Raw genomic sequence first — 57671 nt, forward strand, 5'->3', positions numbered from 1 at the left:
CTGGACCACCCACCACACCCTCGAATACCTCGGCCGCACCGACAACCAAATCAAAATCCGCGGCTTCCGCATCGAACTCGGCGAAATAGAAGCCGCGCTCACCGACACCAGTGGCGTCACCGACGCGCTGGCGACGGTGCGCCAGGACGGGCCGTCGGGTCGGCAGCTGGTCGGCTACGTCACTACTGACGGGACCGCCCCCAACCCCGCCGGCCTGCGCACCCGTCTCGCCGCGATCCTGCCCGACTACATGGTCCCGGCCGCCGTCGTCGTCCTCGACCGCTGGCCCCTGACCCCCAACGGCAAGATCGACCGCAAGGCCCTGCCCGCCCCCGGCTTCACGGGCGCCGGCGCCGCCGGGCGTGCCCCGCGCACCCCCCGGGAAGACATCCTGGCCAGCATCTACACCGATGTCCTCGGCCTGGACACCGTGACGGTCGACGACAGCTTCTTCGAGCTGGGCGGGGACAGCATCAGCTCGATGCGGGTGGTGTCCCGGGCCCGGGAGAACGGGCTGACGCTGACGGTGCAGCAGGTGTTCCAGCACCGTACGGTCGCCGAGCTGGCCCAGGTGGCCACCGAGACCAGCACGGCGTGGGCCGCCGCGGACGACGGTGTGGGCTCCTTCCCGATGACTCCGATCATGCACTGGCTGCACGAGCTGGGCGGCGAGGTGGCGGGCTTCAACCAGTCGGCCACGGTCCGCGTCCCGGCCGGCATGGACCTGGCGCGGCTGACCACGTCGGTGCAGAGCTGGCTGAGCCACCACGACATCCTGCGGCTGCGCATGACGACCGCCGAGGACGGCTCCTGGCAGCCGGTCGTGGCGGAGCGCGACGCGGTGGCCGCCGACGCGGTGCTGCGCCGGGTGGACATCGCAGGGCTGCCGCCGCAGGCGCGGGACGCGGCCATGGCCGAGGAAGGCGAACAGGCGCGGCTGCGGCTCTCCCCGCAGGAAGGCTCGGTGGTCCAGCTGGTCTGGTACGACGCCGGGCCCGAGACACCGGGACTGCTGCAGATCGTGGCGCACCACCTGGCCGTGGACGGGGTTTCCTGGCACATCCTGGTGCCGGACCTGCGCGAGGCGTGGGAGGCGACGGCCGCCGGGCGCGGTCCGAAGTTCGCCCCGGTGGCCACCTCCTTCCGCGCGTGGGCGACGCGGCTCGCCGAGGCGGCGCAGGAGCCCGCATGGGAGGCCGGGCTGGACGTGTGGTCCCGGCACGCCGGGGCCGGCCCGGACGCCCCGGCGGTCGCCGAGGCACCGTTGGGCTCGCGGGAGCTGGATCCGCACCAGGACACCGCCGGGACCGCGCAGGACCTGGAGCTGACCCTGCCCCCGGAGCGCACCGAACCGCTGCTGACGACCGTTCCCGCGGCGTTCCACGCGAGCGTGGGCGATGTGCTGCTGAGCGCGTTCGCCCTGGCGGCGCGCGAATGGCGGCGGCGCCGTGGCGAGGCCGTGGACGGCGTACTGGTGGACCTGGAGGGGCACGGCCGCGAGGACATCGTCCCGGGGGCCGATCTCTCCGGCACGGTGGGCTGGTTCACCAGCCTGTACCCGGTGCGGCTGGCCCCGGCCGCCGCGGACTGGTCCGAGGTGCGGGCAGCCGGCCCGGCGGTCGGTGAGTCCCTCAAGCTGGTCAAGGAACAGCTGCGGGCGCTGCCCGGCAACGGCGTGGGGTACGGCTTGCTGCGCCACCTCAATCCGCGCCTGGGCCCCGTACTGGCCCAGCTCCCCGCCCCGCAGCTGGGGTTCAACTACCTCGGCCGGTTCGAGGCGACGGACGCGGAGGCCGGTGCGGGGCAGCCGTGGACGATGGTCAGCGGGCTGCCGTCGCCCGCGCCGCGGGACAGCGGGATGCCGCTGGCGCACCCCGTCGAAGTCAACGCGCTCACCCAGGACCTGGCCGACGGCCCGCGGCTGCGGGTCACCTGGTCCTGGGCCACCGGTCTCCTGCGGGAAGGGGACGTCCGGGAGCTGGCCGAGCTGTGGTTCGAGGCTCTGGACGCGGTGACCGCCCACGCCCGAGGGGCCGGTGCCGGCGGCCACAGCCCTTCCGACCTCTCCCTCGGTCTCTCCCAGGCGGAGATCGACGAACTCGAAGCAGAACTGAGGATGCTCTGATGAACCGGCCCGCGCTCGAAGACGTGCTGCCGCTGACGCCGCTCCAGGAGGGGATGTTCTTCCACTCCCTCTACGACGATGACGCGGTCGACGTCTACAACACCCAGATGGTCCTCGACCTGGAGGGCCCGCTGCGGCCGGAGGGTCTCAAGGCCGCCGTGGCGGCCCTGATCCGCCGCCACCCCAACCTCCGCGCCGGATTCCGGCAGCGGCAGAACGGGCAGGCGATGCAGGTGATCCACCGCGAGGTGCCGCTGCCGTGGCAGGAGGCCGACCTCTCCACCGGTGACACCGCGGACGCCGAGGCCCGCCTGGCGGAGCTGCTCGCCGCCGACCGGACCGGCCGCTTCCCGCTCAGCCGGCCGCCTCTGATGCGCTTCACCCTGGTCCGGCTGGGCGCCGAGCGGCACCGGCTGGTGATGACCAGCCACCACATGCTGCTGGACGGCTGGTCCACCCCCGTACTGATCCGCGAGCTGTTCACGCTGTACGAGGACGGTGACGACTCGGCGTTGCCCCGGCCCGCACCGCACCGCAGCTACTTCGACTGGCTGGCGCGGCAGGACGAGGCGGAGTCGGAACGGGCCTGGCAGGAAGCCCTGGGCGGGCTGGCCGGTCCGACGCTGGCGTTCCCCGCCGACCCGTCACGGGTGCCGGCCATGCCCGCGCGCGTGACGACCTCGATGTCCCCCGAGTTCGGCGCTGCCCTGGGCACCCTGGTGCGCGACCGCGGGCTGACGGCCAACCACCTCCTCCAGTACGCCTGGGCCATGGTGCTGAGCCGGTTCACCGGCCGCGACGACCTGGTGTTCGGCACGCTGGTCTCCGGCCGTCCGCCGGAGATCCCCGGCATAACGACCATGATCGGGATGTTCATCAACACCATTCCGGTACGGGTGCGGCTGGACCCCGCCGAGTCGGTGCTCAAGAACCTCGACCGGCTCCGCCGGGAACAGGCGGCGCTGCTGCCGCACCACCACCTGGGGCTGGGCCGCCTGCAGCGGATGGCCGGGCACGGCGACCTGTTCGACACCTTCATGGTGTTCGAGAACTACCCGGACGACGACGCGGCCCGCCCGTCCTACGACGGGGTCCGGGTCGCGGTGGCCGGCGGCCACGACGCCGCGCACTACCCGCTGCGGGTCATCGCGGGGCTGGCCGGTCAGCGCCTGGAGATCGACCTGGAGTACCAGCCGGACCTGATCGACGAGGGTGAGGCGCAGGCGGTGCTCACCGCACTCACCCAGGTGCTGACGGCTGTCGTGGCCGCTCCGGACAGCAGTGCCGGGGACGTGGAGTTCACCCTGCCGTCGACGCTCCGCCGTGCCGCCGCGCCCGCGGCGGACGGTGCCGGGGCGGACGCCGGGGACGACGGCCCGGCCGCCCAGGGCCCGCGGGGCCCGCAGACGCCGGCTGAGGAGATCCTCTGCGGGCTGTTCGAGAAGGTGCTGCGGCGGCCGTGCCCCTCGGTGGACGAGAGCTTCTTCGACCTGGGCGGCCAGTCGCTCACCGCGATCCGGCTGCTGAGCCAGGTCCGCACCGCCTTCGGGGTGGAGCTGTCGGTGCGTGCGGTCTTCGAGACACCGACGGTGGCCGGACTGGCCGCACAGCTGGCACAGGCGGGTACGGCCCGCCCGCCGCTGGTGGCGGCGGAGCGTCCCGAGCGGGTGCCGATGTCCTACGCACAGCGCGGCCTGTGGTTCGCGTTCCGGCTCAACGGGCCCAGCGTGGCGTACAACAATCCGCTGCCGCTGCGGCTCTCCGGCGACCTGGACCGCGCCGCGCTGGCTGCCGCGCTCGCGGACCTGGTGGAGCGGCACGAGGTGCTGCGCACCCGCTTCGCCGAGATCGCGGGGCAGCCCTGCCAGATCGTCATGGCTCCCGAGGAGGCGGGCATCCGGCTGAAGTTCGCCGAGCTGTCGGGTGAGCAGGAGCTGCCGGGGGCGCTGGCCGAAGCGGCGGGCCACACCTTCGACCTGGCGGCCGAGGCTCCCCTGCGTGCCACGCTCTTCCGGGTGTCCGAGCGTGAGCACGTGCTGTATCTGCTCACCCACCACATCGCCAGCGACGGCTGGTCACTGGCCCCCCTGGCCCGCGACCTGTCCGCCGCCTACCGGTCCCGTACAGCGGGCCGGGCACCGCAGTGGCAGCCGCTGCCGGTGCAGTACGCGGACTACTCGCTGTGGCAGCGGGAGCTGCTCGGTGCCGAGTCGGCCCCCGACAGCGTGGCGGCCCGCCAGCTCGCCTACTGGACCGAGCGGCTGTCCGGCGTGCCGGAACTTCTCCAGCTGCCCCTGGACCACCCGCGTCCGGCGGTGGCCGGGCAGCGCGGCTCCAGCGTGCGCTTCGCCCTGGAACCCGCTCTGCACGCCCGGATCACCGAGCTGGCCAAGCAGTCGGACGTCACGGTGTTCATGGTCGTGCAGGCGGCGCTGGCCGCGCTGCTCTCGCGGCTGGGCGCGGGCAGTGACATCCCCATCGGCGCGGTGCTGGCGGGGCGTACCGACGAGGCGCTGGACGACCTCATCGGGTTCTTCGTCAACACCCTGGTGCTGCGTACGGACGTGTCCGGCGACCCGACCTTCCGCGACCTGCTCGCCCGGGTACGGGAGACGGACCTGGGCGCCTACGCCCACCAGGACGTGCCCTTCGAGCGGATCGTGGAGGCCGTCAACCCTGGCCGCCACCTCTCGCACGCCCCGCTCACCCAGGTCACCCTGGTCTTCCAGAACAACGAGCGGGGATCGCTGGACCTGCCCGGGGTACGGGTCTCCTTCGAGGGCGAGGCAGCCGGCAACGCCCGCGTCGACCTCGCCTTCAACCTGGGCGAGAACCACACCGGGGAGGGCGCGCCGGCCGGTATCGACGGCATCGTGGAGTACGCCGCCGAGCTGTTCGAAGCCCACACCGTGCAGCGGCTGACCGAGTGGCTGACCAGGCTGCTGGAGAGCGCCACCGCCGACCCCGGCACCGCGGTCTCCGCGCTGGAGATCCTCTCCGCCGACGAGCGGCGGACGCTCCTGCAGAGCGAGCCCGGTGCGGGCACACCCGTACCGGTGGCCACCCTCCCCGAGCTGTTCGAGGCACAGGTGCGGCGGACACCGCAGCGGCCCGCGGTGGAGGACGCGGACGCCACCGTGACCTACGCCGAGCTCAACGAGCGGGCCAACCGGCTGGCCCGGCAGCTGGTCTCCCGGGGCGTCGGTCCCGAGAGCTTCGTCGCGGTGGTGCTGCCCCGCTCGGCGCAGATGCTGGAGGGCATGCTCGCCGTCATGAAGGCCGGGGCGGCGTACCTGCCGCTGGACCCGGGCTACCCGGCCGAGCGGCTGACCGCGATGCTGGCCGACAGCGCGCCCGTGCTGCTGCTGACCACCACGGAACTGGCGGAGCGGCTGCCGCGCGCCGCGGGCCTCGACGTGCTCCTGACGGACGAGGCGGCCACGGCCGCCGAACGGGCCGCGCTGCCCGGTAAGGACCTGGACGACGCCGACCGCGGGGCCCCGCTGCGGGTCACCCACCCCGCCTATGTCATCTTCACGTCGGGCTCCACCGGCCGCCCCAAGGGCGTGGTGGTCAGCCACACCGGGATCGGCGCGCTGGCCGCCAACCAGTCGGCCCACTACGGGGTGCGGCCCGAGAGCCGGGTGCTGCAGTGCGCCTCGCCCAGCTTCGACGTGTCGGTGGCGGAGTTCTGCCTGGCCCTGCTGTCCGGCGCATGCCTGGTCGTCCCCGGCCACACCCCGGCCGGCCCGCAGCTCGCCGCGTTCCTCGCCGAGCGGCGCATCACCCATCTGCTCATCGTCCCCTCGGCACTGGCGCAGGTGCCCCGGACGGAGCTGCCCGAGCTGCGCACGATGATCACCGGGGCGGAGCCGCTCTCCGCCGAGCTGGCCGAGTTCTGGGGCCGCGACCGGTTGCTGATCAATGCGTACGGGCCCACCGAGGGCACCTGTGACGTGAGCTTCGCGCAGCGCCTGGTCCCGGACGCGGCGGCGGCGTCGGTCATCGGTCGGCCCATCGCAGGCAACCGGATGTACGTCCTGGACAAGGCCCTGCGGCCGGTACCGCCGGGCGCCGAGGGCGAGCTGTACATCTCCGGCGGGGGGCTGGCCCGCGGCTACCTGGCCAACCCCGGCATGACCGCGGAACGCTTCGTCGCCGACCCGTACGGCGTACCGGGCAGCCGGATGTACCGCACCGGCGACCTGGCAGCCTGGAACGCCGACGGCCGGCTGCAGTTCCGCGGCCGCGCGGACACCCAGGTCAAGGTCCGCGGCTTCCGCGTGGAGCTGGGCGAGGTGGAGGCGGCGGTCGCCGGGTGTGCCGGGGTCGAGCGCGCCGTGGTGCTGGTGCGTGAGGACCGGCCCGGTGACCAGCGTCTGGTGGCGTTCGTCGAGCCCTCCGGCGGGCAGGCGGCCCTCTCGGCACGCACGCTGCGCGCCGAGGTCGCCGAACGGCTGCCCGCCTACATGGTGCCGGGCGCCTTCGTCTTCGTGGACCGGTGGCCGCTGACGCCCAACGGCAAGCTGGACCACCGGGCGCTGCCCGCACCCGCGCAGCACGCCACGGGCGAGTACCGGCCGCCGCGTTCACCGCAGGAGGAGCTGGTCTGCCGCCTGTTCGGCGAGGCGCTCGGCGTGGAGCGGGTCGGTGTGGACGACAACTTCTTCGAGCTCGGCGGCCACTCCCTGCTCGCCACCCGGCTGATGCACGACATCGGTGAGGCGCTGGGCCGTCCGCTGGAGCTGCGGGACATCTTCGCCGCGCCGACCCCGGCCCGGCTGTGCGAGCAGCTCGACGGGGCCGCCGGCGGCGCCTTCGAGGTGATCCTGCCGCTGCGTACCTCCGGCAGCGCGGCCCCGTTGTTCTGCGTCCACCCCATCGCCGGCCTCAGCTGGCGCTACTCGACGCTGCTGAGCGCGCTCAGCAGCGACCACCCGGTGTACGCCGTGCAGGCCAGAGGGCTGGACGGCACGGAGCCGCTGCCCGCTTCGATGGACGAGCTGGCCGCGGACTACGCCCGGCAGATCCGCGCGGTGCAGCCCGAGGGCCCGTACCACATCCTGGGCTGGTCGCTGGGCGGGATCATGGCGCAGGCCGTGGCCACCGCGCTGGAGGCGGACGCGCAGGAGATCGGGCTGCTGGCGGTGCTGGACACCTCGCCGCCCGAGGCCGGCAGCCAGGGCACCGGAACCCGCGAGGAGATCCTCGCCCAGATGTACGAGGGGTACGGCGAGATCTACGGCGTTCCGGAGGACGCGCCCGAGGAGCCGACGCCGGACCAGATGCGCGCCCAGATCGCCGAGTGGTACGGGGAGGGCAACAGCGAGCTGCGGTACCTGGACCGCGCACACCGGACCGCCGCGCTGGAGGTGAGCGTGAACAACGCTTACCTGGCGTCGGAGCGGCGGCCGGACGTGCTGCGCGCGGACCTGCTGCTCGTACTGGCCACCCGTAACCGCCTGGCGGCTGTGGTGCCCGAGGCGTGGGACGCGTTCGTGGCGGGCCGGATCGAGATCGTCGAGCTGGACTGCGAACACGCCCGGATGCTGGATCCGGGCCCGGCGGAGCAGCTGGCGCGGATCATCGCACCGCGGATCGGTCGGGCGCGAGGAGCCACCGCGCCCGTGGGAGAGGCGGCCGGGGCTCTCTGATCCCCACGCGTCGAAGGGGGCGGCGGGCCGGCCTCCCCCTTCGACGCGGTGCGTACGGGCCCCGCCCCGTCCGGGGCGTGCGGATCAGCCGGGGAGTCCTGCCCCGGCGCAGGCACTGCTCATGAAGGCCCGTAGTGGGTCGTCGTCCGTCCCGCTCCCGGGCAGCAGTGCCAGTTCCTCGGCCACTTCCTGCCCTCCGGGTTGCAGCCCGATCCGGCGGAAGGCCCGGCGGGCCACGTTGAGGTAGTGACTCGCCCACAGCACCCGGCCCATCATGCGGGAGCACCTGCCCAGCAGGAGATTGGCCCTGGCGAACAGCATGAGGTCACCGACCTGCTCCGCGATGGCCAAGGAGCGGAGCAGCCAGGGGTAGGCGTCCTCGGCCAGCCCGGCGGTGATGCAGGTCTCCCCGAGGCCGAGCAGGGCGTAGGCCTCACCGCGGGCGTTGGACTTGCCCCGGACCTGGTCCAGCAGACGGTGGAAGGTGTTCTCCGCCTCCAGGACCCGGCCCTGGCGCAGGTAGGCGAGGCCCAGCTTGTACAGGGCCCGGGCCGCGTCGCGCGTCTCCTCGGTGTGCCCGGCCAGTTCGACGGCCTGGATCGACAGGTCCAGCGCGGCCGCCGGATTCTGCCGGTCCAGCTCGATCTCCGACATCTGGCTCAGCACGCGCGTCTCGCAGGAACGGTCGTTGACCTCCTGGAAGACCGCACGGGCCTGTTCGGCCAGGCCCATGGCGGCGGCCAGGTCACCGTCGATCCGGTCGAGCGAGGCCATGCCGCACTGGGCCAGCGCCCGGCCGTAGGTCTCGCCGATGTCGGTGAAGATGCGCAACGCGGTCCTGAACAGGTCCTTGGCGCGGTCGTAGCGGTGCAGACGCATCTCCACCGAGGCCAGCTCGAAGGTCATGGCCGCCTCGCCGCGGCGGTTACCGGCCCGCCGGACGGCCATCAGCGCGCTCTCGGTGACCGCCCGCCAGTCGTCGTAGGCGACGCGGGTGTCGAAGAGCACCGCGGTGGACATCGCCAGCTCCCAGGCGAGTTCGTCCGCGCCCAGTGCGGTCAGCTGACGGACCACGGCGACGATCGCGGGCCGCTCGGCGTCGAACCAGGCGATCGGTGTCGCCAGCAGGGCGCCGGTCACGGACGGCTCGATGGCCCGGCGTGGTGTGCTGCCGCGCAGTACGGCGAAGTCACCGCCGTACTCGCGGCGGCAGGCCTCGTCGGCGAGGGTGAGCCAGCCCTGCCAGGCCCGTTCACGGGCGGCCTGCCGTTCCTCCGCCGGGTCCTCCTCGGCGGCCCGTTCCCGTGCGTACAGCTTCAGCAGGCTGTGGAAGCGGTAGCGGGCGGCGCCGACGCCGTCGACACCGACAGCGGTGAGCAGGTTCAGGTCGACCAGCTGCTCGATCAGCTTCTCGGCTTCGGCGGTGGGCAGGTCGAGCAGGGCACCGCCGACCCAGGCGGCGAAGTCCGGCACGTCGAGCAGGGACAGCATGCGGAACATGCGGGCCAGGTCCGCGGGCAGGGCCCGGTAACCGGCGTCGAAGGCGGAGCGCAGCTCCAGGCCGCCCGCGCACAGTTCGTCCAGCCGCCGCGGCTGCTCGGCGAGGCGGGCGGCCAGGTGGCGTACGGACCAGTGCGGCTTGCCGGCCAGGCGGGCGGCGGCGATCCGCAGTGCGAGCGGCAGTCCGTCGCACAGGGCGCACAGGGCGTCGACGGCCTCGGGGTCGGCGTCCACGTGTGCCTCGCCCGCGATCCGGCGGACCAGTGCGGAAGCCTCCGGGGCGGACATCAGGCCGAGGGCGACGTGGACCATGCCGTGCACGGCGGCCATGTGCTCCTGCTGCTCCCTGCTGGTCACCACGACACAGCTGCGGCCGCTGCCGGGCAGCAGCGAGCGGACCTGTTCGAGGGTGCGGACGTTGTCCAGCACCACCAGGACACGCCGGTCGGCGAGGATACTGCGGTGGAGCGAGACCCGCTCCCCGGGGTCGTCGGGGATCTGCTCGCCGGACATGCCCAGGGAGCGCAGGAGACGCCCGAGCAGGGCGTGGGTGGCGTCCGGGCCCTGCTCCCGCACGTGTTCGGCCACGTCCACGTGGAGCTGGCCGTCGGGGAAGCGGTCGGCGACGCGGTGCGCCCAGTGCACCACGAGGCTGGTCTTGCCGACGCCGGCCATGCCGGTGACGAAGCCGGCGGACGGCGCCGCCCCGGTGGCGTCGCCGGGCAGCAGGGCGTCCAGCTGCCGCAGCTCTGCCTCCCGGCCGATGAAGGCCGGGATGTCCGGGGGGAGTTCGGCCGGTAAAGCCGGAGCCGCCGCCGGGCGGTCGGTCTCCTCGGGGCGGACCGGCCCGGAATCGTCGCGGAGGATGGCGTGGTGCAGCTGCTGGATCGACAGGCTCGGTTCCAGGCCCAACTCCTCGACGAGCGCGTGCCGCCAGGCGCGGAATCCCTCGGCCGCCTCCACCCGCCGCCCCGCGCGGTACTGGGCCAGCATCAGGTCGTGCCGGAACTGCTCGTGCTGGGGGTAGTCGTTCACCACGGCGGACAGCACCGGGATGAGTTCCTGGTGGCGGCCCAGGTCGAGTTCGACGGCGGTCCACATCTCCCATGCCGCCAGCCGCTGTGCCTCCAGCCGCGTCGCCGCGTCCTCGGCGAGCCGTCCGCCCACGCCGCTCAACGGCCGTCCGCTCCAGATGTCCAGGGCGAGCCGGTAGAGCCGGCTGGCGTCCTCCAGGCATCCCTTGCGGGCGCTGTCGCCCGCCTCGGCCATCAGCTTCTCGAACTCACGGACGTCGACGGAGCTGTTCTTGGTGTGCAGGTGGTAACCCGGGTGGGCGGTCACGATCACCGGGCCCTCGCTGCCGGCGGCCTTGAACGCCTTGCGCAGGGCACCGACACAGATGGCCACCTGAGTGCGTGCCGAGGCCGGTGGCTCGTCGCCCCACACCGCGTCGATCAGCGCGTCGACGGAGACCACCCGCCCCCAGGCGAGGACCAGCGCCGCCATGATCACCCGCTGCCGGGGACCGCCGATGGCGACGGGCTCGTCACCGACTTTCGCCGACAGCGGCCCGAGCAAGGTGAACGCAGTTCTGCCCGCACGCGAACGGTCTTCCCCCATGACATGCCCCCCATGCATCCCGCCGCACCGAACGTACAGCCGAATCACCTTAGAGCAATTCTGCCACCTAGATCACGTCAAAACCGGCGAAATTTGCGTGAAGACTGCACTAGGCCAGGCAAAAGGGTCGTCAAATCGCCCGGCATTCCCGGCGGCCGGCCGAGCGGCAGCGTCTCCGAACATGCCTTTGGCGCCGAGATGTCGGGGTCTGTGACGTGCGGCCTATTCGCCCGGAGCCCGGGGAAAATTGATGCGCTACTTAGCCATCTCCCCCTCGCCACCGCGCCTGCGGACTGTCTACTGCCGCCACGCGAGCGGGCGCCCCGCCCCGCGCCGCACGGGCGGCGCGGGGCGCGGGGGTTGGGCGCCCTGGGAGGGTGGTCTACGGTTACAGGCTGGGCAGGTCGAAGAAGATCATGGGGTTGTCGCGGCTGTCGCGCACCGGCTCGTCCAGCCCGAGGCCCTTCTTGATCTGGGCTATCTCCGCGTACTCGGCCGGCGACTTGGCCGGGGACGGCGTGAAGAACTGAACTCCCTGCTCGGCCAGCCACTTGATGATGACGGAGCCCTCACTGAACGGCTTGGGGCGGCGCCCGTGGTAGACATCGTGGACGCTGGTGGGCGTCCCGCCGGGCACGGCCGGGAAGAGGTTCTCGATGTACCAGCGGGCGAAGCGCGCACCGTGGTCGGCGTCGATGAAGAGGTATTCGACGTCCCGGGGCACCCGGTCGAGGTTCTCACGGACATCACCCTTGGTGAAGGTCCACCGTTCGGCCAGCTCGCGCGGCACGTTGCGCACCACGTGGTCCACGATGTCGAACGAGTACAGGTGCCCGGTGCCGTTGTCGCGCAGCGCGCTCAGCTGCCAGATGGTGGACCAGCCGTAGAACGTCCCGATCTCCACCACCTTCGCGGGCCGCAGCTCCCGCAGCCGCATGTACGTGATCTCCGCCTCGACGTCGTCCAGTTGGGCCTTCATGGCCTTGCCGCGCTCCTGGAGGAGGCTGCGCTGGGCGTCCTTGACCTTCCTCAGGTCGGCCTCGTACTTGACGTAGAGAGTGCGCAGTGAATCGACGGACATTGCTTCCATTACTTCTCCAAGGAATTCCGGAAGGGCCTGCTCGTGCCTCTTCCGCGAGGTTCTCAGGCAGCCCGGACCGGTGCCTCGTGAGTCGAATAGACGCGTCTGGGCCTGGTTTGGTTCTCCACTTCGCGGAAAACGACGCACAGCACCAGGAGCACGATGCCGAATACCGGCACCCAGCCGCACCGGGCCAGTGCCCAGAACGGTACGTCGGGGTTGGTGTGCAATCCGAACAACGGCCGCCCGACACCGAGAGTGGTCACGGTAACGGCGAGCATGGCCGTTTGGTGCCAGAGAAATACCGTAATTGCTGAGAGATTCAGCACAGCCACTGCCGCCCAGAGGAACTGGCCCGGCCGAGCACGCGGCCGCACAGGCTCCACGCTCCCCGCCGGCCGGTGCGACGGCCGCCCCACCAACCGCCGCAGCGGACCGCACAGCAGCAACGCGCCACCGCACTGGGCCAGACCGAACGTGACGGCGGCGAGGCTGACCGGGCTCAGGTTGGAGATCTGCGAACCGGGTACGCCGACCATGCTCGCGGGATATCCGCACCCCAGCACCAGCCCTGCCGTGCACACCACACCGCCGGCCAGCAGCGCGACGGCGTACCGGCGCCGGGCGAACCCGCCGGCGGCCCAGGCGGCGCCCAGACCGAAGGGCACCAGCCACCCGGCCAGGACGTTGAGCTGGCGAGCCGTGTCGACCCAGCCGCCGTCGCCGAGCACCATCCGGGCAGCGTCCGTCGCGACGACATAGCCACCGCCCAGGACCGCCGCCGCCACGCCTGCCCGGTGCACCAGCGGCGTGAGGACCGTCAGCAGCGCGAAGACCAGGAGGAACCACAGCGGGGAGATCACCAGGTTGAGCAGCGTGTGGATCGTCTCGTGGGCGGTACCGGCCACGGCCATGCCGCCCAGCACCAGCAGCCACATCGCGAACAGCATGCCCACCGGCCCGGCCAGCCGCCGCAGCCGCTGCCGCAGCCAGGCGCCGTAGCCGACACCGCGCGCCCGCGCGGAGCCGTAGCCCTGGGCCGCTACCCGGCCACCGACGAGGAAGAAGATCGCCAGCGGCTGGAGCACCCACGACAGGGGGGTCAGCCCGGGCATGTGGGCCAGCGGGCTGTCACCCAGGAGATGGCCGTCCGCCCGCAGCACCACCGCGCTGACCAGCCAGTGGCCCAGCACCACACCGGTGACCGCCAGCGCCCGCAGGACGTCGACGGCCCGGTCCCGCCCGGCGGGTGTGGCCGCGTCGATCCGCAGGACCGCCGCGTGCAGCCGGTCCAGGACCGTGCGGGCCGGGACCGTGCCGGCGGAGCCGCCGGCCGGCTTGGCCTCGGTGACCGGCCGCGCGGGCCGGACCCCGGCGGGTATCCGGAGGTCAGCCATGGGACACCGCCTCGCCGTGGCCGAGACCGATCAGCGCGAGGTTGCGCAGGGCGAGGCCGCCGGGCTTGAAGTAGTCGCTGTGCCCGCCCTGTCCCGCGTCGAAGGAACGCGCCCCGAACTCACGGCTGACCGGGTCCGTGCCGAATCCGATCGTCGCACCCGAGACGCTCACGCTGGTGTGCGGCACCCCGGCGATCCAGTCGTCCGCGCCCCGGCCCGCCCACACCGGCACCCGCACGGCGAGGTCGGACGCGGACCGGACGCCCATGCCGGGGCTGCCGACGACGGCGATCCCGGCGAGATTGTCCAGCGGAGCGGCCCCGCCCGCGGCGCTCGCGACGGCGCTGCCGCAGACCACCGAGCCGTAGGAGTGGCACATCAGGGTGACCGGCGCCGTCTGGTTGGCCGCCTTCACGCCGGCCAGGAGAGTGCGGAGTTGGGCACCGCCTTCGTGCGCACGGGCGGTGGTGATCACGTCGCGGCTGAGGGTACGGGGAGCGTGATAGCCGAGCCAGGCCACCACCGCGACGTCGGTACCCGGGGAGAGCCTGCGCATCTCGGCGCGCACCGCGCGGGCCCCACCGGCCAGCGCGGCGTAGCGGCTGCCGAGTTCGTCGAACGTGTCGATGGTGGTGTCCGAGCCGGGCACCACCACGACGACGCGGTCGGCGTGCGCCAGGTCGCCCAGCACCTCGACGGCCAGGCCGTCGTCGCGCGAGTCGAAGGACAGGAATTGCCTTCCGGCGGCGCCGAGTTCGGCCAGGTGGCCCGCCCTGGCGGTGTCACCCATCCGTCGCGCGGCGCGCGCTGACCTCTCGATGAAGTCGTGGTTGGCGTCGTACCGCTCGGCCAGCGTGTCCGCTGTGACGGCCGGCAGCCGTGGCGCGGCGGGCATGCCGCTGGCCGCTGAGCCTGAGGCGCCGGCGACGGAGAAGACCATCGCGCCGGCCGCGACGGTGACCGCGAACGCGCGGCGCAAACGTGACGCTCGCACCAGACCCCCCTTCCTGTTCACTTCGGTAACAGGAAAGACGGTAGATTTCGCGGGCCTCCCGCGCGTCACCCTCAAGAGCTCACTGCGGAGGTAGCTCTCAGGTATGACGGGCCCGCCGTCGGGCGCACGGTGAGCGCCGACCGCGCCTCGGCGCAGGGGCCCACTGCCGCCTCGGCTGCGCCAACACCGCAGGCCCGGCGCGCCACTTGACCGGCAAGCGAGTGGATAACGGAAGCATACCCGCCCCCTCTACGGTCACGGACGTCGCCCGGAACCCCGGGCGTTCCCGCAGCACCAGCCTGAGGAGAAGACATGCGCACCACGCGCCGCCGCGCCTCCGTGATCGCCGCCCTGTCCGCAGCCGCCCTGTTCGCCGGCGCCGGCGCCGCCCAGGCCGCCACCGGCTACGTCGACGTCCACGGGATCAACGGCGAGGGCAACGTCACCAACCCGAAGAACGGCAAGTGCTACAACGTCTCCGACGGGTACAACTCCGGCCGGCTGCTGATGACCAACCACACCGACCGCACCATCAAGGTCTACTACGCCCCCGACTGCAAGAGCGAGAAGCCCGCCGTCGTCAAGCCGGGCGCCACCTACCGGGCCAGCGAGAGCTGGGGCTTCATCTTCTACAGCCGCAGCTTCGAGGTCGTCTGATCCTCCCGGCGGCCGCGGCCGCCGGGCCGTTCCCGACGGAGCCCCGGGCGAGCGGCTTCGTCGGGAACCGGGCCACTCGGTAGGGAAACGGGTGGATAACGGAGAAATACCCGCCCCCTCTACGGTCACGGACGTCGCCCGGAACCCCGGGCGTTCCCGCAGCACCAGCCTGAGGAGAAGACATGCGCACCACGCGCCGCCGCGCCTCCGTGATCGCCGCCCTGTCCGCAGCCGCCCTGTTCGCCGGCGCCGGCGCCGCCCAGGCCGCCACCGGCTACGTCGACGTCCACGGGATCAACGGCGAGGGCAACGTCACCAACCCGAAGAACGGCAAGTGCTACACCATCGCCGATTACTACCACGGCCGCGGCACGGTGACCAACCACACCGACCGCACGATCAAGGTCTACACCGGCACCGACTGCAAGGGTGACAAGCCCGGCGTCGTCAAGCCGGGCCAGTCGGTGGACGCCAGCCCCTACTGGGGCCCCATCTTCCTTCTCCGCAGCTTCGAGGTCGTCTGATCCCCAGGACGGCCGTGGCCGGTGGGCGGGACACCAGTCCCCGCCCACCGGCCTTCGTCATGGCGGCGGCGTCACTTGCGCGTACGGTACGTCCGCACGCACAGAGGCGTGAACACCGCGATGAAGCCGAGGCTCCACAGCACGGCCATCGTCGCCGAATGGGCGACCGGGCCGCCGACCATCAGGTTGCGGGCGGCGTCGACGACCATGGTCATCGGGTTGTTCTCTACGACGATCCGCAGCCAGGACGGCATCGTGCCCGGTGCGACGAAGATGGAACTGCCGAACTGCAGCGGGACCATCGCCAGGGTGCTCACACTCTGCACCGTCTCCATCCCCCGCGCGGCCAGACCGATGAACGCCTGCAGCAGGCACAGCGCCACCCCGTACAGCAGCAGGATGCCGATCGCCGCCGCGGTGGCGGCGACGGAGGTGTGCACCCGGAAGCCGATGAGGAACCCGAAGGCCAGCACCATCAGCAGGCCTGCCAGGACGCGGACCGCGTCGGCGAGGATACGGCCGATGAGCACGGCCGAGCGGGCCACCGGCATCGACCGGTAACGGTCCATCACTCCACTGGTGAAGTCCGTGTTCAAGGCGATGCCCGAGGTGCGGCAGGTCGTGGTGATGGTCAGCGCCATGATGCCGGGCATCAGGTACTGCCGGTACTGCGCGCTGTCCCCGGCGATGGCACCGCCGAAGGTGTAGATGAAGACCAGCGACAGCGTCACCGGCATCAGGGTGGCATCGATGATCTGGCCGGGGCTGGCCATCGCCTTGCGCAGGTTGCGGCGGGTGAGCGCCAGGGAGTGGCGTACCAGCGGGCGCAGCCCCCGCGCGAGGGGGATCCGGGTCGCGGTGTTCTCCGCCATGGTCTGTGAACTCACACCGCGCTCCTCGCCGGCAGTACGTCGGCCTGCGCCGGCGGAGCCCCGCCGGGCCCGGTCAGCGTCAGGAATACTTCGTCCAGGCTGGGCATGTGCACATTCAGCCCGGCGAGCGGAATGTCGGTCTGCCCCACCGCCCGGACCACGGCGCTCAGTTCCGCACCGTCGCCGGACAGGGGCAGCCGGATCTCCCCGGTCTCCTCGTCGACCGCGGTGGCGGTGTGTCCCCGGTCCTCCAAGGCCTGCCGCAGCGCGGCGGCGTCCACCGCCTTCTGCGGTCGGACGCACAGCACCTGGCCGCCCAGGCGCGCGCGCAGCTCCTCGGTCCCACCGCGTGCGATGACCTGCCCGCGGTCGATGACGACCAGGGAGTCGGCCAGCGCCTCGGCCTCCTCCATGTACTGCGTGGTGAGCAGCACGGTGGTGCCCAGGTCGGCCAGCCGCCGTACCTCGGTCCACAGGGCGTTGCGGCTGTGCGGGTCGAGTCCGGTGGTCGGCTCGTCCAGACACAGCACACGGGGCTGCCCGACCAGGCTGGCGGCCAGGTCGAGGCGCCGGCGCATGCCGCCGGAGTAGCCGCCGACGGGCCGCGCGCCGGACTCGGTGAGCCCGAAGCGCTCCAGCATCTCATCGGCCCGTGCCCGGGCCTTGCGGCGCGGGAGGTTGAACAGACGGGAGATGACGTAGAGGTTCTCCCAGCCGGAGATGTCCTCGTCCACCGACGCGTACTGGCCGGTGAGCCCGATCAGCGAGCGGACCTCGCGAGCCTGTCGCACCACGTCGAAGCCGCACACCAATGCCCGGCCGCGGTCGGGCTTGATCAGGGTGGAGACCATTTTGACCGTGGTGGTCTTGCCCGCTCCGTTCGGGCCGAGCAGCCCGAGCACATGGCCGGCGGGCACCTGGAGGCTCACGCCCCTGACCACCGGATTGCCACCGTAGCTCTTGGCCAGATCCTCGATCAGGATGGCAGGAGTCATGAGGTCCTGGTTCTTTCCGTAGGGTTCTGTCCGCCGCCCGGGTGCCGCCCGCCGTGGCGGCGGCACCCGGGCAGCCGCTCAGTCGAGGACGTAGCCGTCCTGGGGCCGCAGGCCGCGGGAGCGGCGCAGGTCCTTGAGGACGAACGTCCGCTGCAGCCAGCGGTCCTTGCCGTCGTAGCGCGGGGTGAAGGCCGACCGGCCGTGCGTGGTGACGTGGTTGTCGACGATGGCCAGGTCGCCGGCTTCGAGCGCCGTGCTCAGCGAGGTCCGGTCGAACGCGTCCTGGAGCTCGGCCATCGCCTGGGCTGCGCGGGCGGTGAGCGGCTTGGTGGCGGCGAAGTCGATGCGCAGCGCGGGGTCCTCGGCCGCACCGGTCAGGACCGGCTGCGGTGCGGTGTCCCCGCCGGCCGAGCCGCCGAAGGACGGCGGCGGCGCGGTGTGGAACTCCGCGCTGCGCAGTACTTCCTGGGTCTGCTCGCTCAGCAGGGGCAGCGCCTCGCGGATGCTCGCGGTACGCAGCCTGGCGACCTTCTCGTGGTCGGCGCGCAGGCACAGCAGCATGACGTAGTCGGGCCGGTGGGGGTGGAAGGCGTTCTCGTTGTGGAAGGTCAGCATGACCGACCCGGCGTTGCCCTGGAAGTCTTCCTTGCCGGGCACCGGGACCACGTCCTGCACCAACGCGCCGGCCTTCTCCGGACGGAACGCGGCGGGGTCGCCGAGGCCGCAGGCGACCATCGTCAGGAGCGCGGCGGAGACGGCGGCCTCCCGCTGCACCGAGTCGGCGGTCGACGGGGTGTCGGGCAGCGCCGCGCTGTCCACGGGCAGCCCGCGGATCAGCAGGACGCCGCTGCGCCCGGAGTCCCTGCGGAACTCGCCGAGTGGGGTGCGCAGCCCGGAGGGCAGCTCGTGCCACTCCTGGCGGGCGGCGGCGACCCACTCGTGGCTGTCCACCTTGCCGTCTGCGGCCCGGCACAGCCGCCGGGCGACCAGATCGGTCCGAGCGGCGTCATCGCCCGCTATCGTCACGACCGTCGCCTGTGCGCCGGTCTCCAGTACCACAGTCATCGATGCTTCACCTTCTGGCGGAACGTTCGGGGAGGCGGACCCGCGCGCGTGTCGTCGCGGTCCGGCGGCTGTACGGCGCTCAGCCGGCGTTTTCCATGGCGCGGACCAGGCTCAGCGGGCGCATGTCGGTCCACTGCTCGGAGATGAAGGCGAGCGCCTCCTCGCGGCTGCTCTCCTGATGGGCGACGCGCCAGCCGGCCGGAACCTCGGCGAAGGCGGGCCACAGGGAGTACTGGCCCTCGTCGTTGACCAGGGCGAGATAGCGGGCGTCGTTGTCCTCGAACGGGTTGGTGCTCATGTCCGGGGTCCTCTTTCTGGGTCTTTTCGGTGCGTGGTGGTCAGGGGTGGCCGGGTCACGACAGCGAGGTCAGCGGGCGGGGCGCGGTGTCGAGCACGTCGGAGCCGTAGACCCCCTGCGCCCAGTTGGCTAGGTAGACGGTGTCGAGGTAGCGCTCTCCCAGGTCGGGAGCGATCGCCACGGCGTCCAGCCGTCCGCCGTCCGTCTGCTCGGCCAGCCACCGTGCGGCGCCGCTGACGACCGTTCCGGTGGATCCGCCGAACAGGAAGCCGCGGGCGGCGAGCCGGTGGCACATCCGGACGGTGTCGGGTTCCGGCACCATCACCACGTCGTCGATGAAGGACTCGTCCAGCAGCGGCGGGCGGACCCCGGTGCCCAGGCCGGGGATCATGCGAGGGGCCGGGGGGTGCCCGAAGGCGACCGAGCCGACGCTGTCCACGGCCACGATGCGCACGCCGGGGCGGTTGCTCTTGAACCAGCGGGCGCAGCCCATCAGCGTCCCGGTGGTGCCGGCGCCGACGAACAGGACGTCCAGGCCGGGGTGGGCGCGGGCGATGGCCGGCGCGGTGTGGCGGTGGTGCGCCTGCCAGTTGGCCTCGTTGACGTACTGGTTGAGCCAGACGTACCGCTCGTCCTCCTGGCAGAGCGCGCGGACGTGGGCGATGCGCGCGCCCAGGAAGCCGCCGTCTTCGGCCGGTTCCGTGATGGTGTGCACCTCGGCCCCGAACGCGTTCATCAGCCGCTTGGAGGCGAGGTTGCACCGCGAATCGGTGACGCAGACGAAGCCGTAGCCCTTACTGGCCGCGATGATGCTGAGGGCGACGCCCAGGTTCCCGGAGGAGGACTCCACCAGGATCGACCCGGGGGTGAGCGCTCCTGACTCCTCGGCGGCCTCCACCATGGCCAGGGCGGCCTTCTGCTTGACGGAACCGGTGAAGTTGAAGCCTTCACACTTCAGGTGCAGCGGGATACCGAGCACCGCGTCGAGGTCGACGTACAGGTCTTCCTCGTTGTACTCCTGGGGAGCCGAAATGATCGGCACAAGACCTCCCTGGCTTTCCGGGCGTTGTTGCGAGGGACGGCTCAGCCGTAGCGGCGCATCTCGTGGAAGAAGTCGTCGACGACGTTCAGCTGTCCCGCCTCGCGGACCGCGTCGTAGACGTGCTTGCCGAGCGCGATGTCGAGAACGCCCAGGCCGAAGGGGGAGAAGAACACCGGCCGGTCGGCGGCCGGGCTCAGCTTCCCGCTCAGTACGTCGTAGAGCGTGCCGTGGACGAAATCCCGGTTCCCCTCCTGCTGCTCCGCCAGGTGCAGGGAGGTGTTCGCCTTCAGGCAGTGCTCGACGTCGTCGACGATGTTGGTCCCGGTCAGCACGACCTCGGGCGCGAGGTCACGCAGCGAGACGTGCAGCACCAGAGGGTTGTGGGCGAACAGGCCGGCGTCGGTGACGTGCGGGGTGCCCGCGATGGTGGCGAAGACGATCAGGTCCGAGGAACGGATCAGGTCCTCGGGGGTGTCGTGGACGGTGACGCGGCCCGTCTCGCCGGACTCGGCGAGGTAGGAGCTGAAGCCGGCCGCGTGCTCGGCGGACAGGTCGTGCACGCCGACCTCGTCGAAGCTCCAGCCGGTCTCGCCGAGCAGACGGTGGATGAACCGCGCGATGAGCCCGACGCCGAAGAAGCCGATCCGGGTGGGCCGGGTGCGGGAGGCGCTGAGCCGGTCGGCGGCCAGCGCCGCGGAGGCGGCGGTGCGCACCGCGCTGATGATGGAACTCTCCAGGCAGGCGAACGGGTATCCGGTCTCGTGATCGTTGAGGACGAGGACGGCGGAGGCGCGGGGGATGCCCGCGGCCACGTTCTCCGGGAAGCTGGAGATCCACTTCAGTCCGTCGGTGCCGACCTGACCGCCGATGGAGGCGGGCAGCGCGATGATGCGTGCGGAAGGCTTGTCGGGGAAGCGCAGGAAGTACGACGGCGGGTTGACCGTGTCGCCTTCGCCGTGCAGGCGGTAGGCACCTTCGATCAGGTCCACCACTTCCCGGCCACGGCCGTCGAGAACCTGGCTGACCTGTGCTCCGGGGATCACCGAGAAGGACGGTGCCAGGTGCTGCTGGGACATCAAGAAGCTCCGTAAAGAGATGCAGGGTGGACGGTCAGGCGACCGCGGGGCGGGGCGGTACGTCGGTACGTACGTGGCCGGTGAGGCGCACCGGGTCGCCGAAGAGCGCCACGATCTCGCGGTCGCCCTCGTATGCCTCGCGGCTGTGCGCCATCCGCAGGTTGTCGACGACCAGGAGGTCACCGGCCTGCCAGGGCTCGCGCGAGGTGGCCGCTGTGTAGGCGGCGTTGATGGTCTCGACGACGTCCTCGGAAATGGGCTCGCCGGTACCGAGACGGGTGTTGAAGGGCAGCGCGTCCGGGCCGTAGAAGGAGGTCAGGTACTCCCGCACGGCCGGGTCCATGGTCAGCCCGTTGAGGAACGCGATCTGGTTGCACCACAGCCGCTCCCCGGTGACCGGGTGGGTCACCACGGCGGCCCGCCGCTGGCGGGTACGCAGCACGTCGTCGGTGAGCCACTCGTGCTCGATGGCGTGGGCGGCGCAGTACGCGCTCACCTCGGCGCGGTCCTGGGTGCCGAAGGCCTCGGCCCAGCTGACGCCCACCTCACGGTAGTCGCGGTCCAGCAGCCAGCCCTCGCGCTCGAAGCGCTCGACGAGGTCGGCGGGCAGGGTGCGCAGCAGCGTCCGGGCGTCGGCGACCGCGGTGGCGCCTCCGGAGGCGGGCGCGGTCAGGCAGCCGAAGAGAGCGATGGAGGGCACCTCGGCGGCGTAGCTCAGCTCGTGGTGCATGCACATCGGCTCGTCGGCCGGCCAGTGGGACGAGGAGTAGACACCGTCGCCGTGGTCGGTGCGGCCGGCGAAGCCCTCCCGCTCGGCCACCGGAGTCACACCGAGCCACCGTGCGGCCCTGGCCAGGTCGTTCGGGGCTCGCAGCCCGAGGCCGCGCACGAGCAGCGCGCCGTGCTGGGTGACCAGGTCCCGGACGGCCTGGCCGGGCAGCGTCTCGAAGACCGCTCCGGGGACCGGCAGCAGGGGGGTGCGCCCCGCTTCGAGGGTCGGTACGCAGCCGTCGGGAAGTGCCGCGCCGGTCGTGATGCCGTCGGTCGTGGCCGTCATCGGGTTGCCTTTCTGGGCGGTCTGGCGGCGTGCGGGCAGGGGTGGCCGTACGCGGCAGGAAGGGGGGCCGGCCACCGGGGCCGGATCAGGGGCGGGCTCCTGGGGTGTCAGGCCGTTCCGGGGTTCCCGGTGGCCCGCTCGTCCAGCAGGGCGGCGAGGTCGGCGAGCACCGGCCGGCCCATCAGTTCCGCGGGTGTCACCGTGCGGTCCAGTGCGACCGCGAGCCGCAGCATGGCCAGCGAGGTGCCCCCGGCTTCGAAGAAGTGGGTGTCCCGGCCGACGGCCTCGGCGGGCAGCTTGAGGGCGTCCGCCCACAGAGCGGCCAGCCTGCGCTCACTGTCCGTGCGCGGGGCCCGGACCTCGCCCTCGACCGCGCCGAGTTCGTCCGCCGTACGCGTCAGCGCCTTGCGGTCGATCTTCCCGTTGGGGGTCAGCGGCAGGGCGGGGAGGTGGTGGAAACGGCCGGGGACCATGTACTCGGGCAGGGCGGCGCCCAGCTCCTTGCCGATGGTCTGCGCGGGCAGCTCCTGAGCGCCGGTGTAGAAGGCGGCCAGTTGCTTGTTCCCGTCCTCGCCGGTGACGACGACGGCACTGTCGCGTACCCCGGACACGCGCAGCAGCTGGTTCTCCACCTCGCCGATCTCGATGCGGAAGCCGCTGATCTTCACCTGGGCGTCCCGGCGGCCCAGGAACTCCAGCCGCCCGTCCGGCAGCCAGCGGCCGAAGTCGCCGGAGCGGTACATCCGGGCGCCCGGGTGGTGCGGGTCGGGCACGAACGCCGCGCGGGTGCGCTCCTCGTCGTTGACGTAGCCGCGGCCCACGCAGACACCGGAGAAGACGATCTCGCCGGGCGAGCCGAGCGGCACCGGGCGCAGCAGTTCGTCGACCACGTAGATCCGTACGTTGGCGATCGGGCGGCCCAGCGGCACCGAAGCCTGCGCGGGTACCGCGCGCATGACTTCGTGGTTGGTGTCGTCGGAGGTCTCGGTCAGCCCGTAGGCGTTGGCCAGCGCGACACCGGGGAGGGTGGCGAACCAGCGCGCCACCAGGTCCTTCTTCAGGGCCTCGCCGGTCGCCGAGACACAGCGCAGGTGGGGCAGTTCGCGGGGGTGGCGTTCCAGTTCGGTCAGCACCACCTCCAGGTAGGAGGGCACGACCTGGGCGACCTCGACGCGGGCGCTCTCCAGCGTCTCGACGAAGCGCGCCACGTCCAGGACGGCGGCCTGCTCGACGATGTGGGTGCGGCCGCCGACGGCGAGTGCGGCGACCAGCTGCCACAGCGAGATGTCGAAGCACTGCGGAGCGGTCTGTGCCACCACCCCGCCCTCGCGGACCCCGAAGTCCTCGATCTTGGCGAGCAGGTGGTTGGTGAACCCCGCGTGCTCGCAGACAGCGCCCTTGGGCCTGCCGGTGGAGCCGGAGGTGAAGTAGATGTAGGCGGCCTGGGTGGCGGCGACGGGCAGCCCCGGGTCGGTGTCGGGGTGGCCGGCGGCGAGTACGTCGTCGAGGTGGTGCGCGCGGGCACCGGACGCGGCCTCCAGCGCCTCGGGCAGCCCGGCGCAGGCGTCACGTTCGGCCAGGACGTGGCGGCACTCGCTCCGAGTGAGCATGTCGGCGATGCGGTCGCCGGGGAAGTGCGGTTCCACGGGGAGGTAGACGCCGCCCGCCTTCAGGACACCGAGCACGGCCGCCAGCCATTCCAGGCTGCGCTCGCTGACCACGGCGACGACGTCCTCGTCGCGCAGCCCCTGGGCGAGCAGGGCATGCGCGACGCGGTTGGCGCGAGCGTTGAGCTCGGCGTAGGTCCAGGAGCGTGCGCCCTGCTCGGCGGCGATGTCCTGCGGGCGCAGCCGGACCTGCTCCTCGAAGAGCTGGTGGACCCGGCGGTCGGGCAGCTCGCGCTCCGGGCCGGCCAGTCCGTCGATCTGGTGGGCGGCCTCCGCCGCGGAGACCGGAGTCCACTCGTGGTGACCGGCCTCGGGGCGGTGGGACAGCGTCTCCAGGGCGGCCAGCAGGTAGCCGGATATCCGCCCGGCCTGGTCGCCGTCCAGCACGGAGGGGCGGTGGCCGAGGACGAGTTCCGGCTGCGTGCCGGTCGTGTCCACACCCACGGCGAGCACCGTCTCCGGGGCCATGTCGGCCGCGCGCGGGGCGCGGCCCGCGACCACGAGCGTGTCGAAGAGAGCATCGGTACGGCCGGTCTCGGCGCGCAGTTCCGCGAGGGCCGCGCCCGGCCGGCCGGTCACGTCGGTGGCGGCCCGGGCGGCGGTGCCCAGCAGGGCCCGCCACGAGCCGTCGGCCACCGGCACCGGGCAGGGCAGCGCCTGCGGTGCGGCGCCGTCGGCGTCCAGGTAGCCGACCACGACGGCGGAGTCGGAGGTCAGGGCCGCCAGCACTCGTGCGCAGGCGGCGAGGAGGACGGTGCCGGGAGTGGTGGCGAGGTCGTCGGCGAGCTGCCGCACCGCCTGCGCGGTCGCGGCCGGGACCGGAGCCCGGTGTTCCGCGACGGCCTCCGGGGCGGCGTCCACGGCGGACCACCTGGGTACGGGCGTGTACCCGCCTTCGGCGAGCACCCGCTGCCAGAATTCCCGGTCGGACACGGGGGCGGCAGTCGTATGCCGATGCGCGGGCGCGCTGGGCTGCCCGTCCTGCCGAACCTTCACTCGCCTTACCTTCCATCGCGAACGCCCGGACGGACGTTCTTCAGCACCTGTGCAATGGCCGGAGACGACGCTAAGTCGCCGCATTATTGGCTAGATATCGGTTCGAGACCCCTGGGGTTATCACCGCTGCCGGAAAGGGGCGGGAACGGGCGCCACGGCCGCGCCGGGCGGCATCGTGTGCCGGACGTCACCAGAGGGGCGGGTGCCGGGGAGGGCTCGCGAAGGACTCGGGAAGAAATTAGTGCCCGGGCGGCCGGCACGGCATCCCGCCTGAGAGCTCTTCTCCGCACTGGCTCTCAGGTATGACGTGCCGCCGGCGGCCCGTACGCGACGGGCCGTGTCGGTGGGCCGGGGTCTCACTCCCCGGCGACCACCAGCCCCGCCTCGTACGCGTACACCGCCGCCTGCGTACGGTCACGCAGCCCGAGCTTGACCAGTATGCGTCCGACGTGAGTCTTCACGGTCTGCTCGGCGATGACGAGCTGCTCGGCGATCTCGGCGTTGGACAGGCCCTGGGCGATCAGGCTCAGCACCTCCGTCTCCCGTTCGGTCAGGTCCGCCACCCGGTCCCGGCGGGGAGCGCGCGCCGTGCCCTGCTTCGAGAACTCCTCGATCAGCCGCTTGGTGACGGTCGGGGCGAGCAGCGCGCCGCCCGTGGCGATGGTCCGTACGGCGGCGGCGAGTTCATGGGCCGAGGAGTCCTTGAGGAGGAAGCCGCTCGCCCCGGCGCGCAGCGCTTCGTACACGTACTCGTCCAGATCGAAGGTGGTGAGCATGAGGATCTTGGTCGGGCTGCCGCTGCCGGTGATGCGGCGGGTGGCTTCCAGGCCGTCCATCACCGGCATCCGGATGTCCATCAGCACCACGTCCGGTGCCAGGTCGTCCACCTGCGTGACGGCTTCCGCGCCGTTGCCCGCCTCACCGACGACCTCGATGTCCAGCTGCGCGTTGAGCAGGACCGCGAAGCTCCCCCGGATCATGGCCTGGTCATCGGCGATCACCACTCGAATCGTCATGCGTCCTCACTCTCACCGGTGGGCAGCAGGGCCCGCACCTCGAACCAGCCGTCCTTCATGGGCCCCACGTGCAGCGTGCCACCGAGCATGGAGGCCCGTTCCCGCATACCGAGGATTCCGTGGCCCTTGCCGCTCTGGCGGGGCACGGTGGGGGCAGCCGGGCTGTTGATCACCCGAACCCCCAGGTCCGGCTGCCCGTAGGTCAGCTCCACCCTGACCTGTGCGCCGGGCGCGTGGCGCAGCACATTGCTCAACGCCTCCTGAGTGATGCGGTACGCCGAGAGCTCGACATGATGGGGCAGGGCCCGCGCCGTACCTCGTATTTCCGTCTCGACGGTCAGTCCGGCCGCCCTGACATTGCCGACCAATTCGTCGAGATCCAGCAAACTCGGCTGCGGCACGTATTTGCCGTCATTACCGTCCGCGCCGGGGGCATCGGACCGCATCATGCCCAGAATGTGCCGGAGTTCGGTCAGGGCAGCCAGCGCATTCTGCCGGATGCTGCCGAGGCTCTCCCGTATCGCCTCCGGCGGATCGGCGACGAGGTACGGGGCGGCCTCCGCCTGCACCGCGACGACGGACATGTGATGGGCGACGACATCGTGCAGTTCCCGCGCGATACGCGCCCGTTCCTCCAGCAAGGTCCGGCGGAACCGTTCGATCTCGGTGAGCTTCTCCTGCCGCCGCAGCTGCCGCTGCGCCTCTCTGCGGCCGCGCACGGCGCCCAGCAGCAGCAGTCCGACCCCGGACAGTATCCCGAACGAGTACAGCCCCTGCCCCGCGCCCTCGGGCCGCAGCACCACGGCCAGCACCCCGCCGACGGCCAGGGTGAGCAGCCACTGCGTGACGAACAGCCGGGCGCTGACCCGCCAGGCGACGACCAGGGTCACCGTCAGATGCGCCAGGAGCCCCGGGTCCGTCCAGGGCCAGGGCGTATCCGTGGCCGGTACGGTGCCCAGCGCCTCCAGCACCAGCGGATACGGCACCATGGCCGCGAGCGACAGCCACCAGGCGGCCACCGGCCTCACCAGGCTCAGCGGCACGGCCGCCGCCTGGACGCAGGCGAGCAGCGCCGGCACCGGCCAGGACAGCTGGAGCCGCTCCGCGACCACTCCCGTTCCGGGTATGCACAGGTAGAGGGTGACCAGCGCGACGAGGACGACGGGGAGCTGGCGAAGGACCCGGTTCCGTGACCGGCGCAGAGTCGGCAGGGGCCGTGGCGAGAAGTCCACGAGCTCCCCGCGCAGGCACCGCAAGGCGGACACCGGCCGCTGTTTCGCTCCGAGCTCCCGCGGACGCCGGGTACTCGCCGCCCCCTGCGCACTCGATGGCCGCTCTGAACTGTCCCGGTCGCTCGTCACACACGGCATCGTATAGCCGCCTCGCGACGCCCTTCCGCTCCTGTCCCACCCCCTCCCACCCGAGATCCCGCCCCCGCACTGTGCATTCCCCTCTCCATTTCCACACTTCAGGAAAAGAGCCGCCCAGACGAATACGGTCCCTTGCACGACCGGCAATTCGACCGGTTCACCATTCCGTACGTTCGCCCGGCCGGCCGGTATCCCCTGATACGCATGAACCGCATCACCGGAAACGTCCGGGCGCGCATCACTTCAGTGCCGCGACGGAGACGGCACCGCCGTCTTCGCCTTGGTGGCGCCGAAGCCGTGGTCGAGCAGCTTGGCGGCGTCGGCGTACCGGTCCTTGCTGTCGAGCCACGCCCTTGGCGTCGAGCACCACGGGCACGGCCATGATCCTCGCCGTACTGGCTGTGGGGCGGACCGTGTCCGCGTCCTTGCTGAAGAGGGCCTTGGCGGCCGCGCCGTCGGCCAGGCAGGCGCTGCTCCATGGCTGTCGGCGGGTGACTTCAGGAAGTACGACGGCGGTTTGCCGGGTTCGCTGCTGCTTTGCCGGGTTGTCCCGGGGGTGTCAGAGGCAGGCGGTAAGGTCCGGACCGTAGCGGCGCTGTGCGGGGACAACGCCCACGAACGGCTGCCGCCGGGGGGAGGCCCAAGATGCGTGTCGTCCTCGGGGAAGACCTGTTCCTCCTGCGGGAGGGCATGGAACACCTGCTGACCGCGCACGGCTGCACGGTCGTCGCGTCCGTCGGCAGCGCGCCCGAGCTGCTGCGCGCGTTGCTCGACGAACGGCCCGACGTGGCCATCGTGGACGTACGATTACCGCCCTCCTTCTCGGACGAGGGGATCCAGGTCGCGCTGGAGGCCCGCCGCCGCGTCCCCGGCCTGCCCGTCCTGGTGCTCTCGCAGTACGTGGAGCAGCTGTACGCGCGCGAACTGCTCGCCGACGGCGCCGGATCGGTCGGCTACCTCCTCAAGGACCGGGTGCTCGACACCCGCCAGTTCATCGAGGCGGTCCGCCGCGTCGCGGGCGGCGGTACGGCCATGGACCCCAAGGTCGTCGAACGGCTCCTGCACCACGGGGCACGCCGCGAGCCACTGGACCGGCTGACCCCGCGCGAGCTGGAGGTGCTCGGCCTGATGGCGGAGGGCAGGTCCAACGCCGCCGTGGCCGCTTCACTGTTCGTCACGGGCAAAGCCGTCGACAAGCACATCAACAACATCCTCAGCAAGCTCCAGCTGCTGCCGTCCAAGGACGACAACCGCCGGGTGCAGGCGGTCCTGGCGTACCTGACGTATGTGCACAACGACCCGGCGCGGGCGGGGGTGTCCGATGCGGCGGCTCAAAGGTAGGGCTGACACCACTGCCCGGCGGCGCCGCGCGGCGGACGATGAAGGCGTACGAAGCTGCACGAGCCCTGCACAGGTCCTGGGCCAGCCCTGCACGGGCGCCGAGCAGCGAGCACCGGCACGGAGACGAGTGACATGAGCGAAGGTTCGAACGGCGGCGTCAGTGGTGGCGGAGTCGCTGCGGGTGGTCGCGGCGGTAGCCGCGGTACTGGTGATGCCCTCGGTAGCGGCGGTGACGTTGCCGCTGCCGTTGCTGCTCAGGATGTGCATCAGGGGCACAACTGGCTGAGCGCCGGCTGGCTGGCCATGGGCCGCGGGCTGAGCATGTTCTTCCTCGGGCTGCTCGCCGTCTTCCTCGCCTGGTTCGTGGTCATCGGCATGTCCCTGGCCCTCCTCGGGTTCGGCCTGTTCCTCATACCGGGCCTGATCGCGGCGCTGCGCTGGTCCGCCACCGCTCAGCGCCGCCTGACCGGTCACACCGGGGTGCCGGTCGGCGACCCGTACCGGCCCGTGCCCCGCGCGGGCGGTGGCTGGAAGGGCGCCTGGCGCAGGTGTTCAGCGCTCCTGGCCGACAGCGCCACCTGGCGCGATGTGCTGTGGGCGCAGTGCGCCGTCACCGTGACCGGGCTCCTGGCGCTCCTCCCGTTCGCGATGCTCGTGCACGGCCTCTTCGGGATGACGCTGCCGTTCATCTGGGAGCCGGTGACCGGCGTCTGGGACGGCACCTGGTACCTGTTCGTCCCCGTACGGGGCCAGGAGACCGCCTGGATCGCCGGCGGCCTCGGCCTGGCCGAGATACCCGTAGCGCTGCTGATCGCCCCGTACGTGCTGCGCCTGCACGCCCGCATCACCCGCTCCCTGCTCGCGCCCACCGCCAAGGCCGAGATGGGCCTGCGGGTGGCACACCTGGCCCGCACCCGTACCGACGCCGTCGACTCCTCCGCCGCCGAGATCCGCCGGATCGAGCGCGACCTGCACGACGGGGCGCAGGCGCGGCTCCTGGCCATGGGCATGAAGCTGGGCGCCGCCGAATCACTCCTGGACGAGAACCCGGAAGCCGTCCGGGCGCTGCTGGCCGAGACCCGCGACGCCTCCCTGCGCGCACTGGAGGAGCTGCGCGATCTCGTACGCGGCATCCACCCGCCGGTGCTCGCCGACCGCGGCCTCGTGGACGCCGTACGCTCGCTCGCGCTGGAGAGCCGCCTCCAGGTCCAGGTGACCGCGGACCTGCTGTCCCGCCCGGAGCCGGCCGTGGAGTCCGCGGCCTATTTCGCCGTGTGCGAGCTGCTCACCAACGCCACCAAGCACTCCGGCGCGCGCCGCGTCCTGATCGACGTCCAGTACCGCGCCGACGTGCTGGCCGTCACCGTCACCGACGACGGCAACGGCGGCGCGGGGCTGGAGTCCGGCAGCGGCCTTCCGGGCATCCAGCGACGGCTGGCCGCCTTCGACGGCACGCTCAGCATCAGCAGCCCGGCGGGCGGGCCCACGATCGTCGGTTTCCGGGTGCCGTGTGCGTTGACGGTGGCGTCGTGAACTGCGTGCGGGGCTAGGCGCCTTGGACGGGGCCGCCGGACCAGACTCCTCTCGCCTTAAGCGCTTGCGGAGCCGCGCCCGGTGCCCTTACCTGAGTTGCGGGAAGACATGACCGAGCGGTGGTCACACCCCTGCCGTACGCCGTGCACGACGCGCCCTACGCCCTACGCCCTACGCCCTTCCAGGCCGCCCGCCCGACCGAACCGGTGACACCATGACCTCGCACTCCCCCGCCGTCCGGCCCGCCACCCGCGACGACCTCCCCCGCATCCTGCACACGCTGGACCGCGCGTTCGCCGATTACGCCTTCACCCGGCACACCCTCGCGGCCGACGGGCACACCGGCCGTCTGCACCGTTTCAACGAGCTGTTCGTCACCCGCGTCGGGCTGGACCACGGGCGCGTGTGGGTGGCCGACGACGGTGCCGCGGTGGCCGTGTGGACCACACCGGAGACCGCCGGAGCGGGTGATGTCTTCCGGGAACTCGGGCCGCGGTTCGCGGAGATCGCCGGGGACCGGGCCGAGGTGTCCGCGCGGGCGGAGGCCGCCATGGGCGTGCACCGCCCCACCGAACCGGTGTGGTTCCTCGGATCGGTGGGCGTCGACCCCGGCTGTCAGGGCCGTGGGCTGGGCGGCGCGGTCGTCCGTCCCGGGCTCGAAGCCGCCGACGCGGCCGGCCTGCCCGCGTTCCTGGAGACCTCCGACATACGCAACGTGCGCTTCTACGAGCGTCTCGGGTTCCAGGTGACCGCCGAGTACCCGCTCCCGGACGGTGGTCCGCGTACCTGGGCGATGACCCGCAAACCGGGCGCCTGACGGGGCGCGGGGCGCGAACGGAGCTCCGTACAGGGCCTTTTCAGAAGCCCGCGGAATGTCCACGGCAGCAAAAGCGTTCAAGGGGCATCCACTTGCACCCCACGGAGGCAGCACATATGCCGCAGACGACGGACCGACGCGCCGGGGAACCGGCGCCCACCGCCGCGCACCCCCTGCCCGATCCCCCCGAAGCAGCGCCCGGAGCGCCCGCGGAATCCGGAACGCCCGTAGCGTCCGCGGCGTCCGCGGCGTCCGCGGCGTCCGCGGCCCCGGAGGGCACCCGGCGGACCGGCAGCGGCGCCGTCGTCCCCGTACTCGCCTTCGCCGGCATCGTCGTCGCCGTCATGCAGACGATGCTCGTACCGGTCATCAAGGACCTGCCGGCCCTCCTGGCCACCGCCCCGAGCAACGCCACCTGGGTCATGACGGCGACGCTGCTGACCGGCGCCGTCGCCACGCCCATCATGGGCCGGCTCGGTGACCTGTACGGCAAGCGCCGGATGTTGCTGACGAGCCTGGCGTTCATGGTCGCCGGCTCGCTGATCTGCGGCTTTACGGTTGACATGACCACGATGCTGGTGGGCAGGGCGCTCCAGGGCTTCGCCATGGGCGCCATCCCGCTCGGCATCGGCATCATGCGCGACGAGCTGCCGCGCGAGCGCCTCGGCTCGGCCATGGCGCTGATGAGTTCCTCCATCGGCGTCGGCGGCGGCCTCGCGCTGCCCGCCGCGTCCCTGGTCGCCCAGCAGGCCGACTGGCACGCGCTGTTCTTCGGTGCGGCGGGGCTGGGCGTGCTGGCCATGCTGCTCAGCGTCGCCTTCGTACCCGAGACCTCCGTACGGGCCACCGGCCGGTTCGACGTACTCGGCGCGATCGGCCTGACCGGCGGCCTGGTCTGCCTGCTGCTGCCGGTCACCAAGGGCAGCGACTGGGGCTGGGGCTCGCCCACCACGCTCGGCCTGTTCGGCGGCGCGATCGCCGTCCTGGTCCTGTGGGGCCTCTTCGAACTGCGCGTCGCCGCGCCGCTGGTGGACCTGCGGACCACCGCACGGCGCGAGGTGCTGCTCACCAACCTCACATCCATCATGGTCGGTGTCGCCTTCTACGCGATCTCGCTCGTCCTGCCGCAGCTCCTCCAGCTGCCCACGTCGACCGGGTACGGCCTGGGCCAGTCGATGGTGGTGGCGGGTCTGTGCGTGGCACCGCTCGGCCTGACGATGATGCTCACCGCCCCCGTGTACGCCCGGATATCCGCGCGGCGCGGGCCCAAGGCCACCCTGATGCTCGGCATGCTGATCATCGCCGTCGGGTACGCCGCCGGGCTGGGCCTGATGAGCGCGGCCTGGCAGACCGTGATCATCTCGGTCGTGGTCGGCGCGGGCATCGGCCTGGCGTACTCCTCCCTGCCCGCCCTGATCGTCGGCGCCGTCGACCCCTCGGAGACCAGCGCCGCCAACGGCCTCAACACCCTGATGCGCTCGATCGGAACGTCCGTGTCGAGCGCGGTGATCGGCATGGTGCTGGCCCACATGTCCGCCCCGGCGGGCGCGGTGTCGGTGCCGACCATGGCCGGGTTCCGCACCTCGTTCGTCATCGCCACCGGCGCGGTCGTCGTCGGCCTCGCCCTGGCGGCGTTCCTCCCGTCGCCCCGCGCGGCGTCACGGCCCCAGCTGCTCGCGCGCAGCGGGGCGGAGAACGGGGAGTTCGAGATCGTCGCCCAGGCGGGCGCGGAGCAGGGCGCACCCACCGGTACGGCAGCCCGGACGGACACCGCGGGCGCCACCACGCCCGCGTCCGTCCACGTCACCTCGTCCCGGCCCGGCACCCGCCGCGTCCACGGCACCCTCCTCGGAGGCACCGACGGCACACCGCTCGCCGGCGGACGCGTGGTGCTCACCGACGCGTACGGCGAGGTCGTGGCGACCACGACAGCCGATCCGCACGGCAGTTGGGAGCTGGCCGGACTTCCGTCCGGGGACTTCACCCTGGTACTGAGCGCCGTCGGCCACCGCCCGCACGCGCGCTCACTGCTGTCCTCCGGCACACCGGAACGGCAGGATGTCCGGCTCGTCCCGGAGACCGCCGTCCGCGGCACCGTACGGGATCCGCACGGCCGCCCGCTTCCGGACGCCACTGTCACGCTTCAGGGCCAGGACGGTTCCCCCACCGTCCACACCGTGACCGGACCGGACGGCACCTTCGCCTTCACCGGCCTCGCGGGCGGTGCTTACACCCTGACGGCCGCCGGCTTCCCGCCGCACGCCGACCGGGTCACACTCGCCACGGGTGACCGGGAACGCCGCCTCGACTTCGACCTCACTCACGAGGCCGCCAGGAGGCCGCTTCCGTAGATCCGTCAGCCGGTCGCCGATCCGTAGGCCGGTCGCCGTCCCGTAGGCCGGACGCTGATCCGTAGGCCGGTCGCCGATCCGTAGGCCGGGCACTGATCCGTAGGCCGGACGCTGATCCGTAGGCCGGACGCCGATCCGTAGGCCGGGCACTGATCCGTAGGCCGGACGCCGATCCGTAGACCGGTGTGTGAGCTGGTTCCTGATCCGGGAGCCGGTCCCTGATCCAGGAGCCGGTCCTTGGTCCGGGAGCCGGTCGCCGACCTGTAAGCCGGTCACTGCCCCGCAAGCCGGACACTGCCCCGTAGGCCAGTCACTGCCCCGCAAGCCGGTCACTGCCCCGCAAGCCGGTCCCTGAGCCGTAAACCAGTCACTCCGGCACCTGAGCGGCTCCGCTCGGGAGCACGCACGCGATACGGCTCAGGCCGGGCAGAGTACGCGCTCGGGGCGACGGGCGGCAGGCACCGCGCCGCGGGCCGACGGGACCGCGGCGGGGCGGGCCGGCGGCGCGCCCACGGGGCCGGTGTACGGGGCGTCGAAGGCGTCGGACTGCACGCAGCGGGAGCTGGGCGCCGCGCCGTGCGCCTCGGCGCGGATGCGCTGCTTCATCGTCGGCGGCAGGGTTCGCCCGTACATCATCCGGGCCGCGGCGAACAGCGGCGCGTCCGGCGCGAACCCGAAGTCCCTTTCACGGTCCGGGCTTTCGGTGTCCGCGGCCTGCCACGCCGCGTCCGGCCCGTTGCCGGGCGGCGGCGCGGCTGCCTCCCCCGCCCCGTACGGGCGGCCGGAGGCACCGCCGACACCTGCGGTCCCGGCGGCGAGCTGTGCGGCCGTGCCGTGCGTCGCCCCCTCGGCCGGGGCGGGGTACGGGGTGAAGGCGGCGGAGGAAGCCGTGGCGGGGGTGCGGAACCCCAGCGCGGCGAGGAACTTGAGGATGACGACGGTGAAGGCGGTCCAGAGTCTCGTGACCTTGGTGGCGGCCATGATCCCTCTCTTCTCTGCTCGGTCCTGCGATGGTTCGGGGCCTTCGGGGCGGCGCCGCGGTGAAGCGGTGGCACAGCGCCGCTGAGACGCTTGTCCCGATGACCGATTTGCGTACTTTCCTCATGATGTGTAGGCGCGGCAGGAAGACGAGGACCGACGACCGCGATTCGCCGTTCTTCCGATGAACACCACCCGGTCGGCCGAACCGGGACGACTTCAACCGATCGGACCGCCCGAGTGGCGGGAAGCGCGGTCCGGGTGGACACGTCCGGGGAACGCGTACGGCAGGCCGGTGGGTGCGTGCGGGGAGCGCGTACGGCAGGCCCGGTGGACGTGCCCGGAGAGCGCGTACGGCAGGACGGTGGACGGTCCGCGCGACGGACGCCGCCCGTTGACGTGGCGGCGTCCGAGACGCCGCGCGCTGGTCACCTGGGGTTCACCGTGGGCTGGTGGGCTTCGCTGCGTCGGCATCCGGCCGACGTGCGAAGAGGAGAACTCATGCGAAGACTGCGCCTGTCCCGCCGCAGCGTCATCACCGGTGCCGCCGTGGTGCTCGCCACCGCCGCCGCCGTACCCGCGGGAGCCGCCGCGTTCGGGTCCGAGCACCAGGCGGAGCGGGCGGTACGGGGCGGGGCGGCGAAGAACGTCATCCTGCTGATCGGTGACGGGATGGGCGACAGCGAGATCACCCTCGCCCGGGACTACACCGTGGGGGCCGCGGGCCGGCTGAACATGGACAAGTTCCCGATGACCGGCACGTACACCACGTACGCCGTCGACGAGCACAAGAAGCCGGACTACGTCACGGACTCCGCGGCCAGCGGCAGCGGCTGGGCCACCGGCCACAAGACGGTCAACGGCCGGATATCCAAGACGCCGGACACCGACAAGGCGCTGCCGACGATCCTGGAGCTGGCGCAGAAGAACGGTTACGCCACCGGCTCCGTCACCACCGCCGAGCTGACCGACGCCACCCCGGCCGTGCTCGCCTCGCACGCCACCGACCGCAGCTGCCAGGGCCCGGCCGACATGGCCAAGTGCCCCACCGACAAGATCAGCAAGGGCGGCCCCGGCTCGATCGCCGAGCAGAGCGTGAACCACAAGGTGGACGTGCTCCTCGGCGGCGGCAAGCAGCGCTTCGACCAGAAGATCACCGAAGGCCCGTACAAGGGCCTGACGGTGGCCGAGCAGGCCCGCAAGCTGGGCTACCAGATCGTCACCGACCGGGACGGGCTCAAGCGGGTCCGCAGCGTCGCGGGCGGCAAGCCGGTGCTCGGGCTGTTCGCGCCGGGCAACGTGCCGGTGGAGTGGACCGGCAAGCCCGCCGCCGTCGGCGGCACCGACGCGCAGCGCTGCACCACCGGCAACCCGCAGCGCCCCAAGGGCACGCCCGCCCTGGACGAGCAGGCGGCCAAGGCCATCCAGCTCCTGGAGAAGAAGCAGCAGTCCCAGCGCGGCCACGGCCGGGACAAGGGCTTCTTCCTCCAGGTCGAGGGCGCCTCGATCGACAAGCAGGACCACGCGGCCGACCCCTGCGGGCAGATCGGCGAGACCGCGGCGTTCGACCGCGCGGTCAAGGTGGCCCGGGACTACGCCGCCAAGCACCCCGACACGCTCGTCGTCACCACCGCCGACCACGGCCACTCCAGCCAGATCGTGCCGCTGGACGCCAACCCGCCCGGCCTGTCCTCGACGCTCGTCACCGACGAGGGCGGCAAGCTGAAGGTCAACTACTCGACCAACACGCCGGGCAAGTCGCAGGAGCACACCGGTACGCAGGTCCGCATCGCCGCGCAGGGCCCGCAGGCGTACCGCGTGCTGGGCGTCACCGACCAGACGCAGCTGTTCACCACGATCCGCACCGCACTGCGGCTGCGCTGACCGGCCAGGCGCCGGCCTGACCGGCTGAATCGCCCGAGGGGGGCGTTTCGGGGGAAGCGGGGGATACGGAGGGCCGGGGCTGACGCTCCGGCCCTCCGCACGTTCCGGCCCAGAAGGCGCACCGCCCGCCCGCCCTGCCATGACCGCCCGGTCCGCGACCGGTTCGCGCCCGGTCCGCACCCGGTCCGCACCCGGTCCGCACCCGTACGCACCCGGTACGCACCGGTCCGCCCACCCCGGCGGCCGGTCCGCCCACCCCGGCACCCGGCCCCACCCACCCCGACAGCCGGTGTCCCGCGGAAATCTACAAGCCTGTAGATTTTGCTTGCGCATTACTCGACGCACTCGACCGCGCAGAGCTCGACCAGCAGCGATGCGTGGCACCACGCGGGAACGACAAGGAGATCCACATGGCTCTGTGGGACCGGATCAAGGATTCCGCCCAGACGATGCAGAACCAGCTCGTCGCGAAGAAGAACGACCTGAAGAGCGGCGCCTTCCGGGACGCGAGCATGGCGATGTGCGCGCTCGTCGCCGCCGCGGACGGACACGTCGACCCCTCCGAGCGGCAGCGGGTGGCCCAGCTCATCGCCACCAACGAGGTGCTGCAGAACTTCTCCGCCGACGACCTGCGCCGCCGCTTCGACGATTACCTGGACAAGCTGACCGCCGACTTCGACTTCGGCAAGGTCGGCCTCATGCAGGAGATCGGCAAGGTGAAGAAGAAGCCGGTCGAGGCGCGTGCCGTCATCCAGATCGGCATCGTCATCGGCGGCGCCGACGGCGACTTCGACAAGACCGAGCAGGCCGTGGTGCGCGAGGTCTGCTACGCGCTGGACATCCCGCCGGCCGAGTTCGACCTCTGAGCCGGTTCCCCCACCCGGCACACGGCGGCGGGCCCGCGGCACACACGCCGCGGGCCCGCCGCCGTACCGGTCACGGTCCTACCGTGGCTACCGTGGCACCGGAACGGATCAGACGTTGACGCCGAAGTCCGCCGCGATGCCCGCCAGCCCGGACGCGTAGCCCTGGCCGACCGCGCGGAACTTCCACTCCGTGCCGTGCCGGTACAGCTCGCCGAAGACCATGGCGGTCTCGGTCGAGGCGTCCTCGGTCAGGTCGTAACGGGCCAGCTCGTTGCCGTCGGCCTGGTTGACGACGCGGATGAACGCGTTGCGGACCTGGCCGAAGCTCTGGCCGCGGGTCTGCGCGTCGTGGATGGACACCGGGAAGACGATCTTGGAGACCTCGGCGGGCACACCGGCCAGGTTCACGTTGATCGACTCGTCGTCGCCCTCGCCCTCACCGGTGAGGTTGTCGCCGGTGTGCTGCACCGAGCCGTCCGGGCTGGTGAGGTTGTTGTAGAAGACGAAGTGCCGGTCCGAGACGACCTTGCCCGACTCGTTGCACAGCAGGGCGCTCGCGTCCAGGTCGTAATCGGCGCCGGTGGTCGTACGGACGTCCCAGCCGAGGCCCACCGTCACGGCGGTCAGGCCGGGTGCCTCCTTCGACAGCGAGACGTTGCCGCCCTTGGCCAGCGAGACTCCCATGGATGTTCCTCCCGGGTCGGGGTGTGGCCTCCCCTGTGCGGCGGGCCACAAAATCTACAGTGCTGTAGAGCATGACGAACGGGAACCGGTCCGCGTTCCCGGACCGCTCAGTAGGATCGGGCGACGCCCCCGCCGCGCGGGGCGTGCGGTACGAACGGGAGGCGACGGCAATGAACGGGGATCCCTTCGGCGGCCATCCCGGCGGGCGCGACCGCGCGCGCCGCCGGGGCCAGGGCGAGCTGGAGGCGCAGGTACTGGCCGCGCTGCACCAGGCGCCCGGGCCCGCCACCGCCGCCTGGGTGCAGGACCACCTCGGCGACGACCTCGCGTACACGACGGTGATGACGATCCTCTCCCGCCTGCACGCCAAGAAGGCGGTCACCCGGGAACGCGTCGGCCGGTCCTACGCGTGGACCCCGGCCGCCGACGAGGCCGGGCTCGCCGCCCTGCGCATGCGCCGCGTCCTGGACAGCGAGTCCGACCGGGACGCCGTGCTGGCCAGCTTCGTCTCGGCGCTCTCCGCCCAGGACGAGCAGCTGCTGCGCACCCTGCTGGAACGCGCCACCGACGAGGACCCCGCGGCAGATCGGCATTCCGCGGCGGACCGAAGTCCCGCGGCAGCCCGCAGTTCCGCGGCAACCCGGGATTCCGCAGCAACCCGAGATTCCGGGGAGCCCGCCGCTCCCGAAGGCCCCGCGCCCCCCGAAGGCCCGGCGATTCCGGGAGCCCCCGCGACTCCCGAAGGCCCCATGACCCGCGAAGGCCCCGCGATTCCGGGAGCCCCCGCGACTCCCGAAAGCCCGGCGACTCCCGAAGGCCCCGCCGCTCCCGGAGCCCCCACGACTCCCGGAGCCCCCGAAAGCTCCGGAGACTGACTGACCTATGGGTGTCTTCGTCTTCCTCCCGCTCGTCCTGCCGCTGACCGCGCTGCCGATCGCCCGGCTCGCCGGCCAGCACCTGCACCCGCGCAGCACCACCCGCCTGCTGACCGCGCTGGCCGTGGTCCTCGGGGTGTGCAGCACGCTGTGCCTGGGGCTGCTGATGGTGGTGGGCACCGCCCAGCTTCCCGGCAACCCGCTGCCCGACGGCTGGTCGGACCCGGAGGTACGGGCCGCGGTGCCGTTCGCCGAGGTGGCCGGTACGGCGGCGATCGCCGGGCTCGCCGCCGTCCTGACGGCCTGCGGCACCGAACTGCGCCGCCACTACCGCGTCCGCTCCCGTACGCACCGCGCGCTGGACGGCCTGCCGTCCGCCACGGAACTGGCGGTACTGCCCGACGACACCCCGTACGCCTACGCCGTACCCGGCCTGCCCGCCCGCCCCGGCAGGCCCGCGCGCCCCGGCCGGATCGCGGTCTCCCGCGGCATGCTGCGCAGCCTGGACAGGGACGAGCGCCGCGCCCTGCTCGCCCACGAGCGGGCCCACCTCGCCGAGCGCCACCACCGCTACCAGCTCGCCGTACGGCTGGCCGGCTGCGCGAACCCGCTGCTGCTGCCGCTGCGTACGGCCGTCGCCTTCAGCGCCGAGCGCTGGGCCGACGAGGAGGCGGCGCGGACCGTCGGCGACCGGCGGCTGACCGCGCGCGCGGTCGGCAAGGCCGCGCTGGCCTCCCGGCCCACGCCCAGCCCGCTGCTGGCCGGCTTCGCCGCCCCGGGGCCCGTACCGCGCCGGGTGGCGGCCCTCCTGGACCCCGTGCCCCCGGCCCGCAGCTGGCCGCCCGCCCTCACCCCGGCGGGCCTGGCCGCTCTGGTCGCCGCCGCGGGCACCGCCGCCTCGGCCCTGTCCGCGGTGAACGCGTCGGTGGCCCTCTTCCTCGTCCTGAAGGCGGCCACCCCGCTCTGACACGCCCTCAAGGCGGCCCGGCCCGCGGCGAACAGACGCTCCGTACGATGCGGCGGTGACGACCGCGAGAGAAGACCGCACCGGCACCGGCCGGACCGGGCCCCGTACGGCCCCCAAGGTGTCCGCCCTCGGCCACGTCATCGCGGCAGCCGTCCCGGTCCTCGTGATGCCGGGCGCGGCGGCCTGCAGTACGGACGAGCCGGCGGCGCCCAGGGAGTATGCCGAGGTGGTCCCCGGGACGATGGCGGAACGTGTCCTCAGCGCATCTGAGGACGCCTACCGGCCCCTGGGGCTGCGGCGCACGATACCGGGGAGCAGGCGCGGCGAGCCCGGACCGCGCACGGCGAGTACGCTCTTCTCCAACCCCTGCCACCGGATCGGCGCGGCCAGTGCCGAAGACCCGCCCGTGGACGGGGCCTACCGGCTCAGCCACCACTGGACACTGGACCGGGTGCCATGGAGTAAGGCCCGGCCCGCGTTGGAGCGACTGCGGGACCGCCTGAACGCACCGGCCACCTTCCCCCGCCCCTGACTCCCTCCCCCTCCGCTCCACCCCACCTCACCCCCGTCTCACCCCACCCCCGCCATGTGATCCGCCCCACACCCCATCGCTTCTACAGCCCTGTAGATCCGGCCTGTAGAGTGCCCGAAACGTTCGCAACGGGCGTGGCGTGAGGGGGAGATGACGACGAGGTCCGGATCCCCGCCGGGAGGCGGCCCTCCTCCCGAGGCGGAGGTGCAGTGGGTCTACCAGCCGGTGGAGCTGCAACACTCCGACGGCAAGTGGGAGTTGGGCCGGGTCAGCGCCTGGTGGCGGGACGGGGCAGGCGAACTGTGGTGCCGGTTGCGTACGATGCGCGGCAGCGGCGGCAGTTGCCCGCAGTGGTTTCCGTACGACCCCGACCGGATTCTCGTTCTGCCGAGCGCGGGCATCTGACGCACCAGAAGGACCATGAGAGCGTGCAAGACAGGCACCGGCCCCGGCGGGGCGCATCCTCCGGCCAGACCGGCACTCCGGCCACTTCCGGCCCCGTGGGCCCCGACAGCACCGCGGGTTCCGCCGGTTCCCGCGCCGCCCGCCGGGCCGACCGTTCGGGCTCCGGCCGCTCCCGCCGCGCCGCCGGCTCCGGCTCCGGCTCCGGCCGGGGGCGCAAGCCCGGCAAGGCCCGGATGACCCGGCGCGGGCGCATCGTCGCCTGGACCGGTGGCGTCATCGGCGTACTGCTGCTGATCACGGCCGGTGTCGGCGGCTGGGTCTACTTCAAGCTGGACGGCAACATCCACGGCGCGGACGTCGGCAGCCGCCTCGGCGGCGACCGCCCCGCCAATCTCAGCCCCGGCTCCAAGAACATCCTCGTCGTCGGGTCGGACAGCCGCGCGGGCGCCAACTCCAAGTACGGCAAGAACCTCGACACGATGCAGTCGGACACGCTGATGGTGCTGCACATCGCGGCCAACCGCGAGTGGGCCACCGCCGTCTCGTTCCCGCGGGACTCCTGGGTGTCCATCCCGTCCTGCGACAGCGGCAAGGGGCGGAAGTCCAAGCCCCACCACTTCAAGATCAACGAAGCGTTCACCATCGGTGGCGAGAGCGGGGACGTGGCCAGCGCGGCGGCCTGCACGATCAAGACCGTCGAGAAGAACACCGGGCTGCGCATCGACCACTTCGTCTCGGTCGACTTCCAGGGCTTCAAGGGCATGGTCAACGCGCTGGGCGGCATAGAGGTCTGCCCGAAGACCGCGATCCACGACAAGAAGGCGCACCTGGACATGGAGGCGGGCTGTCAGAACGTCCAGGACGAGAAGGCGCTCGGTTACGTCCGTACCCGCTACAGCGTCGGCGACGGCTCCGACCTCGGCCGCATCGGCCGCCAGCAGGAGTTCATGAAGGCGCTGGGCGCGAAGGCGCAGTCCAAGCTGACCAGCCCGGGCGCGCTGTACGAGTTCCTCGACTCGGCCACCAAGTCGATCACCACCGACAACGAGCTGGCGGGCGTCAAGCCGCTGTCCGAGCTGGCCTCCACGGTCAAGGACATCCCCAGCGACCGGCTCACCTTCCTGACCGTGCCGAACTATCCGCGCGAGGCGGACGTGCCCACCGACAAGGCGAACGTGGTGTGGCAGTACCCGCAGGCCGGCGGCCTCTTCAGCGACCTGGCGCACGACAAGGAGGTCAGCAAGGACAAGCTGGCCGCCGAGGCCAAGAAGCTCGTCACGGCGCGCTCGGTGAAGGTACGGGTCCTCAACGGCACGGGGACGCCCGGCTACGCGGCCGGTGCGGCGGCCGACCTGCGCAAGCTGGGCTTCACGGTGGTCTCCACCGGCAACGCGGCGCCCGGCGCCAAGGACACGGCCATCACCTACCCCGCGTCGATGGAGGCGCAGGCCAAGGTGCTCGCCGCCCGGCTGGGCAACGTCAAGGCGGAGAAGTCGGGCGACACGGCGGCCGCCGGTCCCGGCGTGGTGACGCTGACGGTCGGCGAGGGATTCAGCACGACGGGCTGAGCCCGGGACACGTCGTACGAACCGGCGGAGCGCCGGACGGGCCCACACGGCCCGTCCGGCGCTCCGCCGTCGTATCGGAGGTTCTCCAGGCCTCAGCCCTTCTCCTCCAGGTCCCCCTCGGTCTCCAGGAACGCCTCCCGCAGCGCCGTCAGCGTCTCCTTGTCCGGCTCGGCCCACATGCCGCGCGACTCCGCCTCCAGCAGGCGCTCGGCGATGCCGTGCAGGGCCCAGGGGTTGGCCTCCTGGAGGAAGGCGCGGTTCTCCGGGTCGAGGACGTACGTCTGCGCCAGCTTGTCGTACATCCAGTCGGCGACGACGCCGGTGGTGGCGTCGTACCCGAACAGGTAGTCGACGGTCGCGGCGAGTTCGAAGGCGCCCTTGTAGCCGTGGCGGCGCATCGCCTCGATCCAGCGCGGGTTGACCACGCGGGCGCGGAAGACGCGGGAGGTCTCCTCGACCAGCGTGCGGGTGCGGACCGTCTCGGGCCGCGTCGAGTCGCCGATGTACGCCTCGGGCGCGGTGCCCTTGAGCGCGCGGACGGTCGCGACCATGCCGCCGTGGTACTGGAAGTAGTCGTCCGAGTCGGCGATGTCGTGCTCGCGGGTGTCGGTGTTCTTCGCCGCCACCGCGATCCGCTTGTAAGCGGTCTCCATCTCCTCGCGCGCGGGGCAGCCCTCCAGGCCGCGCCCGTACGCGTACCCGCCCCACACCGTGTAGACCTCGGCGAGGTCCGCGTCGGTGCGCCAGTCGCGGGAGTCGATGAGCTGGAGCAGGCCCGCGCCGTACGTGCCGGGGCGGGAGCCGAAGATCCGGGTGGTGGCGCGCCGCTCGTCACCGTGCGCGGCCAGGTCGGCCTGGGCGTGCGCGCGGACGTAGTTGACGTCGGCGGGCTCGTCCAGGGACGCGGCGAGCCGTACGGCGTCGTCCAGCAGGCCGATGACGTGCGGGAACGCGTCGCGGAAGAAGCCGGAGATACGCAGCGTCACATCGATGCGCGGGCGGCCCAGTTCGTCGGCGGGGATCGGCTCCAGGCCGGTCACGCGGCGCGAGGCGTCGTCCCAGACGGGCCGGATGCCGAGCAGGGCCATCGCCTCCGCGACATCGTCGCCGGAGGTACGCATCGCGCTCGTACCCCACAGGGACAGGCCCACCGAGGTCGGCCAGTCGCCGTGGTCGGTGCGGTAGCGCTCCAGGAGGCTGTCGGCGAGCGCCTGGCCGGTCTCCCAGGCCAGCTTGCTCGGCACCGCCTTGGGGTCGACCGAGTAGAAGTTACGGCCGGTCGGCAGCACGTTGACCAGGCCGCGCAGCGGCGATCCGGACGGGCCCGCCGGGACGAAGCCGCCGGCCAGCGCGTGCACGGCGTGGTCGATCTCGTCGGTGGTGGCGGCGAGGCGCGGCACGACCTCGCGGGCGGCGAAGGTGAGGATCGCGGCGACCGCTTCGCGCTGTGCCTCCGGCAGCTCCGCGGTGACCCGCTCGACGGCGGCCAGGTCCCAGTCCGCGTCGTCCATGGCCTGCACCAGGCCGCGGGCCTGCTCCTCGACCGCGTCGGCGGTCGTCCGGGTCGCGGCCGACTCGTCCAGACCCAGCGCCTCGCGCAGGCCGGGCAGCGAGGACGTACCGCCCCAGATCTGGCGGGCGCGCAGGATGGCGAGGACGAGGTTGACGCGCGCCTCACCGGCGGGCGCGCCGCCGAGGACGTGCAGCCCGTCGCGGATCTGCGCGTCCTTGACCTCGCACAGCCAGCCGTCGACGTGCAGCAGGAAGTCGTCGAAGCCCTCGTCGTCCGGGCGCTCCTCCAGGCCGAGGTCGTGGTGCAGCTTGGCGGCCTGGATCAGCGTCCAGATCTGCGCGCGGATGGCGGGCAGCTTGGCCGGGTCCATGGCGGAGATCGCCGCGTACTCGTCGAGCAGCTGCTCCAGGCGCGCGATGTCGCCGTACGACTCGGCGCGGGCCATCGGCGGCACGAGGTGGTCGACCAGCGTGGCGTGCACCCGGCGCTTGGCCTGGGTGCCCTCGCCCGGGTCGTTGACCAGGAACGGGTAGATCAGCGGCAGGTCGCCGAGGGCCGCGTCCGGGCCGCAGGCGGCGGACAGGCCGGCGTTCTTGCCGGGCAGCCACTCCAGGTTGCCGTGCTTGCCCAGGTGGACCATGGCGTCGGCGCCGAAGCCGCCGTCCTCCTGGGAGGCGGCGATCCAGCGGTACGCGGCCAGGTAGTGGTGCGACGGCGGCAGGTCCGGGTCGTGATAGATCGCGATCGGGTTCTCACCGAAACCGCGCGGCGGCTGGATGAGAATGAGCAGATTGCCGCGGCGCAGCGCCGCCAGCACGATGTCGCCGTCCGGATTCCGGCTCCGGTCCACGAACATCTCGCCGGGCGGCGGGCCCCAGTGCTCCTCGACCTGCTCGCGCAGCTCCTGCGGCAGCGTGCCGTACCAGCGCTTGTAATCGGCGGCGGGGATGCGGACGGGGTTGCGGGCGAGCTGCTCCTCGGTCAGCCACTCTTGGTCGTGGCCGCCGGCCTCGATCAGCGCGTAGATCAGCTCGTCGCCGACGCCGGACTCCAGGCCGGGCACCGGCTCGTCCCCGAAGTCGTAGCCCTCCTCGCGGAGGCGGCGCAGCAGCGCCACCGCGCTCGCCGGAGTGTCCAGGCCGACCGCGTTGCCGATGCGGGAGTGCTTGGTCGGGTACGCGGACAGCACCAGCGCCAGGCGCTTGTCGGCGGGCGCGATGTGGCGCAGCCGGGCGTGGCGTACGGCGATGCCGGCGACCCGGGCGGCGCGTTCGGGGTCGGCGACGTAGACGGGCAGGCCGTCCTCGTCGGTCTCCTTGAAGGAGAACGGGACGGTGATCAGCCGGCCGTCGAACTCGGGCACCGCGATCTGGCTGGCGGCGTCCAGCGGCGACAGGCCCTCGTCGTTCTCCTCCCAGGCGCTGCGCGGCCCGGTCAGGCACAGGGCCTGGAGGATCGGCACGTCCAGCGCGGCCAGCGCGCCCGCGTCCCAGGACTCGTCGTCGCCGCCGGCCGACGCCTCGGCGGGCTTGGTGCCGCCCGCCGCCAGCACGGTCGTCACGATGGCGTCGGCGGCGCGCAGCTCCTCGATCAGCTCCGGCTCGGGGGCCCGCAGCGACGCCACGAACAGCGGCATCGGGCGGCCGCCGGCCTCCTCGATCCGCTCGCACAGCGACTCGACGAAGCCGGTGTTGCCGCTCATGTGGTGGGCGCGGTAGTAGAGCACGGCGACCAGCGGGCCGGTCGCGGCGCCCGTGTCGTCCGTACGGGCCACCACCTCGCTGCCGGTGCGCGCCTCGGCCGCGAGGTGCTTGGAGCGCTCCAGGTGGCCCCAGGAGGGCGCGGCGGCGGGCGGCTCGAAGCCGTGGCCGGTCAGCAGCACGGTGTCGGACAGGAAGCGGGCGAGCTGGTCCAGGTTGGCGGGGCCGCCGTGCGCCAGGTAGGCGTGGGCCTCGGCCGCGATGCCGATGGGGACGGTGGACGCCTCCATGAGCTGCGCGTCGGGCGCCTGTTCGCCGGTGAGCACCACGACGGGCCGGGGCTGGCCGGCGGCCAGGAGCTGGTCCAGGCCGTCCTGCCAGGCGCGCAGACCGCCCAGGAGGCGGACGACGACCAGGTCGGCGCCCTCCAGGAGGCCGGGCAGCTCCGCGAGGTCGAGGCGGGCGGGGTTGGCGAGCCGGTACGGCACGGGACCGGCGGCCGCACGGGCGCTGAGCAGGTCGGTGTCGGACGTCGACAGCAGCAGGATCATGGCGGCGACTGGCCTTCCTCGGGGTCCGCGCCCCGGGCGGTGTTCACGGACGGCGGGAGTTCCTGGCTCGCCCGGCGGTGGCCGGGCTCACAGTGGCGGGACCGCGCCGGATTTGCACCGGGCTTCCTCCCTTGGCGCCGTCGCTGGCGTCCGATGGGCCAGCTGACCCACCGACCTGCATAGTAAGGGCTCCGCCCGGACGGCGGGCGGCGGACCACCAGCCCATCGTCGGTATGCTCGCCGCCATGCCGCCCACCCCCGCGATACCCCCGCACCGGGACGAATCCCTCGTACGGGACCGTGGTGACGCCTGCGTACGGGACCGCGGCGACGCCTGCCCCGGAGCGCTGCGGCTGCACTCCGCCGCCGACGGACACCTGGCCCGGCTCCGCCTGCCCGCAGGGCTGCTGACGGCCCGTCAGGCGCTCGCCCTGGCCGACGCCGCGGACCGCCTCGGCGACGGCCACCTCTCCCTCACCTCCCGCGGCAACGCGGAACTGCGCGGCCTGGGTGACGACTGCGCCGAGCCCCTCGCGGACCTGCTGCGCGCCGCCGGACTTCTCCCCTCCGACCGCCACGAACGCGTACGCAACATCGTCGCCTCGCCGCTCGCGGGCCTCGACGGCCAGGGCGCCGACGGCGGCGCCGCCGTCCAGGAATGGGCCCGTGAGCTGGACCGTCTCCTGTGCGCGAGCGACGCGGCTCCCGCGCTCTCCGGCCGCTTCCTCTTCGCGCTGGACGACGGCCGCGGCGACGTGGCCTCGCTCGGCGCCGATGTGACGTTGATCGCAGAATCCGGCGGCACGGCGCTGCTGCGCGTCGGCGACGACGACCGGGCCCTGCGCGTCCCCGGCGGCGACGCCCCCCGCTCCGCCCTCGCCGCCGCCGAAGCGTTCCTCACGGTCGCCCGCGAGGCCGGCACCGGCTCCTGGCGCGTACGGGAGCTGCCGCCCGGGTACGCAGCACCGGCGGTCCGTGCCCTCCTCCGTACGCGGCTCCCGGAGCCGTACACGCAACCGTATGCGCAGGTCCCGGCACCGGCACCGCCACGCCCTGGACTGATCACCAGCCCCCGCGGCACCACCTCCCTCTCCGTCCTCGCCCCCCTCGGCCGCCTCACCACCGCCCAGCTGCGGCGCCTGGCCGCCGTCGCCGCACCGAGCGGCGGCACCTCCCGGACGGAGTCCAGGGGCGGCTCCGCCGAACTGCGTATGACACCCTGGCGCGGCGTGGTCCTGCCCGGCCTGCCCCCGGAGACGGCCGGACCCGGACTGCGCGAACTGGCCACGGCCGGTCTGGTCACCGACCCCGCCTCCCCCTGGTACGGACTCGGCGCCTGCACCGGCCGCCCCGGCTGCGCCAAGTCCCTGTCCGACGTACGCGCGGACGCCGCCGCCACCCTCCCCGGGAACGGCGCCGGACTGCCCGTCCACTGGTCGGGCTGCGCCCGCCGCTGCGGCCACCCGCACGGCGCGTGGGTCGATGTCGTGGCCACCGGCGACGCCTACGAGGTGTCCGTACGGGGCACCCGGCACGGAGCGCCCGCCACGACCACCGTCCCCCTGACCGACCCCGCCGACCGCCTCGCCGACGCCGTCGCCTCGGCCCGCGCGGCCACCCGCACCACACCATGACGACATGACGGCCACCCGCACACCCGACACGACCGATGACATGACCGAGGGCAACGAAGCACAGTGAGCGAGTTCGACTACGAGAAGGACGGCGCGGAGATCTACCGCCAGTCCTTCGCCACCATCCGCGCCGAGGCGGACCTCGCGGACCTGCCCGACGACGTCAGCAGGGTCGCGGTCCGGATGATCCACGCCTGCGGCATGACCGACCTCGTACGCGACCTGGCGTACTCCCCGAAGGTCGTCGCCCGGGCGAGCGAGGCCCTGCGCGCCGGCGCCCCCATCCTCTGCGACGCGAACATGGTCGCCAGCGGCGTCACCCGCAAGCGGCTGCCCGCGGACAACGAGGTGCTCTGCACCCTCGCCGACCCGTCCGTACCGGACCTGGCCGCGCGCCTGGGCACCACCCGCAGCGCCGCCGCCCTCGAACTGTGGCGCGACCGCCTGGACGGCGCGGTCGTCGCCGTCGGCAACGCGCCCACCGCCCTCTTCCGCCTCCTGGAGATGATCGAGGAGGGCGCGCCCCGCCCGGCCGCCGTCATCGGCATACCGGTCGGCTTCATCGGCGCGGCCGAGTCCAAGGACGCGCTGGCCCAGCACCCCGCGGGCCTGGAACACCTGGTGGTACGCGGGCGGCGCGGCGGCAGCGCCATGGCCGCGGCAGCGATCAACGCGATAGCGAGCGTGGAAGAGTGACCGAGCAGCACACCGCGGACCGCACGGCCGGGCAGACCCCCGCCGCGCCCGCCCCCGCCCCCGCGCCCGCCTCCGCGGCTGCCCCTGTCCCCGGCCGCCTGTACGGCGTCGGCCTGGGCCCCGGCGACCCGAACCTGATGACCCTGCGCGCCGTCGAGGTCATCTCCTCGGCCGACGTGATCGCGTACCACAGCGCCCGCCACGGCCGCTCGATCGCCCGCTCCATCGCCGAGCGCCACATCCGCCCGGACCACCACGAAGAACCCCTCATCTACCCGGTCACCACCGAGTCGACCGACCACCCCGAGGGCTACCGGGGCGCCCTCAACGACTTCTACACCGAAGCCGCCGCCCGCCTCGCCGCCCACCTCGACGCCGGCCGCACCGTCGCCGTCCTCGCCGAGGGCGACCCGCTCTTCTACGGCTCGTACCAGCACATGCACCAGCGCCTGGCCGACCGCTACGAGACCGAGGTCATCCCCGGCGTCACCTCCGTCAGTGCCGCCGCGGCCCGCCTCGGCAAGCCCCTCTGCGAAGCCGACGAAGTCCTCACCATCCTCCCCGGCACCCTCCCCACCGAGGAACTGACCGCCCGCCTGGCCGCCACCGACGCCGCCGTCGTCATGAAGCTCGGCCGCACCTTCCCCTCCGTGCACCAGGCCCTCACCGACTCCGGCCGCCTCCCCGAGGCCGATTACGTCGAGCGCGCCACGATGCCGGGCGAACGCACCGAACCCCTGGCGTCGGTCGACCCGGCCACCGTCCCCTACTTCTCCGTCGCCGTCGTCCCCTCCCGCATCGCCACCCCGCCCCCGGCACCCGCCGACGGCTCGGTGGTGGTCGTCGGCACCGGCCCGGCCGGCCCCCTGTGGCTCACCCCCGAATCCCGCGGCGCCCTCGCCTCCGCCACCGACCTGGTCGGCTACACCACCTACCTGGACCGCGTCCCGGTACGCCCCGGCCAGGCGCGCCACGCCTCCGACAACAAGGTCGAGTCCGAACGCGCCGAACTCGCCCTCGACCTGGCCCGCCGCGGCCGCCGGGTCGCGGTCGTCTCCGGCGGCGACCCCGGCATCTTCGCCATGGCCACCGCCGTCCTCGAAGTCGCCGCCCAGGAGCCCTACCGCTCCGTCCCCGTACGCGTCCTCCCCGGCGTCACCGCCGCCAACGCGGCAGCCGCCCGCGCCGGCGCGCCCCTCGGCCACGACTACGCGGTCATCTCCCTCTCCGACCGCCTCAAGCCCTGGGAGGTCATCGCCGAACGCCTGCACGCCGCCGCCTCCGCCGACCTGGCACTGGCCCTCTACAACCCCGGCTCCCGCACCCGCACCTGGCAGGTGGCCAAGGCCCGCGAACTCCTCCTGGAACACCGCACCCCCGACACCCCGGTCGTCCTGGCCCGCGACGTGGGCGGCCCGACCGAATCCGTACGCGTCGTCCCCCTGGCCGCCCTGGCCCCCGAGGAAGTCGACATGCGCACGATCCTCCTGATCGGCTCGTCCCAGACGGAGTCGGTACGACGTGGCGAGGACGACCGGGAGACGGTGTGGACGCCGCGGAGGTATCCGGAGAGGTAACCGTGACGGGGCGGCGGGCGGGCCTCACTCACCGGGCCTGCCCGCCGCCCGCGGCCCTCAGTCGACGCAGAAGTCGTTGCCCTCGATGTCCAGCATCGGGATGCACGCATCGTTGCCGTCGTACAGCGTCCGCACGTGTACCGCGCCGAGCGGGATCAGGCGTGCGCACTCGGCCTCCAGGGCGGCGAGGCGTTCCTTGCCCACGAGGCCGGTGCCGACCCGTACGTCGAGATGGACCCTGTTCTTGGCGGCCTTGCCCTCGGGGACGCGCTGGAAGTACAGCCGCGGGCCGACGCCTGAGGGGTCGACGCAGGCGCACCACGCGTCCTGCCGCTCAGGTGGCTGGGAGCGCTTGTAATCCTCCCAAGTGGCGAACCCCTCCGGCGCCGGCATGACATAACCCAGCACCTCGCACCAGAAACGGGCAAGGCGCTCGGGTTCCGCGCAGTCGAAGGTCACTTGGAATTTCTTGATCGACGTCACCGGGTCACCGTAGGGGCGCGTGTTTCCCGGCGGAACCCCATCGGCTCGTCACAGACGGAGTCGGTACGGCGCGGGGAGGACGACCGGGAGACGGTGTGGACGCCGCGGAGGTATCCGGAGGGGTAACCGTGACGGGGCGACGGGCGGACCGGGGGGCCGGTTCGCCCGCGCCGCGCGAACGTTTCAGGTCTCCCCCGCGACATTCGCACCGTTCCCATGCCGTCTGGCCCTCTCAGGCCAGGCTGACACCCGTGAACGCCAGGAGCCCCGAGGCTCATGCGACGCCACGTCGCCTCTCACGGTGCCGCACGCTCCGCCAGCCCCCGGATGAACGCGACCGATTCCCGCGGTGAAAGAGCCATGTCGCGGACGCCGTCGTAAGAGATCCGGTACTCGGCGAACTTCTCCGTATCCTCGACCACTCCCCCGGCCTTGCACCCTTCCAGGTAACCGACGCCCCTGCCGTCCGCCATCCACAGCAACGACAGTGAACCTCCCATCAGGTCATGGCCCCCCGCGGCGAAAGGGAGCACCTGAACAGTCACCCGGGGAGCCGCCGAGATCTCCACGAGGTGCAGCAACTGTCCGTGCCAGACGTCCGGATCGGCGGTGGACCGAGCGAGGGCCGACTCGTCGATGATGACGCGGAGGTCTGGCGGCGAAGCCCGGCGCAGCACTTCTTGCCTGGCCAGCCGTTGCGCAACCCGTTGTGCCAGCACGTCGGCACTTACATTCGGTGGTGAAGACAGCACCACCCGTGCGTACGCCTCCGTCTGCAGAAGCCCGGGCAAGGCCACCACGTACTTGTGCATGATCACGGCCTTGGCCTCGTACTCCATGAACAGCTCGAACCTGTCCGTGAACACGTCCTGATGCGCCAGCCGCCACAGCCCGACGAGCAGTCCTTGGGTGCCGTACGTCCGGTCCAGCGCCTCCATGACCTGCCGCTTGGACAGGCGTTCACCGTTCTCCAGGCGGTTCAGGTACGTGCGGTCGTAGTTGGTCTCCTCGGCCAGCTCGGCCAGTGACCGCCCGGAGACCTCCCGGAGACGGCGCAGCTCGCGGAAGAGCAGGTCTCGCGCCAGGTTCTGCGCTTCCAACACACACATGGCCATCCGGTCTCCCTGTTGTCTGCCCTGACGACAACGCCGGGCTCCTACCAGCCAACTGGGGCGGAGAGTAACCATGTCCATACGCAAGGTGCTTGCGAATCCGTCAACCACTCAAAGGCAAAAAGACATGGCTACGACCGACCACACCCGCACACCGAACTCGATCAAAAACGCCGAGGAAGCGCGCGACGAACTCCGTACCGCGCTCACCGCAGTCGGCATCAAACTGCCCACCTTGAGCCTGGACGTCGCCTCCCTCACCGGGGACATCGCCCGCCCGCTCGTCACGCTCGGCCGCTGCACCCCCGAGGTGGCCCGCCGTCTCGCCGCCGTACTCCGGACGTGCTCCACGTGACCGACGAGCAGCCCCAACCCCCGAAGCCGCCCCCGCCCCCGGACGACGCCGAACGCCGCAAGGCGCTGGCGGCGCGCGTCAAAGAGGCCAACCGATGGAGTGCGTCATGGCCCCGGTGAAACGCGCTTCGTACGCCGTAAAGAGGCAGAGCGCTCAGCAGCAACCATGTTTCCCATCACCGCCCAGCGATCTCAGCGCTGAACATTCGGAGGCAACGATGAACGGAACGCCCCCGGCCCCGACGCCCACCCCGACACCGTGGGGCCTGACACGTATGCGGGCCTTCCCCGAGACCGTGGTGCTCGCGCCCGCCCGAGTGGTTCTCGACGCGGACAGCCAGACCGGCCGCTGGCAGCGTCTGGACGACAGCGAACTGCCCGTACTCGACCGGCACAAGCGATCCGAGACGTCATCGGAAACGAAGGTGCTGACCAGCGCGGACGGCAACTCGGACCAGGGTAGTGACCAGGAAGGGGACACCGATTGACCGGTCAGCCACCCGTGCTGGTGGTCACCAGGCTGGACGACGCGACGGCTGACGTGGTGACGACCGAGCTGCACCGGCGCGCGATTCCGGTCGTCCGCCTGGACCCGGGCGACTTCCCCGCCGATGTCGCCCTCAGCGCACGGCTGGGGGACGCGGGCCTTACCGGGGCCCTGCGGACAGCCAGCCGGAACATGTCCCTCTCTCAGGTACGGGCCGTCTATTGGCGGCGGCCCACCCCTTACTCGGCTCCGCCGCTCCTCACGGAGCAAGACGCCCGGTGGTGTGTCGAGCAGGCTCGCTACGGGCTCGGTGGCGTACTGGCCGCGTTCGCCGGCGCGTACTACGTGAACCACCCGTGGCGTAATCGGGATGCCGAATACAAACCGGCTCAACTCGCCACGGCAGAGCGGTGCGGGCTCCGCATTCCCCAAACCTTGATCACCAACGACCTGGTCGTGGCCCGACGCTTCGTCGAAGAGTACGGGCCAGTGGTATACAAACCGTTGCGGAACGTGGACCACGTCGACAAGAACGGCCGGGCGCTCACCGTATGGGTCGAGGTGGTGGACCCGGCGAGCCTGGACGCCGGCGTGGCCCAGAGCGCCCACCTCTTCCAACAGCGCATCAACGCGGTCGCCGACCTCCGCCTGACCGCCGTCGCCGATGACCTCTTCACCGTACGCATCGAAGGCGCGCCCGGCATGGACTGGCGCCGCCACTACGACTCGCTGCACTACACGCTCATCGACACACCCCCGGAACTGGTCAGGGGCGTACGCGCCTACTTGGAAGCTTTCGGCCTGGTCTTCGGAGCCTTCGACTTCGGCTTGGACGCGGACGGCCGGGCGTGGCTGTACGAGTGCAATCCGAATGGCCAGTGGGCATGGTTCCCCGACCCCATCACCAGCCGGATCGCTGCCGCATTGGCTGACCGGCTCCAGGACGCAGGAGGTCCGCCGTGACCATCGCCCCCGCCGCCCTGCGCAAGGGCTTGGCCGACAGCATCGGCGCCGACCGCGGACCTGTCGAAGCCGCCTGGCAATCAGCCGTCCATTCCGTCCCGAGAGAGACCTTCCTCGGCACAGCCGTCTTCCGGCACACCGGTTTCGCCTGGGAACCCGTACGCCGGGAAGACGCCGACGAACGGGAATGGCTGCGCATGGCCTACGCCGACCGGACCTGGGTGACGCAGGTGGACGGCCGGGGTGCCGCCGACGCAACCGGTCCGGTCGTCGGAGCCCCCACCTCCTCCGCCACCCTGCCGTCCCTCGTCGTACGGACGCTCCAGGTGGCGGGCTTGCGGGACGGGGACCGGGTGTTGGAGATCGGCACCGGGACCGGTTATTCGACCGCGCTCCTGTGCCACCGGCTCGGCGCGGGCAACGTGACCAGCGTCGAGTGCGACCGGGGCGTGGCCGGGAGCGCCGCGGGACACCTCCAGGCGGCCGGGTACGAACCGACGCTGGTGGTCGGTGACGGCCTCGACGGTCACCGGCCGGGGGCGGAGTACGACGCGCTCATCGCCGCCTGCGCCGTACGGCACGTCCCCGTGCCCTGGCTGCTTCAAGTGCGCGACGGTGGCAGCATTACCATGACGCTCAGCGGCTGGATGCTCGCGGCCGCCATGGTCCGCCTGGTACTCGACGAGGACGGAGTGGCCCGGGGCCGTTTCCTGGCGTCCGGTGACGACGTCTCGTACATGCTCGCCCGCCCCCACGATCGCCCGCCCCGGGCCACCTTCTACCGTCGCCCGGGCGCGGAGCGCGCCACCCACGTGCCGCCCGGCCTGCTCAGACACCCGGACGCCCGCTTCGTGGCCCAGCTCGCAGCCCCCTCCGCCGAACTGGTGCGGGTCGACGACGACATCGTGCTCCTGGACGTCGCCACCGGCTCCCAGGCCTGGACCGAGCCGTACCGAACCGGATGGACCGTGCATCAGAGCGGACCGCTCCGCCTGTGGGACCAGGTGGAGGACGCCCTGACGGTCTGGCGGGACGCGGGGCAGCCCGACATCACCGCCTTCGGCATGACGGCCACTCCGGACGACCAGACCGTCTGGCTGGGGGCCGGGGGCGGTCCTGGCTGGCGGCTGCCGAACTGAGACCCACGCTCACCCCACCGTCGCCACCACCCACTCCGCCGCCTCCCCCGGGGACTCGACGACCGGCACCCCCGCAGGCACCGCCGGACGGCGGACCACCACCACCGGCACCCCCGCCTCCCGCGCCGCCGTCAGTTTCGGGGCGGTGGCTGCCGCGCCGCTGTCCTTGGTCACCAGGACGTCGATGCGGTGGTCCCGGAGGAGGGCCCGTTCGCCGTCGAGGGTGAAGGGGCCCCGGTCGAGGAGGGTCTCCATCCGGGGCGGGAACGGTGGCTCGGGAGCGTCCACGGAGCGGACGAGGAACCAGAGGTCGGTGAGGTGGGCGAAGGCGGCGAGGCCCATGCGGCCGGTGGTGAGGAAGACGCGGAGGCCGAGGGCGGGGAGGGCGGCCGCGGCCTCGGTCAGGGAGGCGACCGGGTGCCACGTGTCGCCCGGGCCGGGGCCCCAGCCGGGCCTGCGGAGGGCGAGCAGGGGAACATGGGCGGTGGCGGCCGCCTGCGCCGCGTTGAAACTGATCGTGCCGGCGAAGGGATGGGTGGCGTCGATGAGCGCGTCCACCGCGTGCTCGCGCAGCCAGTGTGCGAGGCCGTCCGGGCCTCCGAATCCACCGATGCGCACCTCTCCGGCCGGGAGCCGGGGCGCGGCCACCCGCCCGGCGAGGGATGTGGTGACGCGCGTGCCGGGGAGCCGGTCCGTCAGGTCGGCGGCCAGCCGGCGGGCCTCGGTCGTACCGCCGAGGATCAGGACGTGCGGGACACGTGTACGGACGGCGGGGTCGGTCATGGCGGGCGGGCTTCTCCATGGGTGAGGCGGGTACGGGGACGAACGCTACGGGAGGCGGGGCCGGGGAGCCCACGGCCGGTACCGGCAGCGCCACCGGCGGCCGTACCGCGCAGCTCGCGCACACCGGGCTGCGGCACGGCTGGACGACGGGCGCCTGCGCCACCGCCGCGACGACGGCCGCGTACACGGCCCTGCTGACGGGGGATTTCCCCGACCCGGTGCGGATCACCCTGCCCAAGGGGCAGACGCCCGCGTTCGCGCTGGCCGCGGAGGAGATGGCGGAGGACCGCGCCGTGGCCATGGCGGCCGTCGTGAAGGACGCGGGGGACGACCCCGACGTCACGCACGGGGCACTGGTCCGGGCCACCGTGCGCCGGCTGCCGGCGGGCAGCGGCGTGGTGTTCAAGGCGGGGCCCGGGGTGGGCACGGTCACGCGTCCCGGGCTGCCCCTCGATGTGGGTGAACCGGCCGTCAATCCCGTACCCCGGCAGCTGATGCGTGAGCATGTCGCCGAGGTCGCGGCGCGGTACGGGGACGGCGGGGACGTCGAGATCGAGCTGTCGGTCGATCATGGTGAGGAGATCGCGCGGAGTACGTGGAATCCGCGGCTGGGGATCCTGGGCGGCCTGTCGATCCTGGGCACGACGGGGATCGTCGTCCCGTACTCGTGCTCGGCGTGGATCGACTCGATCCGGCGCGGCGTGGACGTGGCGCGTGCGGCCGGGCGTACGCACGTGGCCGGGTGTACCGGATCGACCTCGGAGAAGGTCGTGGTGGCCGAGCACGGCCTGCCCGAGGACGCGCTGCTGGACATGGGGGACTTCGCGGGCGCGGTGCTGAAGTACGTACGGCGGCATCCCGTACCCCGCCTGACGGTCTGCGGCGGCTTCGCGAAGCTGTCCAAGCTGGCGGCGGGGCACCTGGATCTGCATTCGGCACGTTCGCAGGTGGACAAGGGGTTCCTCGCGGAGCTGGCCCGGCAGGGTGGCGCGGACGAGGCGCTGGCGGGCGAGGTGGCCACGGCGAACACGGGGCTGGCCGCCCTCCAGCTGTGCGCGGCGCGCGGCGTGCCGCTGGGTGACCTGGTCGCCGCGACGGCCCGCGACGAGGCGCTGGCGGTCCTGCGCGGGGCGCCGGTCGCGGTGGACGTGATCTGCATCGACCGGGCGGGGAACGTGGTGGGGCGGGCAGCCCCGCGGGGGCCCCGGGACGCCTCCTAGGCCTGGCCCGACGCCTCCTAGGCCGGGCCCGACGCCTCCTCGAACGGTACGTCCTTCGCGTACGCGACGATCTCCACCTCGTCGCCCAGCGCCCACTCCGCCACCCGCGAGGCCATCGCCGCGGGGACGCCTTCCGTCTCGCCGGGCGCGGGCGGCACGTCGTACGTGCCGTGCGCGTCGTGCGGCAGGACGACGCGGTACTCCCGCTCCAGGGCGCTGCGCGCGGTCGCCAGGACGCACATCTCGGACATCACACCGCAGACGACGAGGGACCGTACCCCGGTCTCGGTGAGCAGGGCGCCCAGCGGAGTGTCGTGGAAGCCGTCGTCCTCGGTCTTACGGATCACGACCTCGCGGGGGCTGGGGGTGACCGGCAGGTGCAGCTCCCAGCCCGCGGTCCCCGGCTCGTCGGGGGTGCCGGGCGCGCCGTCGTTCTGGAGGTGGACGATCAGCGCGCCGGCGGCCCGGGCGCGGTCGAGCAGGTCCTCGACGCGCTCCTGGACGGCCGCCGCGTGCGGTGCCGCCTCCTCGCCCTCGAAGAAGGCCGCCTGGACGTCGACGACGATCAGGGCCTCGACGGGCCGTACGACGTTCTCGCTCATGCCAGGCAGCACGCCCCCGCTCCCCTCAGACCGCACGCTCTCGCTCATGCCAGGCAGCACGCCCCCGCTCCCCTCAGACCGCACGCCCTCGCTCCTCTCGGACCGCACGCTCTCGCTCATGCCAGGCAGCACGCCCCCGCTCCCCTCGGACCGCTCGCTCTCGCTCATCCGGCCGATCCTGCTGTCCCGGCCGTTCGGGATCAACCGGATATCCGGCCCGGCCGCTCCCGCTCCGTCGAGTACAGGTGGCTGTCGCGGAACTGCGAGGCGCCCAGCGTGCGGCCGACCATGATGACCGCCGTACGGACCACGCCCGCCGCCTTCACCTGGTCGGCGATATCGGCGAGGGTGCCGCGCAGGACGAGTTCGTCGGGGCGGGAGGCCATCGCGACGACCGCGGCGGGGCAGTCGGCGCCGTAGTGCGGCAGGAGTTCGCCGACGACCCGGTCCACGTAGCGGGCCGCGAGGTGCAGGACCAGCAGGGCGCGGCTGCGGCCCAGCGTCGCCAGGTCCTCGCCCTCCGGCATGGGGGTGGCCTGCTGGGCGACGCGGGTGAGGATGACGGTCTGGCCGACGGTGGGGACGGTCAGCTCGCGCTTGAGGGCGGCCGCCGCGGCGGCGAACGCCGGGACGCCGGGCACCACCTCGTACGGCACGCCGGCCGCGTCCAGACGGCGCATCTGCTCGGCCACGGCGCTGAAGACGGACGGGTCGCCGGAGTGCAGCCGGGCGACGTCCTGGCCGGCCTCGTGGGCGCGGACCAGCTCGGCGGTGATCTGGTCGAGGTCGAGGTCGGCGGTGTCGATCAGGCGGGCGCCGGGCGGGCACTCGTCGAGCAGTTCGCGCGGCACCAGGCTGCCCGCGTACAGGCAGACCTGGCAGCGGGCCAGCGTCCGGGCGCCGCGCAGCGTGATCAGGTCGGCGGCGCCCGGTCCGGCGCCGATGAAGTGGACGGTCACGGTGTGTCTCCAGGGGCTGAGGGGGCAGCGGGGTGGTGGGAGGCGGTGGCCGGTGGTTCCGGCGCCGCCTCCCGCGGCGCCGCACCCTTCG

At 72.5% G+C, this 57671-nt stretch carries 45 protein-coding genes, 1 pseudogene and 1 riboswitch (1 of these 47 running past the window's edge); of the genes and pseudogenes, 23 read left to right on the forward strand and 23 right to left on the reverse strand.

The features are described from left to right. A partial coding sequence (locus AB0L45_RS05435) for a condensation domain-containing protein (protein ID WP_365836393.1) occupies positions 1 to 2125 on the forward strand: 2125 nt, incomplete at its 5' end. Further along, complete coding sequence (locus AB0L45_RS05440; protein ID WP_365836395.1) at positions 2125 to 7779, forward strand: amino acid adenylation domain-containing protein; 5655 nt, start codon at positions 2125 to 2127, stop codon at positions 7777 to 7779. The genes AB0L45_RS05435 and AB0L45_RS05440, both read left to right, overlap by 1 nt. Positions 7780 to 7863: 84 nt before the next feature. Here the strand turns inward: AB0L45_RS05440 and AB0L45_RS05445 are convergent, their stop codons facing one another. The 4 genes from AB0L45_RS05445 to AB0L45_RS05460 all read right to left on the reverse strand — a co-directional run bounded on the left by AB0L45_RS05445 (position 7864) and on the right by AB0L45_RS05460 (position 14371). Further along, entirely contained in the window at positions 7864 to 10899 is a 3036-nt protein-coding gene (locus AB0L45_RS05445) for a BTAD domain-containing putative transcriptional regulator (RefSeq protein WP_365836397.1), read from the reverse strand. Between the two features lie 388 nt (positions 10900 to 11287). Next, entirely contained in the window at positions 11288 to 11980 is a 693-nt protein-coding gene (locus tag AB0L45_RS05450; protein ID WP_365836399.1) for a class I SAM-dependent methyltransferase, read from the reverse strand. Positions 11981 to 12042: 62 nt separating this feature from the next. After that, positions 12043 to 13377 carry an acyltransferase gene (locus AB0L45_RS05455; RefSeq protein ID WP_365836401.1) on the reverse strand — a complete coding sequence of 445 codons (1335 nt, stop codon included), beginning with the start codon at positions 13375 to 13377 and terminating at the stop codon, positions 12043 to 12045. After that, positions 13370 to 14371 (reverse strand): alpha/beta hydrolase, encoded by a 1002-nt coding sequence (locus AB0L45_RS05460; RefSeq protein ID WP_365836403.1) that lies wholly within the window; start codon positions 14369 to 14371, stop codon positions 13370 to 13372. Before AB0L45_RS05460 ends, AB0L45_RS05455 begins: the two co-directional genes overlap by 8 nt. A 312-nt stretch (positions 14372 to 14683) precedes the next feature. Between AB0L45_RS05460 and AB0L45_RS05465 the strand changes: the two genes are divergently transcribed. Together AB0L45_RS05465 and AB0L45_RS05470 are read left to right on the forward strand one after the other, a co-directional pair. Further along, positions 14684 to 15028 (forward strand): hypothetical protein, encoded by a 345-nt coding sequence (locus tag AB0L45_RS05465; RefSeq protein WP_365836405.1) that lies wholly within the window; start codon positions 14684 to 14686, stop codon positions 15026 to 15028. Between the two features lie 182 nt (positions 15029 to 15210). Then, positions 15211 to 15552, forward strand: a complete 342-nt coding sequence (locus tag AB0L45_RS05470; protein WP_365836407.1) for a hypothetical protein — start codon at positions 15211 to 15213, stop codon at positions 15550 to 15552. 71 nt (positions 15553 to 15623) lie between these two features. Here AB0L45_RS05470 and AB0L45_RS05475 read toward each other — a convergent pair whose 3' ends face one another. From AB0L45_RS05475 to AB0L45_RS05520, 10 genes are all read right to left on the reverse strand, one after another. Further along, positions 15624 to 16439, reverse strand: a complete 816-nt coding sequence (locus AB0L45_RS05475; RefSeq protein WP_365836409.1) for an ABC transporter permease — start codon at positions 16437 to 16439, stop codon at positions 15624 to 15626. Then, positions 16436 to 17419, reverse strand: coding sequence for an ATP-binding cassette domain-containing protein (locus AB0L45_RS05480; protein WP_365836411.1), 984 nt, complete (start codon positions 17417 to 17419; stop codon positions 16436 to 16438). Before AB0L45_RS05480 ends, AB0L45_RS05475 begins: the two co-directional genes overlap by 4 nt. Before the next feature lie 78 nt (positions 17420 to 17497). Next, positions 17498 to 18484 carry a clavaminate synthase family protein gene (locus tag AB0L45_RS05485; RefSeq protein WP_365836413.1) on the reverse strand — a complete coding sequence of 329 codons (987 nt, stop codon included), beginning with the start codon at positions 18482 to 18484 and terminating at the stop codon, positions 17498 to 17500. A 79-nt stretch (positions 18485 to 18563) separates the two neighbouring features. Beyond that, positions 18564 to 18782, reverse strand: coding sequence for an MbtH family protein (locus tag AB0L45_RS05490; protein ID WP_365836415.1), 219 nt, complete (start codon positions 18780 to 18782; stop codon positions 18564 to 18566). 55 nt (positions 18783 to 18837) lie between these two features. After that, a complete protein-coding gene (gene sbnA, locus AB0L45_RS05495; RefSeq protein WP_365836417.1) occupies positions 18838 to 19824 on the reverse strand; it encodes a 2,3-diaminopropionate biosynthesis protein SbnA in 987 nt (328 codons plus the stop codon). A gap of 41 nt (positions 19825 to 19865) precedes the next feature. Next, positions 19866 to 20900 (reverse strand): 2,3-diaminopropionate biosynthesis protein SbnB, encoded by a 1035-nt coding sequence (gene sbnB / locus AB0L45_RS05500; protein WP_365836419.1) that lies wholly within the window; start codon positions 20898 to 20900, stop codon positions 19866 to 19868. A 34-nt stretch (positions 20901 to 20934) separates the two neighbouring features. After that, positions 20935 to 21957, reverse strand: coding sequence for a TauD/TfdA family dioxygenase (locus AB0L45_RS05505; protein ID WP_365836421.1), 1023 nt, complete (start codon positions 21955 to 21957; stop codon positions 20935 to 20937). A gap of 107 nt (positions 21958 to 22064) precedes the next feature. After that, a complete protein-coding gene (locus tag AB0L45_RS05510) occupies positions 22065 to 24557 on the reverse strand; it encodes an amino acid adenylation domain-containing protein (RefSeq protein WP_365836423.1) in 2493 nt (830 codons plus the stop codon). Between the two features lie 419 nt (positions 24558 to 24976). After that, a complete protein-coding gene (locus tag AB0L45_RS05515; RefSeq protein ID WP_365836425.1) occupies positions 24977 to 25636 on the reverse strand; it encodes a response regulator transcription factor in 660 nt (219 codons plus the stop codon). Next, a complete protein-coding gene (locus tag AB0L45_RS05520; RefSeq protein ID WP_365836427.1) occupies positions 25633 to 26868 on the reverse strand; it encodes a histidine kinase in 1236 nt (411 codons plus the stop codon). Before AB0L45_RS05520 ends, AB0L45_RS05515 begins: the two co-directional genes overlap by 4 nt. A 783-nt stretch (positions 26869 to 27651) precedes the next feature. Here AB0L45_RS05520 and AB0L45_RS05525 point away from each other — a divergent pair. From AB0L45_RS05525 to AB0L45_RS05540, 4 genes are all read left to right on the forward strand, one after another. Further along, positions 27652 to 28347: a response regulator transcription factor gene (locus AB0L45_RS05525; protein WP_365836429.1), complete on the forward strand. Its 696-nt coding sequence runs from the start codon at positions 27652 to 27654 to the stop codon at positions 28345 to 28347. A gap of 261 nt (positions 28348 to 28608) precedes the next feature. Beyond that, positions 28609 to 29880, forward strand: a complete 1272-nt coding sequence (locus tag AB0L45_RS05530; RefSeq protein WP_365836431.1) for a sensor histidine kinase — start codon at positions 28609 to 28611, stop codon at positions 29878 to 29880. A 214-nt stretch (positions 29881 to 30094) separates the two neighbouring features. Then, on the forward strand, positions 30095 to 30697 hold the full coding sequence (locus tag AB0L45_RS05535) for a GNAT family N-acetyltransferase (RefSeq protein ID WP_365836433.1): 603 nt from the start codon (positions 30095 to 30097) through the stop codon (positions 30695 to 30697). A 116-nt stretch (positions 30698 to 30813) separates the two neighbouring features. After that, positions 30814 to 33048 carry an MFS transporter gene (locus tag AB0L45_RS05540; protein ID WP_365836435.1) on the forward strand — a complete coding sequence of 745 codons (2235 nt, stop codon included), beginning with the start codon at positions 30814 to 30816 and terminating at the stop codon, positions 33046 to 33048. A gap of 417 nt (positions 33049 to 33465) precedes the next feature. Here the strand turns inward: AB0L45_RS05540 and AB0L45_RS05545 are convergent, their stop codons facing one another. Continuing rightward, entirely contained in the window at positions 33466 to 34029 is a 564-nt protein-coding gene (locus tag AB0L45_RS05545; protein WP_365836437.1) for a DUF6344 domain-containing protein, read from the reverse strand. A 498-nt stretch (positions 34030 to 34527) separates the two neighbouring features. Between AB0L45_RS05545 and AB0L45_RS05550 the strand changes: the two genes are divergently transcribed. Then, positions 34528 to 35910, forward strand: a complete 1383-nt coding sequence (locus tag AB0L45_RS05550) for an alkaline phosphatase (RefSeq protein ID WP_365836439.1) — start codon at positions 34528 to 34530, stop codon at positions 35908 to 35910. Positions 35911 to 36320: 410 nt separating this feature from the next. Then, positions 36321 to 36776 (forward strand): TerB family tellurite resistance protein, encoded by a 456-nt coding sequence (locus AB0L45_RS05555; protein WP_365836441.1) that lies wholly within the window; start codon positions 36321 to 36323, stop codon positions 36774 to 36776. Positions 36777 to 36884: 108 nt separating this feature from the next. On the opposite strand, the gene AB0L45_RS05560 is transcribed toward AB0L45_RS05555, so the two are convergent. Then, the gene (locus tag AB0L45_RS05560) at positions 36885 to 37460 is read right to left on the reverse strand and encodes a TerD family protein (RefSeq protein WP_365836443.1); all 576 of its coding nucleotides are present in this window, start codon (positions 37458 to 37460) and stop codon (positions 36885 to 36887) included. 170 nt (positions 37461 to 37630) lie between these two features. On the opposite strand from AB0L45_RS05560, the pseudogene AB0L45_RS05565 reads away from it, so the two are divergent. The 5 genes and pseudogenes from AB0L45_RS05565 to AB0L45_RS05585 form a co-directional block, all read left to right on the forward strand. Then, positions 37631 to 38032, forward strand: a pseudogene (locus AB0L45_RS05565) (BlaI/MecI/CopY family transcriptional regulator); the annotation flags it as partial. A 310-nt stretch (positions 38033 to 38342) separates the two neighbouring features. Further along, on the forward strand, positions 38343 to 39302 hold the full coding sequence (locus AB0L45_RS05570) for a M56 family metallopeptidase (RefSeq protein ID WP_365836445.1): 960 nt from the start codon (positions 38343 to 38345) through the stop codon (positions 39300 to 39302). 55 nt (positions 39303 to 39357) lie between these two features. Continuing rightward, positions 39358 to 39834: a hypothetical protein gene (locus AB0L45_RS05575; protein WP_365836447.1), complete on the forward strand. Its 477-nt coding sequence runs from the start codon at positions 39358 to 39360 to the stop codon at positions 39832 to 39834. A gap of 150 nt (positions 39835 to 39984) precedes the next feature. Continuing rightward, a complete protein-coding gene (locus AB0L45_RS05580; RefSeq protein ID WP_365836449.1) occupies positions 39985 to 40239 on the forward strand; it encodes a hypothetical protein in 255 nt (84 codons plus the stop codon). A gap of 233 nt (positions 40240 to 40472) precedes the next feature. Then, the gene (locus AB0L45_RS05585; protein WP_365837030.1) at positions 40473 to 41807 is read left to right on the forward strand and encodes an LCP family protein; all 1335 of its coding nucleotides are present in this window, start codon (positions 40473 to 40475) and stop codon (positions 41805 to 41807) included. Between the two features lie 92 nt (positions 41808 to 41899). Here AB0L45_RS05585 and cobN read toward each other — a convergent pair whose 3' ends face one another. Next, the gene (cobN, locus tag AB0L45_RS05590; RefSeq protein WP_365836451.1) at positions 41900 to 45571 is read right to left on the reverse strand and encodes a cobaltochelatase subunit CobN; all 3672 of its coding nucleotides are present in this window, start codon (positions 45569 to 45571) and stop codon (positions 41900 to 41902) included. A 56-nt stretch (positions 45572 to 45627) separates the two neighbouring features. Further along, positions 45628 to 45700, reverse strand: a riboswitch (cobalamin riboswitch). A 104-nt stretch (positions 45701 to 45804) separates the two neighbouring features. Here cobN and cobG point away from each other — a divergent pair. The 3 genes from cobG (at position 45805) to AB0L45_RS05605 (ending at position 49478) form a co-directional block, all read left to right on the forward strand. Continuing rightward, positions 45805 to 47205 (forward strand): precorrin-3B synthase, encoded by a 1401-nt coding sequence (gene cobG / locus AB0L45_RS05595; RefSeq protein ID WP_365836453.1) that lies wholly within the window; start codon positions 45805 to 45807, stop codon positions 47203 to 47205. Positions 47206 to 47268: 63 nt separating this feature from the next. Further along, entirely contained in the window at positions 47269 to 47901 is a 633-nt protein-coding gene (locus AB0L45_RS05600; RefSeq protein WP_365836454.1) for a precorrin-8X methylmutase, read from the forward strand. Between the two features lie 98 nt (positions 47902 to 47999). After that, entirely contained in the window at positions 48000 to 49478 is a 1479-nt protein-coding gene (locus tag AB0L45_RS05605) for a precorrin-2 C(20)-methyltransferase (protein ID WP_365837032.1), read from the forward strand. Between the two features lie 57 nt (positions 49479 to 49535). Here the strand turns inward: AB0L45_RS05605 and AB0L45_RS05610 are convergent, their stop codons facing one another. Both AB0L45_RS05610 and AB0L45_RS05615 read right to left on the reverse strand, forming a co-directional pair. Continuing rightward, positions 49536 to 49961 (reverse strand): VOC family protein, encoded by a 426-nt coding sequence (locus AB0L45_RS05610; RefSeq protein WP_365836456.1) that lies wholly within the window; start codon positions 49959 to 49961, stop codon positions 49536 to 49538. Between the two features lie 296 nt (positions 49962 to 50257). Continuing rightward, positions 50258 to 51070 carry a helix-turn-helix transcriptional regulator gene (locus tag AB0L45_RS05615; RefSeq protein WP_365836458.1) on the reverse strand — a complete coding sequence of 271 codons (813 nt, stop codon included), beginning with the start codon at positions 51068 to 51070 and terminating at the stop codon, positions 50258 to 50260. A 130-nt stretch (positions 51071 to 51200) separates the two neighbouring features. Here AB0L45_RS05615 and AB0L45_RS05620 point away from each other — a divergent pair, with 130 nt between their 5' ends. The 4 genes from AB0L45_RS05620 to tgmC all read left to right on the forward strand — a co-directional run bounded on the left by AB0L45_RS05620 (position 51201) and on the right by tgmC (position 54016). Next, positions 51201 to 51428 (forward strand): hypothetical protein, encoded by a 228-nt coding sequence (locus AB0L45_RS05620; protein ID WP_365836460.1) that lies wholly within the window; start codon positions 51201 to 51203, stop codon positions 51426 to 51428. A 217-nt stretch (positions 51429 to 51645) separates the two neighbouring features. Next, on the forward strand, positions 51646 to 51915 hold the full coding sequence (gene tgmA, locus AB0L45_RS05625) for a putative ATP-grasp-modified RiPP (protein ID WP_365836462.1): 270 nt from the start codon (positions 51646 to 51648) through the stop codon (positions 51913 to 51915). Further along, complete coding sequence (tgmB, locus tag AB0L45_RS05630; protein ID WP_365836464.1) at positions 51912 to 52877, forward strand: ATP-grasp ribosomal peptide maturase; 966 nt, start codon at positions 51912 to 51914, stop codon at positions 52875 to 52877. Before tgmA ends, tgmB begins: the two co-directional genes overlap by 4 nt. Continuing rightward, entirely contained in the window at positions 52874 to 54016 is a 1143-nt protein-coding gene (gene tgmC / locus AB0L45_RS05635) for an ATP-grasp peptide maturase system methyltransferase (protein WP_365836466.1), read from the forward strand. Before tgmB ends, tgmC begins: the two co-directional genes overlap by 4 nt. 9 nt (positions 54017 to 54025) lie before the next feature. Here tgmC and AB0L45_RS05640 read toward each other — a convergent pair whose 3' ends face one another. Further along, on the reverse strand, positions 54026 to 54799 hold the full coding sequence (locus tag AB0L45_RS05640) for a cobalt-precorrin-6A reductase (protein ID WP_365836468.1): 774 nt from the start codon (positions 54797 to 54799) through the stop codon (positions 54026 to 54028). Positions 54800 to 54816: 17 nt separating this feature from the next. Here AB0L45_RS05640 and AB0L45_RS05645 point away from each other — a divergent pair, with 17 nt between their 5' ends. Beyond that, entirely contained in the window at positions 54817 to 56019 is a 1203-nt protein-coding gene (locus tag AB0L45_RS05645) for a cobalt-precorrin-5B (C(1))-methyltransferase (RefSeq protein WP_365836470.1), read from the forward strand. A gap of 17 nt (positions 56020 to 56036) precedes the next feature. On the opposite strand, the gene AB0L45_RS05650 is transcribed toward AB0L45_RS05645, so the two are convergent. The 3 genes from AB0L45_RS05650 to cbiE form a co-directional block, all read right to left on the reverse strand. After that, on the reverse strand, positions 56037 to 56621 hold the full coding sequence (locus tag AB0L45_RS05650) for a cysteine hydrolase family protein (RefSeq protein WP_365836472.1): 585 nt from the start codon (positions 56619 to 56621) through the stop codon (positions 56037 to 56039). Between the two features lie 200 nt (positions 56622 to 56821). Then, on the reverse strand, positions 56822 to 57580 hold the full coding sequence (cobM, locus tag AB0L45_RS05655; RefSeq protein WP_365836474.1) for a precorrin-4 C(11)-methyltransferase: 759 nt from the start codon (positions 57578 to 57580) through the stop codon (positions 56822 to 56824). Next, positions 57577 to 57671: the final stretch of a precorrin-6y C5,15-methyltransferase (decarboxylating) subunit CbiE gene (gene cbiE, locus AB0L45_RS05660; RefSeq protein WP_365837034.1), read on the reverse strand. Its footprint extends 1252 nt past the window's final position; the window shows 95 of its 1347 coding nt (coding positions 1253–1347); the start codon falls outside the window, past its right edge; it ends in the stop codon at positions 57577 to 57579. The genes cobM and cbiE overlap by 4 nt, the downstream gene beginning before the upstream one ends.

Source organism: Streptomyces sp. NPDC052496 (assembly GCF_040679095.1).
Lineage (GTDB): Bacteria > Actinomycetota > Actinomycetes > Streptomycetales > Streptomycetaceae > Streptomyces.

What these genes read in the sequence shown, in the direction of transcription:
- AB0L45_RS05440 (WP_365836395.1), top strand. Translation starts at nt 2,125, where the DNA reads ATGAACCGGCCCGCGCTCGAAGACGTGCTGCCGCTGACGCCGCTCCAG.
- AB0L45_RS05445 (WP_365836397.1), bottom strand. Translation starts at nt 10,899, where the DNA reads ATGGGGGAAGACCGTTCGCGTGCGGGCAGAACTGCGTTCACCTTGCTC.
- AB0L45_RS05450 (WP_365836399.1), bottom strand. Translation starts at nt 11,980, where the DNA reads ATGTCCGTCGATTCACTGCGCACTCTCTACGTCAAGTACGAGGCCGAC.
- AB0L45_RS05455 (WP_365836401.1), bottom strand. Translation starts at nt 13,377, where the DNA reads ATGGCTGACCTCCGGATACCCGCCGGGGTCCGGCCCGCGCGGCCGGTC.
- AB0L45_RS05465 (WP_365836405.1), top strand. Translation starts at nt 14,684, where the DNA reads ATGCGCACCACGCGCCGCCGCGCCTCCGTGATCGCCGCCCTGTCCGCA.
- AB0L45_RS05470 (WP_365836407.1), top strand. Translation starts at nt 15,211, where the DNA reads ATGCGCACCACGCGCCGCCGCGCCTCCGTGATCGCCGCCCTGTCCGCA.
- AB0L45_RS05480 (WP_365836411.1), bottom strand. Translation starts at nt 17,419, where the DNA reads ATGACTCCTGCCATCCTGATCGAGGATCTGGCCAAGAGCTACGGTGGC.
- AB0L45_RS05485 (WP_365836413.1), bottom strand. Translation starts at nt 18,484, where the DNA reads ATGACTGTGGTACTGGAGACCGGCGCACAGGCGACGGTCGTGACGATA.
- AB0L45_RS05490 (WP_365836415.1), bottom strand. Translation starts at nt 18,782, where the DNA reads ATGAGCACCAACCCGTTCGAGGACAACGACGCCCGCTATCTCGCCCTG.
- sbnB (WP_365836419.1), bottom strand. Translation starts at nt 20,900, where the DNA reads ATGTCCCAGCAGCACCTGGCACCGTCCTTCTCGGTGATCCCCGGAGCA.
- AB0L45_RS05505 (WP_365836421.1), bottom strand. Translation starts at nt 21,957, where the DNA reads ATGACGGCCACGACCGACGGCATCACGACCGGCGCGGCACTTCCCGAC.
- AB0L45_RS05515 (WP_365836425.1), bottom strand. Translation starts at nt 25,636, where the DNA reads ATGACGATTCGAGTGGTGATCGCCGATGACCAGGCCATGATCCGGGGG.
- AB0L45_RS05525 (WP_365836429.1), top strand. Translation starts at nt 27,652, where the DNA reads ATGCGTGTCGTCCTCGGGGAAGACCTGTTCCTCCTGCGGGAGGGCATG.
- AB0L45_RS05535 (WP_365836433.1), top strand. Translation starts at nt 30,095, where the DNA reads ATGACCTCGCACTCCCCCGCCGTCCGGCCCGCCACCCGCGACGACCTC.
- AB0L45_RS05540 (WP_365836435.1), top strand. Translation starts at nt 30,814, where the DNA reads ATGCCGCAGACGACGGACCGACGCGCCGGGGAACCGGCGCCCACCGCC.
- AB0L45_RS05545 (WP_365836437.1), bottom strand. Translation starts at nt 34,029, where the DNA reads ATGGCCGCCACCAAGGTCACGAGACTCTGGACCGCCTTCACCGTCGTC.
- AB0L45_RS05550 (WP_365836439.1), top strand. Translation starts at nt 34,528, where the DNA reads ATGCGAAGACTGCGCCTGTCCCGCCGCAGCGTCATCACCGGTGCCGCC.
- AB0L45_RS05555 (WP_365836441.1), top strand. Translation starts at nt 36,321, where the DNA reads ATGGCTCTGTGGGACCGGATCAAGGATTCCGCCCAGACGATGCAGAAC.
- AB0L45_RS05560 (WP_365836443.1), bottom strand. Translation starts at nt 37,460, where the DNA reads ATGGGAGTCTCGCTGGCCAAGGGCGGCAACGTCTCGCTGTCGAAGGAG.
- AB0L45_RS05570 (WP_365836445.1), top strand. Translation starts at nt 38,343, where the DNA reads ATGGGTGTCTTCGTCTTCCTCCCGCTCGTCCTGCCGCTGACCGCGCTG.
- AB0L45_RS05580 (WP_365836449.1), top strand. Translation starts at nt 39,985, where the DNA reads ATGACGACGAGGTCCGGATCCCCGCCGGGAGGCGGCCCTCCTCCCGAG.
- AB0L45_RS05585 (WP_365837030.1), top strand. Translation starts at nt 40,473, where the DNA reads ATGACCCGGCGCGGGCGCATCGTCGCCTGGACCGGTGGCGTCATCGGC.
- cobN (WP_365836451.1), bottom strand. Translation starts at nt 45,571, where the DNA reads ATGATCCTGCTGCTGTCGACGTCCGACACCGACCTGCTCAGCGCCCGT.
- cobG (WP_365836453.1), top strand. Translation starts at nt 45,805, where the DNA reads ATGCTCGCCGCCATGCCGCCCACCCCCGCGATACCCCCGCACCGGGAC.
- AB0L45_RS05615 (WP_365836458.1), bottom strand. Translation starts at nt 51,070, where the DNA reads ATGTGTGTGTTGGAAGCGCAGAACCTGGCGCGAGACCTGCTCTTCCGC.
- AB0L45_RS05620 (WP_365836460.1), top strand. Translation starts at nt 51,201, where the DNA reads ATGGCTACGACCGACCACACCCGCACACCGAACTCGATCAAAAACGCC.
- tgmA (WP_365836462.1), top strand. Translation starts at nt 51,646, where the DNA reads ATGAACGGAACGCCCCCGGCCCCGACGCCCACCCCGACACCGTGGGGC.
- AB0L45_RS05640 (WP_365836468.1), bottom strand. Translation starts at nt 54,799, where the DNA reads ATGACCGACCCCGCCGTCCGTACACGTGTCCCGCACGTCCTGATCCTC.
- AB0L45_RS05645 (WP_365836470.1), top strand. Translation starts at nt 54,817, where the DNA reads ATGGGTGAGGCGGGTACGGGGACGAACGCTACGGGAGGCGGGGCCGGG.
- AB0L45_RS05650 (WP_365836472.1), bottom strand. Translation starts at nt 56,621, where the DNA reads ATGAGCGAGAACGTCGTACGGCCCGTCGAGGCCCTGATCGTCGTCGAC.